Source organism: Nocardioides sp. J54 (assembly GCF_000519005.1).
In the GTDB taxonomy this organism is placed as follows: Bacteria; Actinomycetota; Actinomycetes; order Propionibacteriales; family Nocardioidaceae; genus Nocardioides.
In genome coordinates this window covers 1-56,312 of the sequence record NZ_JAER01000010.1, presented here as the reverse complement: position 1 = coordinate 56,312, position 56,312 = coordinate 1, and the positions used below count along the sequence as shown (strand labels likewise).

The window sequence follows — 56,312 nt, the reverse complement described above, 5'->3', positions numbered from 1 at the left end:
TCGTCGTCCCGACCGACATCACCGACGAGGAGCAGCGCCAGCAGCTCGTCGACGCCGCACTCGCCGAGTTCGGCCGGGTCGACTGCCTGATCAACAACGCCTTCGGCATCCCGCCGATGGACCCGATCACCACCCTCGACCTCGAGGGCCTGCGCACCGCCCAGGAGACCAACGTCTTCGCGCCGCTGCGCCTCTCGGCGCTCTTCGCCGACGCCCTCGCCGCGACCGACGACAAGCCGGGCGGGTCGATCATCATGGTCAACTCCTGCGTCATCTACTCCAGCCAGCCCGAGTACTCCGGCTACAAGCTCTCCAAGGGCACCCTCGAGCACCTCGCCCAGTCTCTCGCCACCGAGCTCGGCCCGCGCGGCATCCGGGTCAACAGCGTCGCGCCGTCCTACATCTACGAGGACGTCAACAAGGCGTACTTCGACTGGATCGCCTCCGAGACCGGCCGCACCCACGAGGAGGTGTACGCCGAGAAGGCGGAGCCCACCGACCTCAAGCGGCTCGCCACGCCGGACGAGGTCGCCCGCGCCGCCCTCTTCCTCGCCTCCGACCTCGCCTCCGCGGTCACCGGCCAGATGCTCAACGTCGACTGCGGCGAGTTCCACGCATGAGCGAGCCCCGCCAGCGCCCGGACGTCGGGTCCTTCGAGGACATCTGCGCCGCCGCCACCCGCACCACCGGCCTCACCGACTTCGGCTTCGCCGAGGCCCCCGGCCACGAGGAAGCGTTCCGGATCCTCGTCGAGGACCTCGCCTCCCCCGAGGCCGGCCTCACCGGCGTCGGCAACTACTTCATGCGCTCGCAGGTCAAGAGTGCGCTCGTCGCCCGGCTGCTGACGCAGGCGCGGTTCGCGGAGCACCCCGAGCTCGAGCAGGTCCGCATCGAGCGGCCGATCATCGTCCTCGGCCTCCCCCGCACCGGGACGACGGCACTGAGCCGGCTGCTGTGCGCCGACCCCGCGCACCAGGGCCTGGAGATGTGGCTGACGGAGTTCCCCCAGCCGCGCCCGCCGCGGGAGACGTGGGAATCCGACCCGATCTTCACCGCCATGCAGGCGGCCTTCCGCGAGCACCACGTCACCAACCCCGAGTTCATGGGGATCCACTACTCCGACGCGGCCGAGCCTGAGGAGTGCTGGCGCGTGCTGCGCCAGACGGGCAAGTCGATCGGCTTCGAGTCGCTGGCCCACGTGCCGACGTACTCCTCCTGGCTGGCCAGCCAGGACTGGACCGACGCCTACGAGCGGCACCGCCGCAACCTGCAGCTGATCGGTCTCCACGACCAGGACAAGCGGTGGGTGCTGAAGAACCCCTCCCACCTGATCGCGCTCGACGCGCTGATGGAGGTCTACCCCGACGCGCTCGTCGTGATGACGCAGCGCGACCCGGTCACCTCCGTGGCGTCGGCCTGCTCGCTGTCGGCCGAGGCGACCGACGGGCACTCGACGACCTTCGTCGGCGAGACCCTCGGCCGCGACCAGCTCGGGCACCTGACCCGGCAGTGGCACGCGTTCTGGCAGGCGCGCGAGAAGTACGACGAGCGCCAGTTCCACGACATCGACTACCGCGCGTTCGTGGCCGACCCCGTGGGCACCGTCGGCGGGATCTACGACGCCTTCGGGCTGGAGTGGAGCCAGGCGGCGCAGGACGCCGTGCGCCGGCTCGACGAGGAGTCGCGCACCGGCCCGCGCCGGCCGTCGCACCGCTACGACCTGGCGGACTACGGGCTCACCGAGGAGCAGGTGCGGGAGTCGTTCGCCCGCTGAGGCGAGCGTGGCCGTCCCGGGCCGGTCCGCCCTCAGTCCGCCTTGACGAGGCAGAAGGTGTGGCCCGCCGGGTCGAGGAAGACCCGGAAGGTCTCGCCGGGCTGGTGCTCGTGCTTGCGGGCGCCGATCCCGACGACGGCCGCCTCTCCCTCGTCGAGGTCGTCGACGTCGACGTCGAGGTGCACCTGCTGCGGGTGCGCCTGGCCCGGCCACTGCGGCGGTCGGAAGTCCTCCACCCGCTGGAAGTGGATGAAGTGGTCGCCGGAGGAGACGGTCGCCCAGCCGCCGTCGGGGTCGGTCTTCGCCGGCCAGCCGAGGATGGCGGCGTAGAACTCTGCCAGGGAGTTCGGCTCCGGGCAGTCGATGACGAACTGGGGGTTGCGTGCGATGGCCATGCCACGACGCTAGGTGCCCCCACCGACATCGGCCGCCGACGGCTCCCCGACCCCTCGCACCGAGCTCCCCGGGAGCTCCGGCAGCCCAGGCGACACGGCCTGCGACCCCTGCGTGCGCGAACGACCCGGTTCGTCACGCGGCCGTCCACAGGCCGGAGGAGGGCGGGTTCCCACGGGGCTCGCCGGGGTCCACGCTGCCGGCATGACCGTCCTGCACCGCACCGTCGCCGACATCGACCTCAGCCTCTGCCTGCCGCACCGGTGGGCCACCCTGCGCGACCCCGGACCCGGCGTCGTGGTCGCCGCCCGCTCACCGGTCGTGCCACGCGGCGGCTTCGTCCCCGAGATCGTGCTGCGCGCCGTCGCGCTCGACGACCTGGCGCCGCCGGTGGCCGGGCTCGACGTGGAGGACGCCGAGGACCTCGAGCTGTCCGGGCGGCCGGTGCGCTACGAGCGCCTCGGCCACCGCACCGGTTCGACGGACGTCGTGACCGAGCGCTGGACCTGGCTCCTCGACGACCGGGCCGTGGTCCTGGCCGGGACCGTGGCGCGGGCCGACTACCCGGACTACTGCGAGCTGTTCGAGGAGGTCGCGGCGACCGTGGAGATCAGCGGCGACGCACCCGGACCCGCGCTCCTCGCCGGGGCACGCTGGTGATGTTGCGGACCTTGGGCACGTCGTGACCGACCGCACCGACGTCGTACCTGCGGAACACCTCGCGCAGCACCTCGACGCCCTCCATCAGCGAGAAGCCCGCGCCGATGCAGCGGCGCACGCCGCCGCCGAACGGGATCCACACGGTGAGCGCCGGCACGTCGTCGCCGAGGAAGCGCTCGGGCCGGAACACCTCGGGGTCCGCGAAGTTCGACTCCTGCTGGTGGCTCATGATGATCGACGGGCCCACGGTGGTGCCGGCAGGCAGGTCCCAGCCGCCGACCGTCGCCGGCGCCATCAGCGTGCGCACGACCATCGGGATGATCGGGTGCAGCCGCATCGACTCCTTGAGCACCGCCTCCAGCCACGCGTCGTCACCCTCGTCCGCCGCCCGCTGGGTGCGCGCCAGCAGGTCCGCGCTGCGGCCGACCTCCACGAGCGCCCACGACAGCGCCGACGCCGTGGTCTCGTGCCCGGCCAGCAGCAGGGTGACGAGCTGGTCGCGCAGCTCGGTGTCGTCCAGGCCGCTGCCCGGCTCGTCCGGGTCGGTGGCCGCGAGCAGCCGCGATAGCACGTCGCTGCGCTCGGCCAGGTCGGCGGCGCCACGGCGCTCGCGGATCTCGGCGTACATCAGCCGGTCGAGCTCGACCTGGTTCTCCACCGTGCGGCGCCACGGCCCGAGCCGCTGCAACCGCGGGTAGGCCCAGCCGAGCAGGATCGCCGGGCTGATCTCGACGGTCCTGTTGACCGCCGGCCGCAGGCGGGCGAGCCGCTGCTCGTCGGTCACGCCGAAGACGACCCGCAGGATCACCTCCAGGGTGAGCGCGTTCATCCGCTCCAGCGCCCGGAACGGCTGGTCCTCCGGCCAGCCCTCGACCTCGGCGGCGGCGACCTCGGCGACCATCGAGCGGTAGCCCCGCAACGCGTGGCCGAGGAAGGCCGGCATCAGCAGCTTGCGGGCCCGGTGGTGCTCACCGCCGTCCTGCAGCAGCAGCGAGTGCTCCCCCATGATCGGGCCGAGGACGGCGTTGCCCTTGCCGGCGTGGAAGACCTCGGGGTCGCCGGCGAAGATCTCCTTCGTCACCTCCGGACGGGTGAACAGCACCAGCGGCCGCCCGCCGGGGACGAGGTTCACCGTGTACGCGTCGCCGTAGCGGCGGTGCAGCCACGGGTGGAACTGGTGGCGGAACCTCATCAGGGCGACCGTCTGCACGATCGCCGGCCAGCGCGGACCCGGCGGCAACGCGTCGACCGGCACCGCCGGGAGGCCGCGCCCGCCGACCACGCTGGTGTGCCGGAACCGGCGCATGGTCAGCTCGCGGGTGTCGGGCGTGGTGCGGTCGGCCTCGATCGTCACAGCGCCGACGGTACGCCGCGGCCCCCACCGCCGTCGCGCTCCTGCACCGACCGCGCCCCCGCGCGCTCGCGCGCTCGCTGACGGACCCACCGGCTGCGTCAGCCGGGCAGCAGCCCGTCGCGTCGCGCGATCGCGGCCGCCTCGGTGCGGCTGGCGGCGTCGAGCTTGCCGAGGATGTTGGAGACGTGGACGCTGACGGTCTTGGTGCTGATGAACAGCTGCTTGCCGATCTCGCCGTTGGAGCGGCCCTCGGCGACCAGGGCGAGGATCTCCAGCTCGCGAGCGGTGAGCCGCACCGGCGAACCACCCGCCGCCGCGCCCGCAGCCGTCGCGGAGCCTGCGGGCGTCGTACCCCGCTGGGTGCGGGACCCGCCGAGGTCGCCGACCAGGGCGGGGGCGCCGAGCCGGCCGGCGATGCCGCGCGCGGCCGTGGCCTCCTCGTCGGCGGCGCCGGTCTCGCCGAGCAGGCGGAGGATCTGGGAGTACGACGCGCGCACCCGCGCCTCCTCGGGCACGTGGCCGAGCTTGGTGACCGCCTCGAGCGCGGCCGCCCAGCCGGCGACCAGCTCGTCGCGGGTCGGGGCGTCCTCACCGGCCAGCCAGCGCACGCGCAGGTGCTCGGCGTCGAGCCGGGCCTCCCACATCTGGCCCTCGGGGCCCCAGCCGCCGGGGCGCGAGCGGAAGTCCTCGACGACGGTGCGGCCCTCGGCGAGCAGCTGGTCGGCGCGCTGCGCGAGGGCGCGGCGTTCGGCGGCGCTGGCGGCGGGCAGTCCGGCCGCGACGGCGGCGAGGGTGACCGCGGCGAGGCGGACCCGGCCGCCGAAGTGCTTGCGCCACAGCCGGGAGAGCACGTCGACGACTTCGTCGTAGGCCGCGAGCGCGGCCGAGGCGTCGCCGTGGCTGCCGTGGACGTCGATCTCGACGCCGGCGCTGAAGACGCCGACGGTGCCCTCGTCCTCCCACAGCGCGCGCAGGGCGCGGACCCGGTCGAGGACGTCCTCGCCGCGGGCGGCGAGGACCGCGAACCGGGTCGGGGCGACGATGCCGACCGGGATGGGCGGCCCGGCGCTGTCGTCGACCGCAGCGGTCAGCGCGAGCACCTCGTCCCAGGCGCCCTGGAGGTGGCGGATCGAGGCGAGCTGCCAGCGCGACTCCATGACGTACGGCGCCCAGGGGGTCCCCGCGCGGGTGCCGGCCTCCAGGCAGGAGGCGAACCAGCGCGCGGCGACGTCCCACTCGCCGTCGTCCTGGTGGCTGCGGCCCAGCAGGAAGCGCCCGCGGAGCTCGGCGTTGAGCGCGCCGGTCTCCTGGGAGCGGACGACGGCGGCCTCCAGCGCTGTGCGCAGCGCCTCCTGCTCGCTGCCGACGGCGGTCTTGACGTGCAGCCCGCTGAGCGTGGTCATCACGTCGGAGGCGAGCACCGGCCGCGAGAGCCGCTCGGCGAGCCCGAGTGCTTCGGTGGCGAACGGCTCTGCCTCGTCCTCGCGGCCGACGTTGGCCAGCACCCGGGCGTGGGTGACCAGGATCCGCGCCCGCAGCGGGCTCTCCCCCTCCGGCGCCAGCGCGACGGCCTCCTCGGAGAGCGCGACGGGGTCCAGGTCGTTCTCGGTGACGGTCAGCAGCTCGGCGTACTGGCTGAGCAGCCGGCTGCGGGCGACCGGTGCGCGGTCGGCGGGCGTGCGGTCGAGGTGCTCGCGCAGCAGCTGGCAGGCGCGCTGCGGGTCGCCGCCGGCGACGAGGGCGTCGGAGGCGCGCGCCGCCACCTTGGACGGGTCGATGCCGAGGCGCTCGGCGCGGTCGCCGCCCTCGAGCAGCTCGAGGGCCTGCTGGTAGTGGTCGGCGGCCTCGTCGGGGCCGCCGACCGCCATCGCCTCGTCGCCGGCCTCGATGCCGGCGGTGACGGCACGGTCGAGGTCCATGCTGCGGCGGGCGTGGCGGGCGAGCTCGGCGGCGGTGCCGCGGCCGGCCGACTCGGCGAGCGCGGCGACGTAGCGGGCGTGCAGGCGCACCCGCTCACCGGGCAGCAGGTCGTCGTAGACGGCCTCCCCGAGGAGGGCGTGGCGGAAGGAGTAGTGCCGGGCCCCGGCCTCGAGCACGTGCATCTCGACGGCCTGCCGCACGCCGGCCTCGAACGCGTCGGACGGCATGTCGGCGGCGGCGGCCAGCAGGTCGTGGGTGACCCGGCGGCCTGCCGCGCTGGCGACGCGGACCACCTGGCGCGCCTCCTCGGAGAGCCGGTCCAGGCGGACGAGCAGCACGTCGGCGAGGTCGCCGGGCACGTCGTCGCAGTCGCAGTCCTGGTTGGAGGCGACGAGCTCCTCGACGAAGAACGCGTTGCCCTCCGCGCGGGCGACGATGGAGGCGACGGCGCGCTCGTCGAGGCCGGAGGGGGCGAGCTCGCGGACCAGGGCGCGCACGGAGTCCTCGGGCAGCGGGGAGAGCGCGAGGCGGTCGACGTTGGGGATGCGCGACCACTCCGCGACCTGGCGGCGCAACGGGTGCCGGCGGTGCAGGTCGTCGGAGCGGTAGGAGACGACGACGGAGACCGGGTGGTTGAAGGCGCGGGTGCACAGGAAGCCGACCAGGTCGCGGGTGGACTGGTCGGCCCAGTGGGTGTCCTCGATGACGAGCAGGACGGGGGCGTCCGCGGCCGCGGCGTCGAGCAGCGCGTGCACGGCCTCGAACAGCCCGGCCCGGTCGCCGTCGTGGCCGGGGACCTCCGTGGCGGTGTCCGTCTCGTGCGGCTGGTCGCCGGCCCGGACGCGGCGGCCGGGCTGCAGGCGGGCGATGGCGGGATGGGCGGCGACGTGGTCGGCCAGCCCGGGCAGGTCGTCGACGATGCGGCCGACGACCTCGCTGAAGGGGAGGTAGGGCAGGGCGCTCTCGCCGAAGTCGAGGCAGTGGCCGGCGTACACGTGCCAGCCGGCGGCGCGGGCCCGGTCGCGCAGCTCGATGAGCAGGCGGGTCTTGCCCACCCCGGCGTCGCCGGAGAGCAGCACGGCATCGGGGCGGCCCGCGGAGGGACCGCCGGCCGCGTCGAGCCCGACGATCCGGGCCAGCTCGGCCAGCTCGGCGTCGCGCCCGACCATCGTCGTGCTGCTGTGTGCTGCCACGGGCACCATCATGGCGCCCGGCGCCGACAGGGTCGTCGTCAATTTCTCAGCCTGGTCCTCTGCCTGGTCCTCTGCCTGGTCCTCTGCCTGGTCCTCGGTCCGGTCTCTCCGGTCGGGTCGCGGACGGATCACACTCGCCCCGTCTGAGGTACCTCAGGAGCGGTACCTCGGTCGTGGTGGTGGTGGACCGTCGCCCGGCCGTCAGCGCGAGTGGCGCTCGACGGCCGGGTCGGCGGCGGCGATCCGGCGCAGCCAGGAGGAGCGGCTGCGGCCGGCCCGGCTCGCGGCCACGCCCTGGGCGGCCCGCTGCCGGCGGTAGTCGGTCTCTGCGTTGACGTAGTACTGGTTGCTCATGGCCTCAAGGTTCGTCGCCTGAGGTAGTCCCCCACATCGGGCAACCTCCCTAGGTCGGCCCTGGAGACGCCTCATTCCGCAGCCCCTCCCCACCTCACCTGAGAGGTCGGGCCGGTCGGGGTGGGATAGTGCGAGGGCAGGCGCGGGCCCGTGCGGGCCGACGACGAGGGCCGACGACGAGGGCCGAAGACGAGGAGGCCGGGTGGAGTTCGCAGAGGTCGTACGACGACGCCGGATGACGCGCGCGTACGCACCCGACCCGGTGGACCCCTCCGTCGTGGAGACCGCGCTGGCGAACGCGACCCGCGCCCCCAGCGCGGGCTTCTCCCAGGGCTGGGCGTTCATCGTGCTGGACACCCCCGACACGGTCCGCGGGTTCTGGCGGGCGCAGACCGACGCGGCGGCCGAGGGCGGCAGCCCGGACCGGTGGCTCGCGGGGATGATGTCGGCTCCCGTGGTGGTGGTTCCGTGCAGCCGCCGCTCGGCCTACCTCGACCGCTACGCGGAGGCCGACAAGCGTCGCGCCGGGCTCCACGAGCACGACGAGAGCCGCTGGGCGATGCCCTACTGGCACCTCGACACCGCGATGGCCTCGCTGCTGGTCCTGCAGTCGGTGACCGACGCCGGGCTCGGCGCCTGCTTCTTCGGCCTGGTACCGGACCGGGTCGACGCGGTCAAGGAGCACCTCGGGCTGGTGGACACCGTCGACGAGGAGGCGCCGCACCCCATCGGCGCGATCACGATCGGGCACCCGGCCGACCCCGCGACCGGCGCCCGCGGGTCGGCGAGCCGGAGGCGTCGTACCCCGTGGCAGGAGGTGGCCCACCGCGGCCGCTGGGGCGCCGGCTGGGAGGGTGCGCGATGAGGCCCGGCCCGGTGGTCACCCACCTCACCGCGGAGGACTTGGAGCAGCGCGACCCGGTGGTGCCGCGGATCGCGTCGCTGCTTCGGCCGTACCGCGGCAAGATCGCGATGGTGCTGGTCGCCGTCGTGGCGGCCGCGTCGCTGCAGGCACTGGCGCCGTTCCTGACCCGGGCGGTGTTCGACGACGCGCTCTTCCCCCTCGACGGTGGCGGGCCGGACCTCGGGCTGCTCGGCTGGCTGGTCGCGGGGCTGTGCGCGATCCCGATCGCCACGGCGCTGATCGGGATCTACCAGATGTGGCTGACCTCGACGGTCGGGAACTCCGCGATGGCCGACCTGCGCGGCGACCTCTTCGAGCACCTGCAGAAGATGGAGCTGGCGTTCTTCACCGCCACCAAGACCGGGGCGATCCAGTCGCGCCTGGCCAACGACGTCGCCGGCGTGCGGACCGTGCTCACCGACACCGCGACCACCATCGTGCAGAACTCCGTCACCGTCGCCGCGGCGCTGGTGTCGATGCTGGTGCTGTCGTGGCAGCTCACCGTGATCACCCTGTTCCTGATGCCGCTCTTCGTGGTCATGCAGTTCCGGGTCGGGCGGATCCGGCAGCGGCTCGCGCGGCGCACCCAGGAGTCGCTGTCGGAGATGACCGCGATCACCGAGGAGTCGCTGAGCGTCTCGGGGATCCTGCTCGCGAAGGTCTTCAACCGCGCCGACTCCGAGGTCGAGCGCTACCGCGAGGCCAACCGCCGCCAGACCCGGCTCCAGGTCGAGCAGGCGATGACCGGGCGCACCTTCTTCGCCGTCGTGCAGACCTTCTTCGCGATCACGCCGGCGCTGATCTACCTCTTCAGCGGCTGGCTGATCACCGGCGGCGCCCCGGTCGGCGCCGGCGAGGGCGCGCTGACGGCCGGCACCCTGGTCGCGTTCACCACGCTGCAGGGCCGGCTGCAGATGCCGCTGCTGCAGCTGATGCGGGTCACCCTCGACGTGCAGACGTCACTGGCGCTGTTCCGCCGGATCTTCGAGTACCTCGACCTCGAGCCCGCGATCACCGAGCGTCCCGGCGCGGTCGCGCTCGACCCCGCCACCCTCGAGGGCCGTGTGGAGATGCGCGGCGTGCGCTTCCGCTACCCCGAGCCGCGGGCCCTGTCCGGCACCACCCACCGCGACCGCTTCGGCGACAGCGGGGTGCGCATCGAGGGTGACCGGGGCGACGTCGTCGAGGGCGTCGACGCTGTCGACGCAGTCGAGGCACGGGAGGTCGGGGAGACGGCCGAGGCGCCCACGCCGGGCTGGGCGCTGGACGACGTCTCCCTGGTGGTCGAGCCGGGGCAGCTCGCCGCGATCGTGGGTCCGTCGGGCAGCGGCAAGACCACGGCGACGTACCTCGTCCCGCGCTTCTACGACGTCACCGAGGGCGCCGTGCTCATCGACGGCAACGACGTCCGCGACCTCACCCTGTCCTCGCTCGCGGACGCGGTCGGGATGGTCACCCAGGAGCCGTACCTCTTCCACGGCACCATCCGCGACAACATCGCCTACGCCAAGCCGGACGCGACCGCCCAGGAGATCGAGCAGGCCGCGCGGGACGCCAACATCCACGACCGGATCATGAGCTTCCCCGAGGGCTACGAGACGATCACCGGCGAGCGCGGCTACCGCCTCTCGGGCGGCGAGAAGCAGCGCCTCGCGATCGCGCGGGTGCTGCTGAAGGACCCGCGGATCCTCATCCTCGACGAGGCCACCTCCGCGCTCGACAACGAGACCGAGCGGCTGGTGCAGGAGGCCCTCGAGCGCGCCACCCGCTCGCGCACCACCATCGCCATCGCCCACCGCCTCTCCACCATCCGCTCCGCCGACGTCATCTTCGGCCTCGAGGACGGCCGCCTCGTCGAGCACGGCACCCACGAGCAGCTGATGGCCGACGGCGGCCTCTACAAGCGCCTGTACGACGAGCAGTTCTCCCGCGAGCCCCACGGCCGCCCCGCCTGCGACTCCCGCCGCGCCGACATCTCGCTCTAGCCGTCCCGCTGCGGTAGTCCCGGGTCACGTCGCACCCGGCGGTAGTCCCTGACGAAAAGCACCGCGACACGCCCTACGACGGTGCTTTTCGTCAGGGACTACCCCAAGGTGTCAGGCGATCCGGTACCGAAGCAGCCTCTCCCGCTGGTCCTCGGTAAGGGTTCGGCGCGCGGCGACGGTGGTCGTCGAGATCCACCAGGACGGCGGGTCGGCCGTCCATCGCCTCGGGCCGGTACGACGGGAGGCGGCCTGGTAGGCGACGTGAAGCCGTGCGAGGAAGTCGGCCGGGCGGTCCCCCGAGAGCCACCGCACCATCTCGATGCCGTGGTCTGAGAACACCTCGTCGCGGGAGCGGTCCGCACGCCGCTGCTCGCGCCCGAGGTGCACCAGACCGTCGTAGTCGGCCGCGACACCGGCATCGACGTCGACGAGGTCGGGGGTTCCGAGGTGGCGCCCCGAGCTGTCGAACAGCGGGATGTTGGCGCGGGGTCGCGAGCCCTCGATGCTTCCCTGCCACGTCATGCGCATCGCGACCTCCCGGGGTGACCATGCGTTCTCATCGGCCAGTGCGACCGCATCGCGTGCCAGGGGTACCCCGGTCCACGACGACTGCCCGGACACGACGTCGGCGACCTCTGCGACGGAGACCAGGTCCGAGTAGGCCGCCATGTCGACCACCTCGACAGCTCGACGGACGGAGCCGGCGTACCTCATCGCGAAGGAGACCGACCACGCGGCAGAGGTGACCGGGACGGTGTCGACGACCTCGATGTGCTCCGGGCCGGTGCCTTCGCCGCTGAGGGCGAAGCCGGCCTGCGGACGGATGTCGTGGGTGCTGATCAACAGGTCCACCGGGACCTGGGCGCCCGCAGCGTCGACGCCCGAGAACCACGCACCGCCGCACCAGCGCAGCGCCGCCCAGCCGGTGACGGCGTGGCCGGAGCGAAGCACGACCGACGCCTCGAGGATGCGTTGCTCGACGTCGCTCCCGTCCACCCACGCCGGGGTGTAGTAGCCCGAGCTGGACCGGCGGTACCTGTTGCGGTTGCGGGCCTGCCCCCTCGTCGGACCCCGCTGGCCGGACGGGTCGAGACGCACCGGACGCACCAACCCCGGCCGCGGGCCGTCCCACCACTCCATCCCGACAGGATCGACCGGGCCAGCCCCAGCCGTGGCCGCCCGCCCCAGCGCCTGTGGACGAACGCCGCTCGTCCACAGGTCAGCTTGCCGGAGGTGGCCGATTGGAAGTTTCTCCGGGCGGTAGTCCCTGACGAAAAGCACCGCGACACGCCGTACAACGGTGCTTTTCGTCAGGGACTACCCCAGCCCCCGCCCCAGCCCGCGACCCACCTACGGCTCGATCAGGCCGGCACGGATGGCGTAGCGGGTGAGCTGGGTGCGGTCGTTCATGCCGAGGCGGGCGAGGATGTTGGAGCGGTGCTTCTCGACGGTCTTCTCGCTGATGGAGAGGATGCGGGCGATCTCGCGGGTGGTGCGGCCCTCGGCGATGAGCTTGAGCACCTCATCCTCGCGGGGGGTGAGCACGGCGTCGGGGACGCGTTCGCCGCGGGCGAGGCGGTCGAGGTGGTCGCGCACGATGGCGCCCATGGCGCCGGGGTAGACGAACGCCTCGCCGCGCATGGCCGCACGGCAGGCCTCGACGAGGTCCTCGTCGACGACCGACTTGAGGACGTAGCCGCTGGCGCCGAAGCGGAGGGCGGAGAAGAAGTACTGCTCGTTGTCGTGCATCGACAGCATCAGCACCCGCGGCGGGTTGCGGCGCCGGGAGATCTCCCGCGCGGCCTGGAGGCCGGTCATCGTCGGCATCGCGATGTCGAGCACGACGAGGTCGACCTCGACCTGCCGCAGCAGGGTGAGCACCTCGGCGCCGTCGGCGGCCTCGGCGACGACCTCGATGTCGGGCTGCTGCTCGAGGATCAGCCGCACGCCCCGGCGGACCAGCGCGTGGTCGTCGGCGAGCAGGACGCGGATCGGGGCGGTCACGGCAGCCTCGCTCATGCCGGCACCCGCAGGCGCACCATGGTGCCGCGGTCACCGGAGACGACCTCGACCGTGCCGCCGACGAGGGCCGCCCGGTCGCGCATGCCGCGGATCCCCGTCCCGTCGGGCGTCCCGGGCCTGATCCCGCCGCCGTCGTCGCCCACCTCGAGCACGACGTCGGGCCCGAAGCGCAGCAGCGACAGCTCGACCCGGCTCGCGCCCGCGTGGCGCACCACGTTGGTCAGCGCCTCCTGCGCGACGCGGTAGATCACGACCTCGGCGTCGTGGCCGAGCTCGGGCAACCCCTGCCCGAAGGTACGACGGACCGCCGGTCCGCCGTACGCCGCGACGTCGTTCGCCAGGGCCGACAGGGCGGCCTGCAGCCCGAGGTCCTCCAGCACGCCGGGCCGGAGCTCCCGGGCCACCCGGCGCACGTCGTCGAGGCCGGCGCGGGCGCTCTCGCGCAGCAGGGACAGCTCGCCGCACAGGTCGGCCGGCGCGCGGTCCTCGAGCTGCTTGAGCCCGAGCAGCACCACGGTCAGGCTCTGCCCGACCTGGTCGTGCAGCTCGCGGGCGATGCGGTCGCGCTCGGCCTCCTGGGCGGCGAGGGCGCGGGCGCTGCTGGAGCGCCGTTCGGTCTCGAGCCGCTCCAGCATCGCGCTGTAGCTGCGCACCAGCTGCGCCCCGGGGCCGTCCCCCGCGGCCTCCAGCTGGCGGCCCTCCCCGCCGAGCTGGACGGTCGCCATCTCCCGGATCACCTCGTCGACCGGCGCCAGCGCCCGGCGCAGCAGCACGGCGGTCACGAGCAGCACGAGCCCGAGGCCGGCCACGAGCACCAGTGCCTCGGACACGACCACCTGCCGCGAGACGCGCGCGGGCGAGAGCAGGAGGACCACGACCGCGGTGCACAGGACGGCGCCGTTGATCAGGCACACCTTCCAGTACAGGGACGTGTTGACGGGCTGCACGACCCCACCATCCCCGATCGGATGGGCGGAGGAAATGGGGGGTGGACCCCATACCGTCGCCGGCGCGGGTCGGGTTGTCTGGAAGCATGCCGCTGACCCTCGCCCGTCTCCGTCGCACCCTCGGACGTTCACTCTCCGTCGGGGGCGGTGGACAACGTCCCCGGGGCGGGGTCGGCGGCACCCAGCACGTGGAGCTGCCGATGACGGTCCGCGGCCCGACGGCCGACGGCGAGGACGTGCGGCTCCTGGTCGAGGTGCTGCTCGACGGCGGCCCGTCCGCCCCGGCCGAGCCCGAGCGGGTCGCGCACGCGCTCCTGCTCGCCGCCGCGCGCCGCTGGCTGGCCGAGCACGACCTCGCGGAGCTGCGCGACGCGCTGCCGTCGGCCCGCGACTCGATGGAGGCCGCCGTCCGCGACGAGTTCGACGAGCTCGACCTGCGCCTGCTGCGCTTCGACGTGGAGTCGGTCGAGCACCTGATCGCCTCGCGGTCGGCCGACCCCGAGGAGCTTCCCGAGCATCCGCACGACGTCGAGGCCGGTGAGCCGCCCCGAGAGGGTGGTGCGCGGTGAGTGCCACGCTCGAGGTCGCCATCTCGACGGGGATGATCTGCGCGGCCGTCGGCTTCGCGATCGGGCTCGCCGTCGGCCGCGGCCGCCAGCCCCGCTGGGTGGAGCGCGGCAGCTTCGTGCACAAGGTGTCGATCGGCTTCGCCACCCTCGACCGGCTCGACGCGGTGCTGCTGCGCTTCGAGGTCGAGGAGGGCTCGCACCTCGCAGGGGTCGAGGTCGACGAGCTGCGGCTGCCGGAGGGCGCCGCGGTCTCGCTGGTCACCCGCGGCAAGGACGTGCTGGTCCCCGGCGGGCGCACCCAGCTGCGCACCGGTGACCAGGTCCTCGTCGTCAGCGCCCTCGGCCAGGTCACCAGCGTCGAGGCGCGGCTGATGTCGGTGAGCCGCTTCGGCCGGCTCGCCGGGTGGTACGAGTCGATCGAGCCGGAGGGCGCCCGGGCCGCGCTCGGCCCGCCCGGACGGAGCGCCGCGTGATCCTCACGTCGGCCGCCATCTCCATCTTCATCGTCAGCTACGCCCTCATCGCGACCGAGCGGGTCCACCGCGTCGCCGCCGCTCTGGGCGGGGTGGCCGGGATGGCGGTCATCGGCCTCGTCGACGCGGAGTCGGCGTTCTTCGACCAGCACACCGGCATCGACTGGAACGTCATCTTCCTGCTGTTCGGGATGATGGTCATCGTCGGCGTCCTCAAGCAGACCGGGCTCTTCGAGTTCCTCGCCCTGTGGGCGGCCCGCAGGTCCGGCGGCCACCCCTACCGGCTGCTCGTGCTGCTGGTGCTCATCGGCGCCACGGTGGCGCCGATCCTCGACAACGTCACCTGCGTCCTGCTCGTCGCGCCGGTGACGATCTCGGTGTGCCGGCAGCTCGGGCTCCCCTCGGCGCCGTACCTCATCTCGCTGATCCTCGCCTCCAACATCGGCGGTACGGCGACGCTCATCGGCGACCCGCCCAACATCATCATCGGCAGCCGCGCGGGCCTGTCCTTCTCGGACTTCCTCGTCCACTCGCTGCCGCTGACCGTCGTGCTGCTGGCGCTGTTCGTGGTGATGGCGCGCTGGATGTTCCGCGAGACCTTCGGGCACCAGATCGACGTCCACCACGTGCTCGGTGACATCCACCCGCGCGAGGCGATCACCAACATGCGGCTGCTGGTGCGCTGCCTGGTCGTGCTCACCTTGGTGATGGTGGCGTTCAGCCTCCACACCCTGCTGCACCTCGACCCGTCGATGGTGGCGATGCTCGGCGCCGGGGCGACCGTGCTGGTCTCGCGCAGCGAGCCCGAGGAGTTCCTCGAGGAGGTCGAGTGGGGCACCCTCGCCTTCTTCATGGCGCTCTTCGTGCTCGTCGGCTCGCTGGTGCAGGTCGGCGTCATCGGCCGCATCGGCGAGCTCGCGGCCGAGGCGTTCGGCGACCAGGAGCTGCTCGCCGCGACGGTGCTGCTGTTCGGGTCCGGGATCGTCGGCGCCTTCGTCGACAACATCCCGTACACGACCGCGACGGTGCCGATCGTCCAGGATCTCGTCGCCGCGACGGGTACGACGGGCGCGGACAGCCCGCTGTGGTGGGCGTTCGTGTTCGGTGCGGACCTCGGTGGCAACTCGACAGCGGTGGCGGCGGGCGCCAACGTGGTGGTGCTCGGCATCGCCGCCAGGGCCGGGGAGCCGATCAGCTTCTGGCAGTTCACCAAGTACGGCATCGTCACCACCGTCGCGACGGTGGCTGCGGCCTGGCTGTGGGTCTACGTCCGCTACTTCGTCCTGTGACGCGCGGGGCAGCTCAGGCCAGGCCGAGGATCCGGACGCACTCCAGTGCGACGTAGAGCTCCGCGGCGTCGACGGGGCGGGCCAGGTCGCGACCGGTGGCCTCCTCGAGGCGGCGGATCCGGTAGCGCACGGTGTTGCGGTGCACGTGCAGCTGCTGCGCCGCGGTCGAGGTGGAGCCGCCCGCCGCGAGCCACGCGCGGGCGGTGTCGATGACGACCGACCGGTCGTCCTCGGGCAGCGCGAGGACGGGGGCGAGCACGGCGTCGACCAGGGCCCGCGCCTGGTCGGGGCTGCTGGCCAGCAGCACGGCGAGCGGGTCGCTGCCGAACCGCCCCACGGCGGCCGCACCGGGCGACACCGCCGCGCAGGCGACCCGCGCCTGGCGCCGCGCCTCGGGCACCTCATCGAGCCGGCCGACCTCGCGGCTGACGCCGACCCGTGCGTCCGCGACGCCCTCGAGCGCAGCCACCAGCTGGTCGAGCCCGAAGCCGAGGCGCAGCGCGACGACGCCCTCGTGGCGGTCGTGGTCCAGGCGCCAGGCCGAGCGCACGTTCGCCCGGCGCAGCACGCGCTCCACGTCGACCAGGCCCTCGGCACCCGGCGCCGGCGACTCGGCCGACACCACGACGTACCCGCTGGCCCGGCCGAGGTCGAGCATGCCGGCGGCGCGGCCGACGTGGGTGACCGCGTCCGGCTCGCCGTCGAGCAGCGCGCCGACCAGCACCGCGCGGGCCTCCGCGTCGCGACGGGCCCGATCCGCGATCGATCGGCGGTAGGCGTCGGTCACGTCGGCCGCCAGCTGGTCGCTGACCGCCCAGATGTCGGCGGCCGCGAGCAGCAGGGTGTCGCGGTGCTCGGGGTCGGCCCGCTCGACGAGCACCTCCCACAGGAAGCGCGAGCCGACCCGGAACGCCTGCAGCACCATCGCGTACGGCACCCCCTGCTCGGCGCGCAGGATGCCGGTCTCGGTCGGGGTCGCCTCCGCCGCGGGCTCCCCGGCGATGGTCGCCAGGATGTAGCGCGCGTTGACCTGGCAGGACCCGACGAGCTCGTCGTGCGGCACGACGTCGCCGTCGTCGTACACGGGGATCTCGCGGCGGATCCGGGCCGCCATCGCGGCGCCCAGGTCGTCAGACTCCGGCAGCAGGCGCAGGCACAGCGCCCGCACCTCCGGCACCACCGTCAGCCCGTCCACGCGGTCGAGCGTAGTGCCGCGCCGGCCACCGGTCGTGCGCACACCGGACCGGCCGGCGCGTGCGTTCAGGACCCGGCCGGCACCACGTGCGCGTCGGGGCCCGGGAACGCCAGCGACTCGTGGCCGTCCGCCCAGCGCACGAGGTACGGCGGCGCCCCGTCGTGCCCGCGCACCTCGACCACCTCGGCCTCGCGCCGGTGCTGCGAGTCGGAGTGGCTCTCGACGACCAGCCGGTCTCCCACCTTGGCCTGCATGCGACACCTCCCACGACGGGCCCGCGACCCTGCTGCGGGCCACACCTCCCACCATGCTCGCCGGCCGGGGCCCGCACAAGGGGCTCTGTCGGGCTCGAGCTGAAAGCACGACCAAGCGCGACCCGCACGTACGCTGGGAGGGCGATGAGCGGGACGCCCCGGGACCAGGAGCCGGTCACCGATCCCTCGGAGGAGCGGAAGGCCGAGCGGAAGGCCGCGCGCGCCCGCATCGAGCAGCAGCACACCTGGGTCGACCTGCAGGTGCGCCAGGCGATGGAGCGCGGCGAGTTCGACGACCTGCCCGGCGCGGGCAAGCCGATCGAGGGCCTCGGCGCGACCCACGACCCGGACTGGTGGGTGAAGAAGCTCGTCGAGCGCGAGCACATCACCGTCCTCCCGCCCGCGCTGCAGCTGCGCAAGGACGACGCCGAGCTGGACGCGCACCTCGACACCCTCGGGTCCGAGCGCGAGGTGCGCCGCGACGTCGAGGACTTCAACGCCCGGGTCATCCGCGCCCGCTACACCCCGGTCGACGGCCCGCCGCTCGTCACCATGCCCCGCGACGTCGAGGAGACGGTCGCGCGCTGGCGCGAGCGGCAGTCGGCGCGGCTCGCGGAGGCCGCCGAGCGGGCTGCCCGCCGGGCTGCCGAGGAGGAGGCCGCGGCCGCCGCGCGCGGGCGGCTGCGGCGGTGGCTGCGCCGGCGGCGCTGAGCGGTACGACCAGCCGGTCGCCGTACCACCTCGTCTCGGGGAGACGTCCGTCATACCCGCGCGCGGTGACTCACGGGTAGGTTCAGCAGACGTGAGTCACAAGAGCGCCAAGGACTTCTTCCGACCGCTCGCCGTGGGTGCCCCGGCCCCGCTGCGCGAGATCCCCGCCCGTCCCAGCCGGGCCATCCACTTCTTCGACCCGAGCAACGAGAAGATGGCGGCCAAGATCCCCGCCATGGTCGGCACCGTCGACGTGCTGCTCGGCAACCTCGAGGACGCGGTCAAGGCCGACAACAAGGTCGCCGCGCGCGAGGGCCTGGTGCGGATCGCCCAGTCGACCGACTTCGGGCCGACCCAGCTGTGGACGCGCATCAACGCGCTCGACAGCCCCTGGGTGCTCGACGACCTCACCACGCTGGTCCCGGCGATCGGCGACAAGCTCGACGTGATCATGGTCCCGAAGGTGCAGGGCGCCGAGGACATCCACTACGTCGACCGGCTGCTCGCGCAGCTCGAGGCGAAGGCCGGGCTGACCCGCCCGATCCTCATCCACGCGATCCTCGAGACCGCCCGCGGCGTGGCCAACGTCGAGGAGATCTGCGGCGCCTCCCCGCGCATGCAGGGCCTCTCCCTCGGCCCGGCCGACCTCGCGGCCGACCGCAAGATGAAGACCACCCGCGTCGGCGGCGGCCACCCGGGCTACCTGGTCCGCCAGGACCCGCCCCGCGGCGAGGACGGCACCGCGCAGGTCGACGCGCAGCGCAACGTCTTCCAGCAGGACCTGTGGCACTACACGATCGCGAAGATGGTCGACGCCTGCGCGACCCACGGGATCTACCCCTACTACGGCCCGTTCGGCGACATCGCCGACGTCGTCGCGTGCGAGGACCAGTTCCGCAACGCGTTCCTGCTCGGCTGCGTCGGCACCTGGTCGCTGCACCCGAAGCAGATCGCGATCGCCAACCGCGTCTTCTCCCCGAGCGTCGAGGACATCGCCCACGCCCGCCGGGTCGTGGCCGCGATGGGTGACGGCACCGGCGCGGTGATGATCGACGGAAAGATGGAGGACGACGCCTCCCTCAAGCAGTGCCTCGTCCTCGTCGAGCTCGCGGAGCAGCTCGCCGAGATCGACCCCGAGCTGAAGAAGCTGTACGACGCCATCCCCGCGGCCGAGGAGGCCTGAGCCATGACCGAGACGACCACCTTCAAGCCCCTGCGCTCCGTCCTCTACATGCCCAGCTCGAACGAGCGGGCGCTGGAGAAGGCCAAGACGCTGCCGGCCGACGCGATCATCTTCGACCTCGAGGACGCCGTCGCACCGGACGCCAAGCCCGCCGCCCGGGAGGCCGCCGCTGCCGCGGTCGCGTCCGGTGAGTACGGCCGGCGCCACCTGGTCATCCGGGTCAACGGCATCGGCACCGAGTGGCACGACGACGACATCAAGGCGGCCGCCGCTGCCGGCCCGGACGTCGTGCTCGTCCCGAAGGTGAACTCCGCCGACGAGGTCCGCCAGCTCGTCGCCGCCCTCGAGGCCGCCGGCGCTCCGGAGAAGACCACGCTGTGGGCGATGGTCGAGACCCCGATCGCGATGCTCAACGCTCTCTCGATCGCGCAGGCCTCGCCGCGCCTGACCGGATTCGTGATGGGCACCAACGACCTGGTCAAGGAGCTGTACGCCGAGCACGTGCCCGGCCGCCAGCCGGTGATCACCGGCCTCGGGCTCGCGCTGCTCGCCGCCCGTGCCGCCGGCATCGTGATCATCGACGGCGTCTACAACGACGTGAAGAACGTCGAGGGCTTCCTCGCCGAGGTCGAGCAGGGCCGGCAGATGGGCTTCGACGGCAAGACCCTCATCCACCCCGGTCAGGTCGAGGGCGCCAACGAGGGCTTCGCCCCGAGCGCTCAGGCGGTCGAGGACGCCCGCGGCCTGATCCAGGCCTGGGAGGACGGCAAGGGCTCCGGCGTCGTCACCTACAACGGCAAGATGGTCGAGAGCCTGCACGTGGAGTCCGCCGAGCGCACGCTGGCGATCCACGACGCGATCCAGGCCCTGCAGGCCTGAGCCCCCGCCGATCTGACAGGCGTTGACGCCTGTCACTTCGTGGCCGGTTCCCGAGGTTGGTGGCTGCTGCAGCGGCCACCAACCTCGGGAATCGCCGCCCAGGCGGTGATTCCCGCCCGCCCCGCCGGCCCGCCCCGCCGGCCCGCCCCGCCGGCCCGCCCCGCCGGCCCGCCCCGCCGTCGTGCCCGGCCCGTCATGCCCGGCCCGTCATGATGGCCGGATGGACAGCGAGACCCGCACCTACCGCACGGGCGACCGCGAGGTCGTCCTCGACCTGACCCGCGACTGCGCGGCGTTCGCCTCCGGCCGCGGCGACGGGATCCTGCACCTGTTCGTGCCGCACGCGACCGCCGGGCTGGCGATCCTGGAGACCGGCGCCGGCAGCGACGACGACCTGCTCTCCGCGCTCGGCGACCTGCTGCCCGCCGACGACCGGTGGCGGCACCGCCACGGCTCCCCCGGGCACGGCCGCTCCCACGTCATGCCGGCCCTGGTCCCGCCGTACGCCACCGTCCCGGTCCTCGAGGGTCGGCTCGCCCTCGGCACGTGGCAGAGCATCTGCCTGGTCGACCTCAACGTCGACAACGACGAGCGCGAGGTGCGGTTCAGCTTCCTCGCCGACTGATCCCCAGCACCCCGGCGACCACCTCGAGCGCGGCACGGTCGGAGAGGCCGAGCGCGCGGGCCCGCTCGACGTACGCCAGCGCGGCCTCGCGGGCCGCCCGCTCGACGCCCGAGCCGGTGACGAAGCTGCCGGCCCGGCCGCGGGTCTCGATCAGCCCGGCCGCCTCGAGCTCGCGGTAGGCGCGGGCGACGGTGTTGACGGCGAGGCCGAGGTCCTTCGCCAGCCTCCGCACGGTGGGCAGCCGGTCGCCGGCGCCCAGTTCGCCGGCCTCGACCAGCGCCGCGAGCTGCGAGCGGACCTGCTCGTACGGCGGAGTGACGGACCGCGGGTCGAGGACGATCACGGCGTCCCGCCGGTCCCGCCCGTCCCGCCGGTGCCGGCCGTCCCGACGGTGCCGGCCGGCTCGCCGACCCGGACCCGCACGGCCGGGCCGAGGTCGGGCCAGAGCCGGCGGCGGAAGGTGTGCTCGCCGCGACGCAGCATGATCACCGCGCCGACGGACAGGGCCCAGCCGAAGAGCAGCCAGGTGGCGTCGAGGTCGAGCAGCGCGGCGGCCTCGAGCCCGAGCACGAAGCCGGCGCTGAGCTGGAACCACAGCACCCCGGACAGCTGGCGCGCCCGCCAGGCGTCGTGCAGGTACAGCTGGCCGGTGTCCGCGGACGGCTGCGGCCGGCGGACCGTGGCGGCCGCCCACCACGGCGCCGCGACCCCGAGGACCGCCATGGCGGCACCGAGGCCGACGACCAGCCACACCGCCTCGACGTCGGGCACGTCGCGACGCACCGCCTCGATCCCGGCGACGAGGCAGCCGAGCGCCAGCACCGGGCTCGCGACGAGGACGACCAGGCCCACCGGGGGCAGGTAGTCGGCCAGCCGCACGGCCCGCACCCGCGCCACCACGGGCGAGCCGGGCTCGGGCGCGAGGTCCTGCCCGGCGCGCCACAGCCTCAGTGCACCGACGGTGGCGGCGAGGGCCGGCACCGCCACCCACACGGCCACGCCGGGCTCGACGAGGAGGCGGGCGGCGGCGTAACCCACCAGGCCGGCGAGGGTCGCGAGGCCCAGCAACCGCCGGTCGACGCGATGGGCCTGCTCGACCAGGCCCGCGTGCGTCTCCTCGACGGCGAGGAGGTACTCGTCGGCGAACTGCCGCGCGGAGGCGCCGGGCGCCGGCCCGCCCGCGAGCAGCAGGGCGGCCACCGCCGCGACGGCGACGAGCGCGAGCACCTCGGCCGGATCCATCCGGATATGCTACACAAGTCCCGTTTGTCGCAACACGATCCCTGAGACAAACCGGCGCGCGGGCCGGCGGCGAGGTCAGCCCTGCCGGGCGACCAGGTCCTCGAGCAGGCCGGCGACGGCCTCCTGCTCCTCGGCGTAGGGGTGGTACGGCGTCGCCGCCTTCGCCGGCTCGAACCCGGCGATCCACGGCTCGTCGGCACAGATGTCGTGGCCCTCCGTGGCGGCCCACACGTCGACGTACTCCGCGCCCGACTCGGTCGCCGCCCGCGCCTGCGCCTGCACGAACGCCTCGATCACGCCGCGCCCGAAGGGGTAGTCGCCCTCGGCGAGCGGGAGCTCGGGACAGGTGCCCTCGGCCGGGAAGATCTGCGGGTAGCCGACCACGACGACCCGCGCGTCCGGGGCGCGCTCGAGGACGGCGTCGACGGTCTCGACGATCCCCTCGACGACGCCGTCGAAGACCGTGGGCAGCACGTCGTCGTTCTGCTGGGCCAGGTCGGAGCAGGGGGCCCCGTCGGGGTCGGCGAGCGCGAGCTGCGCGCACCGGATGACCAGGTTGCCGTAGACCGAGCCGTTGTTGGCCCCGATGCTGATGGTGACCAGCGCGGTGTCCTCGGTGACGGCCTCGACCTGGGGTGGCAGGCGGTCGGTGCCGGCGACCTGCGGCTGGGTGGTCATGTTGGGCGTCTTCGCACCGCCGCAGCTGACGTCGACCAGGTCGAGGTCCAGCGCCTCGGCCAGCAGGTGCGGGTAGTTGCGGTCGGTCTGCTGGCAGGCGGGCGGCCCGGTCGGCTCCCCGACCGCGGGCGCCGAGGTGTAGGAGTCGCCCAGCGCGACGTACCTGTCGCCGGCGACGACCGGCTTGCGGCTCGGGGTCGCGTCGGGGTCGGCCTTCCGCGCAGACTGGCACCCCGCGAGCGCGGCGACGAGCGCAGGCAGCACTGCCAGCGGCACCAGCCGCACGGCCCACGACCTCATCCGGACTCCTCCTCCACACCGAGCGCAAGGGTCAGCGCGAGGACCGTATCGGGATCCTCCAAACGCTCCCCGTAGAGGTCGCGCAGCTGGGTCATGCGGTAGCGGATGGTCTGCGGGTGCACGAAGAGGGCGGCGGCCACGTCGTCACGGCGGCCCTGGTGGAGCAGCCAGGCGCGCAGGGTCTCCCGCAGCTTCGCGGCAGTGGAGGGACGCAGGTCGGCCAGCGGCGACAGCACCACGGCTCGCAGGTCCTCCAGCGCCCGGGGGTCCGCAGTCAGCACCAGCAGCGGCAGGTGCCGCTCGGTGTCGCCGGTGAGGCCAAGGACCCTGGCCCGCAGGGCACGCTCGTAGGACTCGCGCACGTCCAGCCACGGCCGCGGCGGGCCGACGAGCGCGTCGCGCCCCTGCACGGCCCGCAGCAGCGGCACCCGGGCGCGGTCGTGGGCGTCGGGCACCATCAGCAACGCGTGGCCGTCCAGGTCGGGCAGGTCGGTGGTGAGCAGCGTGCCGCGGCGCAGCACGCCCTGCAGGGTGCCGGCCTGCGCCTCCGGGACGAGGACGGCGGTCAGCGTGGTCGGGGGCGACCACTCGGCCCGCTCGGCCGACGCGAGCACGGTGGCCTCCGGAGCGCCGGTGAGCAGGTGCCGGGCGAGGCGCTCGACCATGCGCTGCCGGATCCGCCCCTCGGCGGCGGACTCGTCGCGGTGGCCGGCGACGCTCGCGGCCGACAGCTCGTCGATGTAGGCGAACACCAGCTCGGCAAAGGAGGCCATCGTGGCCGGGTCGATGCCCTGCTGCACGGCCTTCGCGGACAGGTGCTGCCACGACACCCGGGCGCCGATCCGGTACGCCGAGAGCAGGGCGTCCGTCGTCCGGCCGCTGCGGACCTCGCCCCGCCCCAGCTCGTAGGCGCCGTCGACGGCGGAGGCCCGCGGGGCGAGCGCGTCGGGGCCGCGGCGGTCGCTGATCAGGGAGAGGAAGCCGCCGAGGGCGACCTGCACCGCTCCGCGGATGGTCTCGCCCATCGGGCCGCTGAACGCGTCCTCGTAGGGTGGCACCTCACGGATGATCTGGTCGACGACGTCGTCGGCGACCGTCGCCAGGTCGCTGCGGATCGCGGCCACCGTCTCCGGGGGCAGCAGGACGCTCCGGTCGGCACGCGGCCGGCGCAGGGATCGACGCGGCATGGATCCGCCTTCTTCACTCCTGGCGAACAAAAACCGTCGGCAGATTCACCGACTGTGGTCATGAGTTTAGCGGCCGGAGTTGCGAGTGTGGTGGAGTGAGTTCCACAACCGCCGGCCCTCGTTCGGCTGCCCGCACCGGGCGCCTCCCGAACCGCCTGCGCAGCCTGCTCGACGCAGCGGTCACCCCGCTGACGGTCGACGACCTGCTCGACCACTTCGCCCCGCTCCGCCCCGGCGCCGCGTCCGGCCTCAAGGGCCGCATCGAGGCCGTCGAGGCCGAGACCGCCGACGCCGCCACGATCGTCATCAAGCCCGGCCGCGACTGGGCCGGGCACATCCCCGGCCAGTACGTCCGGGTCGGGATCGACGTCGACGGCGTGCGCCTGTGGCGCACCTACTCCCTGACCCACGGCCCGCGCCCCGACGGCCGGATCTCGATCACCGTCAAGGCGATCCCCGGCGGGGCGGTCTCGCAGTACCTCGTCCACCAGGCCCGGGTCGGCCAGATGCTCCACCTCGCCCAGGCCGAGGGCGACTTCGTCCTCGCCCCGCCGCGTGCCGAGAAGCAGAAGCTGCTGATGGTGACGGCGGGCTCGGGCATCACCCCGGTCATCGGGATGCTGCGCAACCTCTACTCCCGCAACGAGTCGGTCGCCCGCGCGGCGTACGACATCGTGCTGGTCCACTCGGCGATGAAGCGCGACGAGGTGATCTTCGGAGCCGAGCTGCGCGCCCACGCCGAGGCCGGCCGGCTGCGCCTCGTCGAGCGGCACACCGACACCGACGGGCTGCTCACCACCGACGACCTCGAGGCCGAGGTCCCCGACCTGGCCGAGCGCACGGCGTACGCCTGCGGCCCGGCCGGGCTGCTCGACACCCTGGAGGCGTTCTACGACGAGCGCCGCCTCACCCTGCACACCGAGCGCTTCCGCCCGACGGTCGTCGACGTGGACGCCGAGGGCGGGACGGTCACCTTCACCGGGCCGTCCGGCGCCACCGTCGAGGCCGACGGGTCGGTGCCGATCCTCGACGCTGCCGAGTCGTCGGGCGTGCTGATGCCGAGCGGGTGCCGGATGGGCATCTGCATGGGCTGCGTGCTGCCGATGACCTCCGGCGCCGTGCGCGACCTGCGCAACGGCGAGCTCACCGTCGCCGTCCCGGGCGAGACCGACCCGGGTGGCGTGAAGATCCAGACGTGTATCAGCGCCGCTGCCGGCGACTGCCAGATCGACCACTGAACCTCACGAGACCTCCAGGACTGACACATGACCACTGTGACCAACAAGGTCGACAACCCGATCGCGCACCTCACCCCCGAGGACATCGAGGCCATCGGCGCCGAGCTCGACGCCATCCGCCAGGAGGTGCTCGACGCCCGCGGCGAGAAGGACGCGGCGTACATCCGCAAGATGGTGGACGTCCAGCGCAAGCTCGAGCTCGGCTCCCGCGCCGTGCTGCTCGCCAGCGTCTTCCCGCCCGCGTGGGTGCTCGGCACCGCCGGCCTCGCGGTGGCCAAGATCCTCGAGAACATGGAGATCGGCCACAACGTCATGCACGGCCAGTGGGACTGGATGCGTGACCCGAAGATCCACTCGACCACGTGGGAGTGGGACAACGCCTCCACCGCCGACGGCTGGAAGCACTCGCACAACGAGGTCCACCACACCTACACGAACATCGTCGGCAAGGACAACGACCTCGGCTACGGCATCATGCGCGTCGACGAGGAGCAGCGCTGGTACCCCGCCTACCTCGCACAGCCGCTGTGGAACTTCATCAACGCCTGCTTCTTCGAGTACGGCATCGCGGCGTACGACCTCGAGCTGGGCCGCAACCTGCGCCTGCCGAAGGAGAAGCGCAGCGAGGAGTTCAAGCGGAACCTCAAGGCGACGCTGAAGAAGGTCCGCAAGCAGGCGACGAAGGACTACGTCGTCAACCCGGTCCTCGCCGCGCCGACCGGTTCGTTCCTGCCGGCCCTGGCCGCGAACTTCACCGCGAACCTGATCCGCAACCTGTGGTCGCACTCGGTCATCATGTGCGGCCACTTCCCCGAGGGCGTCGAGACCTTCGAGCTCAAGTCGATCCCCGAGAAGGAGACGCGGGGCGAGTGGTACCTGCGCCAGATGCTCGGCTCGGCGAACATCTCCGGCTCGAAGCTGATGCACATCATGACCGGCAACCTGTCGCACCAGATCGAGCACCACCTCTTCCCCGACCTGCCCAGCAGCCGGTACGCCGAGGTGGCGCCGAAGGTGAAGGCGCTGTTCGAGAAGTACGACCTCAACTACCACGAGGCGCCGCTGCCGCAGCAGGTCTACAGCGCCTGGCACCGGGTGGTCCGCCTGTCCTTCCCGAACGGGTGGCTCGCCACGACCAACGCGAAGAACCTGCCCAGCCAGCTCAAGCTGCTGTTCGCGATGGCCACCGCCGACAAGCGCAAGCGTCGCGTCATGCAGCGCCTGCTCGAGGGCGAGGCGCGCAAGCTGGCCCAGGCCGCCTGAGCGCACCCCACCAGACACCGGACGAGCCGCGGGCCTGAGCCCGCGGCTCGTGTGGCGTCCGGGGGACGGACACGGCGGGCCCGGGCCGACTGCGGGCGTCGGGACGACACGCAGGTTACCGGCCGGTAGCATGACGCCATGAGCACCGTGACCTGCACGATCACCGACGGCATCGCCCACGTCCGGCTGTCCCGGCCGGACAAGCTCAACGCGATCACCCTCGAGATGCTGGAGGAGCTCGTCGCGACCGCCCGGCGCCTGCGCAAGGACCGCACCCTGCGCGCCGTGGTCATCAGCGGCGACGGGGACGCCTTCTGCGCCGGCCTCGACTTCGCCTCGGTGCTGCGCAAGCCCAGCGGCATCGCGAAGGCGTTCGTCCCGAACCCGCTGCGTGGCACGAACCTCTTCCAGGAGGCGCCGTGGGCGTTCCGCCGGATCCCGGTGCCGGTCATCGCGGCCGTGCACGGGCACTGCCTCGGCGGCGGCCTCCAGATCGCTCTCGCGGCCGACTTCCGCGTCGCGACCCCCGACTCACGCTGGTCGGTGCTCGAGGGCAAGTGGGGCCTGATCCCGGACATGTCGGGGATCCAGGCCCTCAAGGAGCTGGTCGGCATCGATCAGGCCAAGCTCCTCACGATGACCGCCGACGTCTTCGACGGCACCCGCGCCCACGAGCTCGGCCTCGTGACCCGCGTCGACAACGACCCGCTCACCGGCGCGCTCCAGATCGCCAACGAGATCTCCCGCAAGTCGCCCGACGCCGTCGCCGCGGCCAAGCGCCTCTTCAACGACACCTGGACGGCCTCGCCCCGTCGTACGTTCGCCCGCGAGCGGGTCGAGCAGCTCTTCCTGCTGGCCGCCCGCAACACCCGGGCGGCCCGCGAGGCGGCGTTCAAGAAGGCCGAGGCGGTGTACGGCCCCCGCGGCCGCTGACGCCCGACCCGCCCTGCTCCGACGTCGTCCGGGAAATCCGCTGAGGATTTCTCGGACGATGTCGTATTCCGCCGATCTCCTACGTGGTCCTAGTGAGAGCCACCCGAGACCGCCGAAGGAGACAGGGCGATGTGGACCGACACCACCCAGCAGCAACACCTCAGCCACGACCTGCCGTGCCCCGCGTGCGGCCACGCCGTGCACACCTACCTGGCCTGCAGCGACAGCTGCGACTGCGCACCGACCGTCCTGCCGGGTGGCATGCCGGTCGCGGCCTGACATCCCCGGCCCCGTGACCGCGCGCCCGGGGACCCGCGACCGGGTGCCCCGGTCCCGTCGCGTCGGGATAGTCCCGGGCCAAAAGCACCCTGGACCGGCGTGTCGCGGTGCTTTTGACCCGGGACTACCGCGACGGCGTCCACCAGCTGTCCACAGGGCGCCGTACGGGCGCACGTCATCCACAGGCGTCGGGGCGGCCGACGGCCCGAGGAGGTGCGACCGAGGGTCAGAAGAGCATCGCGGAGCCGAGCACGGCGGCGACCAGGAGCAGCAGGACGAGGCCGGCCCAGATGCGGTTCTGGATGCGCCGCGGCATGGCCGGCGGTCCGGCCGGTGCCGAGTGGATGGCCTGCTGGTCGAAGAACGACATCGTCATTCCCTTTCGTCCCGAGATGACCACAGGCTAGGGCGTGCCGTTGCCCGGCCGACGATGCGTCCGGTCGTCGGGCGCGTCGCTACCCGGCCTCGCCGGCGGGCTCGCTGCGGCGCAGCACCGCGGCGAACACCGCGGCCCACGCCGCGAGCGAGTAGAGCATCCACAGCGCCGGCACCGTGAGGGCGTCGACGGCGGTGCGCCAGCCGCGCTGCCGCACCAGCAGCAGCCCGACCACCACGGTGATCGTGCCGACGACGAGCACCAGGCCACCGAGCGAGACCCAGACGACGTGGTTGACCAGGGTGTCCTCGGCGAGCGGGCTGCGTGCCATCACCACGACCGTGCCGCCGAGCACGACCGGGTAGCTGAGCAGCAGCGCGATCGCCGACAGCCGGGCGGCGATCGCGGAGGCGAACATGCGGGGACCGGCATTGCTGCCTCGCAGCAAGGCGTGCACCCGCGCGGCGACCTCGAGGACGTCGCGGGCGAAGGCCTCGGCCTGCTGGTCCCACCAGCTGCGGTTGAGCCGGATCGAGGCGTGCTGCGAGCTGGAGTCCAGCGTGCCGATCCGCGGGGGCCGCTCGGCCGTGCCCCGCTGGGCGGAGCCGGGCAGCAGGGCCGCGAAGCCGCCGTACCTGCGCAGCAGGCGCATGTTGCAGTGCACCTCGGTGACGTCGGTCGAGCCGTGCCCGGAGAGGCCGTTGAGCAGCACCGCCTCGTCGGCTGCGGCGATCCGCTCCAGCCCGATGGGCGACGGTCCCCCGCGGCGCGCCACCCGCAGGCCGAGGTAGGGCTGGGCCGGCCGGTCCTCGGCGAGCCGCGCGGCGAGGTCGGCCTCGAAGGTCGCGACCGCACGCCGCAGCTGGTCGGCGTCCGGGCGGTCGTCCTGCCGGAACGCGACGACGTAACGGCCCCGGGCGAGCGCGAGGGCGTGGTCGCAGGCGGGTACGACGTCCGCGAAGTCCTGCGACGGCACGCGGGCGACCCGCACCCAGCTGCGCGGGGCGCTCTCGCGCAGCGCCGCGATGGTCTCCTCGTCGTCGCGGTCGACGACGAGGATCGCGTCGGTGCGCTCGCGCGGGTAGTCGACGGCCTCGAAGTTCCGCAGCAGGCGCTCGAGGCCGGGCGCACCGCCGCCGAGCAGCAGGATGACGGAGTAGAGCGGCAGCGCGGCGTCGTCGATGCGCTCGTCCGGGACGTCCTGCGGGGCCTCGTCGGGCTCGGCGAGCAGCACGTAGCCGCTCAGCGCCTGGATGAGGCCGCCGACGAGGAAGAGCACCGACGCGACGAGGAGCGGCACCGCGAGGGCGCCGACGGGCAGCGTCAGGGCGCCCATCACGACGATCCCGGCGCTGACGACGGCGAGCCCGACGTGGATCGGGTGGACGTGGTGCGGCGAGGGCCGGCCGGCGACGTCCTGCCGTGCGACCCGCACGTCGAGCACCAGGCGGTCGAGGTCGTCGCGCGTGCAGGAGACGAACTCGACGTGGCGCGCGGGGAAGTACTCCAGCACCTCGGCGACGAGGTCCTCGGACGGCGGCACGGACGAGGCGACGACGAGGTCGCCGTCCGGGGTCAGCTCACAGGCGACCCAGCCGAGCTCGATGGTGCGCTCGACATCGACCTCGACCAGCAGCAGGGGCGGCGGCGGCTCGGCGACGAGGTCGCGCAGGTTCTCGCGCCAGGACCGCGTCAGCGCGTCGTAGAACGCCTCGGGCGTCAGCGCCCCGACCCGGACCAGGTGCTCACCGAGGTACCCGCCACTGCGGCGCTGCTGCTCGAGCGCCTGGGCAGCGTCGTCCTCGCCGACGAGCCCCTCGTCGACGAGCAATTGGACTATCCCCACCACTTCCTGGCCCCCCGAACCCCACGGCAGTCCGGCAGCCCCACGCTGGCCGTCCTGCACCGGGCAACAGGGTAGGAGATCCGTCCGACCCCACGAAGGGCGACGAAAATTCCTTTACCAAAAGCCGGGTTATGACGAGACGGTCCCGCGGCCCGGCCCGGAACCGCAGGAGAAGGTCCTGCCGCCGCCTGGTCCACCGCTTGGTCCCCCGCCCGGGCACCAGCGCCCGCCGGCGATCCTCAGGGGTACCGCAGGTCGACGGTCTCCTCGCTGATCTCCCACAGCCGCTGGGCGGCGCGCTCGTTGCGCGCCAGGCGGCTGCGGCCGACCGTGCGGGGACGTCCGGCCATCTCGCCCGGCCCGCCGGGGCCGACGTAGGTGTTCCCGGGCAGGTCGGCGGTGGCGGCCATCAGGGTGGGCCAGGCGCCGGCCGCCGCGGACTGCGAGACGGCGCGCACGCCGGCGTCCACGATGGACGCGACGCCGCCGGACGAGCGGCCGTACTGCCCGTTCGCGGCCAGGTGCGTGCCTGCGAAGCCCGGGTGGGCGGCCAGCGCCCGCACCGGCAGGTCGGCGGCCCGCAGCCGGCGCTCGAGCTCGGCGGTGAAGTAGAGGTTGGCCAGCTTCGTCTGCCCGTAGACCAGCCAGCGGTGGTAGCGGCCGAGCTGCTCGCGCGGGTCCCCCAGCGGCGCCTTGCCGGCCAGCGAGTGGAACCGCGACGACACCGTCACCACCCGGCCGTCGCCGCTCTCCACCAGCTGCGGCAGCAGCAAGCCGGTGAGCAGGAACGGCCCGAAGTGGTTGGTCGCCATCTGCAGCTCGAGGCCGTCGGCGGTGCGGGAGTACGGCGGCGCCATGACTCCTGCGTTGTTGACGAGCACGTCGATCGGCCCGATCTGCGCGGCCGCCTCCGCCGCGGCGCGCACCGAGGCGAGGCTGGCCAGGTCCAGGTGCAGGGCCTCCAGGGCGGCGTCGGGCACCTCGGCGCGGATCGTCGCGGCGGTCTCCTCGACCTTGGCCGGGTTGCGACCGGCGAGCACGACGCGCGCACCACGACGGGTGAGCTCGAGCGCGGTGTGGTGGCCGAGCCCGCCGACGGTCGGCCCGGTCACGACGACCGTGCGGCCGCTCTGGTCGGGAAGGTCGGCGACGTCCCACTTCTCGGGCATCAGGCTCCTCAGGGGGTGGTGGCCAGGTGGTCGACGATGCGCTGCCCGAGGTCGGCGTCGCCGCTGATCCGCACGGCGTCCGCCCCGGGCGTGCGGCGGCCACCGGCGAGGAGGATGAACGTCTCGCGGTCCATGTCCAGCCGCACCGCCGGCTCGTCCGGGACGGCTGGAAGCGGGCGTCCGCGACCGTCCTCGCCGACCTCGACCGCGACCGGGTCACTGCCCTCGACGACCAGCACGGCCGTCGTACCGGCCGGCGGGGAGACGCGCTTGCCGAGGACGTAGCCGAAGGTCTCGACGAGGTAGTCAGCGGTGTGCTGGGCGCCCGGGGTGTCGAGCCCGCCGGGCCGGCCGACCGCGCGGCGGATGTCCTGCTCGTGCATCCACACGTCGAGGGGACGGTTGCGCAGCAGCGTGCGCATGTTCCAGCCGATCGCGCCGAAGACACCGGGCGCCGGCGCGGCGCCGTCGGTGGGCGGGGCGGCGGTGAGCGCCGCGTGCCGCTCGGCCGTGCGCTGGCGGATCTCCTCGACGATCGCGGCCGGCTCGGTGTCGCGGCGGGTGACGACGCCGATCTCGGTGAACTGGCCCATCGGGCTGGTCACGTGCGGAGGGTCGCCGATGTCGGCCTCCTCGTGGGGGCCGCCGGCGAGCAGCGACTCGAGGTGCGCGGTGTGCGCGGCGATCGCCTTGACGTCCCACCCGGGCAGGTCGGTGGGCCGGGACCAGTCATCGGGACCGAGCTCGTCGAGGAGCCGGACGAAGTCCTGCACCGAGCTCCACCACGCGTCGACGTACCCCGCCAGCAGCTCCGCATCGCTCACGCGCCCGATGCTAGTGGGCCCAGCCTCGCGCGACGGGCGTCCCACGGTGCGGGCTCACCGGGCCGACACCCTGATCCGGTCGTGGCCGGGGGCGATCCGGTCGTAGCCGCTGCAGCGGAGCAGCTTGGTGGCGCCGTGGTTGATGGTGGCCCCGCTCGAGCAGGTCACCTCACCGACCTCCACGCCGGCCGCGGTGACGAACGCGAAGTCGAGGAAGACGTACTCCGGTGCTCCGTCCTCGCGGTCGTTGTGCCCCTCCAGGCCGGTGATCGTGTGCTGGTCGCGTGGATTCAGCTCGAGGCGCCAGCCGGGCTGGTACTCGATCCCGTCGATCTCGAAGCCCTCCCCCTCCCCGACCGTCAGGGGGTTGTCCCGCCCGCCGGGCCGCTCGGGGTCCCAGTCGGCGAGCGCGTCGCTGATGTTCTCGCCGATGTCCCTGCCGATGACCACGAGCGCGGTGATGACACCGGCGCACAGGAGCAGCACGACGATCGCGACGCCGCCGACGGCCAGGGCGATCGTCCGACCGCTCCCGCTGGACGGCGGCGGGGCGGCCCACGGCTGGTGCGGGTGCGGCTGCGGGGGCGGCTCCGGGTACGGCGGCTGCGTCACGCCACGCCTCCTACCCCGCTGCGCACCTGACCAGTCACGGTCGCGCGAGAACGACGACGGCCGCCCCGGGTGAGCGGGGCGGCCGTCGTACGAGCGGGGCGTCAGCGGATCAGAACGCCGCCTCGTCGAGCTCCATGACGTCCAGGCTGGCGTCCTGGGCGATCTTCAGCTCGGCCGAGATCCGCGGCAGGTTGAGCTGTGCGAACCACTGGGCGGCGGCGACCTTGCCCTCGTAGAAGGCCTTGTCGGCGGTGTCGCCGGAGAGCTTCTCGAGCGCGACCTCGGCGCCACGGAGCAGCAGCCAGGCGCAGACCACGTCACCAAGCGCCATCAGCAGGCGGGTGGTGTTGAGGCCGACCTTGTAGATGTTCTTGATCTCGTCCTGGGCGGACATGAGGTCGTTGATCATCAGGCCGACCATCGCCTCGGCGTCGGCGAGGGCGGTCGCGAGCAGCTCGCGCTCGTTCTTGAGCCGGCCGTTGCCCGCACCGGACTCGATGAACGCCTTGATCTCGCCGGCGAGGTGGCCCAGCGCCTTGCCCTGGTCCTTGACGATCTTGCGGAAGAAGAAGTCCTGGCCCTGGATCGCGGTGGTGCCCTCGTATAGGGTGTCGATCTTGGCGTCGCGGACGTACTGCTCGATCGGGTACTCCTGCAGGAAGCCCGAGCCACCGAAGGTCTGCAGCGACTCGGTGCCCAGCAGCACCCACGACCGCTCCGAGCCGTAGCCCTTGACGATCGGGAGGAGCAGGTCGTTGACGGCCTCGGCCAGCTCGTCCTTCTCGCCGGCGGCCTTCGCGATCTGGACCTTGTCCTGCCACGTGGAGGTGTAGACGACCAGCGAGCGCATCGCCTCGGCGAACGACTTCTGGGTCATCAGCGAGCGGCGCACGTCGGGGTGGTGCGTGATGGTGACGCGCGGCGCGGTCTTGTCCGACGCCTGGGTCAGGTCGGCGCCCTGGACCCGCTCCTTGGCGTACTCGAGCGCGTTGAGGTAGCCGGTCGAGAGGGTCGCGATGGCCTTCGTGCCGACCATCATGCGGGCGTTCTCGATGACGTCGAACATCTGGCGGATGCCGTCGTGGACCTCGCCGAGGAGCCAGCCGCGGGCCGGCTCGCCGCCACCGACCTGCGGGTCGCCGAAGGTGACCTCGCAGGTGTTGGAGATCTTGAGGCCCATCTTGTGCTCGACGTTGGTGACGTAGACGCCGTTGCGCTCGCCGGTCAGCTCACCGGACTCGACGTCGAAGTGGTACTTCGGGACGAGGAAGAGCGAGAGGCCCTTGGTGCCCGGGCCGCCGACGCCCTCGACGCCCTTCGGGCGGGCGAGGACGAGGTGGACGATGTTCTCCTGCAGGTCCGACTCGGCGCTGGTGATGAAGCGCTTGACGCCGGAGATGTTCCAGGTGCCGTCCTCGTTCGGGGTGGCGAAGGTCTTGCCCGCACCCACGTCGGAGCCCGCGTCGGGCTCGGTGAGGACCATGGTGGCGCCCCACTGGCGCTCGACCATGTGCTTGGCGATCTTGATGTCGCGCTCGACGCCGTTGGCGTTCTTGAACACGACCGAGCCCATGAACGGGCCGGTGCAGTACATCCAGATCGGGGCGTGCGCGCCGAGGATCATCTCGCCGGTGGTCCACACCAGCGACGGCGGAGCGGTGGTGCCGCCGATCTCCTCCGGGACGCCGAGGCTCCAGAAGCCGGCCTCCATCCAGGTGTCGTACGACTTCTTGAACGACGCCGGGACGGGCGCGGTGTTGGTCGCGGGGTCGAACACCGGCGGGTTCCGGTCGGCGTCGACGAAGGAGGCCGCGAGGTCCTCGCGGGCGATCCGCTCGACCTCGGCGAGGATGTCGCGCGCGGTGTCGGCGTCCATCTCCTCGTAGATGCCGGTGCCGAGGTACTCCTGCACGTTGAAGAGCTCGAAGAGGTTGAACTCGATGTCGCGCAGGTTGCTCTTGTAGTGGCTCACTGTTCCCACCGTTCCAGGTTCGACAGAACTTGATCTGTTAGCTGCGATCTGTTGGCTGCTACTCGCCAGTAACTTACATGATACGGGGGGTGCTAACAGGCGGCAAGCAGATGCCGGGAACGAATGGCTCACACGGCTGCGCCGTACGCCGTCGGGCACCGGCTCCGCCCGGCCCGGACCTGCCGCGGCCTGCAAACGCCAGCGGAACGACTTGGTCGAGCGATTCGATCGACCTATCTGAGAGACTGGCCCCATGCGCGTCTCCGCCAAGTCCGACTACGCACTGCGCGCCCTCATCGCGATGACCGGGCGCTCCGACGGCCGCGCCATCAGCGCCGAGGAGCTCGGCCGCCTCCAGGACATCCCGCACGGCTTCCTCCAGGCGATCCTCGCCGACCTCCGCCGCGCCGGGATCGTGATGTCGCAGCGCGGCCAGTCCGGCGGCTGGCGCATGGCCCGCACCGCGGACAGCGTCTCCGTCGCCGACGTGATCCGCGCCGTCGACGGCCCCCTCGTCTCCGTCTACGGCCTCCGCCCCGAGGCGGTCAACTACAACGACGACGCCGAGGTCCTCCAGCACGTCTGGATCGCCGCCCGCCGCGCCCTGCGCGAGGTCTTCGAGGACGTCAGCATCCAGCAGCTCGCCGACGGCCAGCTCCCCGAGACCGTCACCAGCCGTACGGCGGACGAGGACGCCTGGGCCCCGCACTAGCCCGGATTGCGCGAGCGCGTCGCCTGTCGTGCTCGCCGCACGGACCTCGCTGGCGCTCGGCCCGCGGGCGTCGCACGACGCGCCTTCGGCGCGGGCGCCGCGCTGCCGCGCCGCGGTTGCCTCCGGCGGATGGCTGGGTTGGTCTGGCGGCAAGACGGGCGTAGGTGGCCCGAGCGTGACTCCCGGGCAGGGCCGCCGTCATAAGTGGTCCGAGTGTGACTCCCGGGAAGGGCCGCCGGCGGAGGTGGTCCGAGTGTGACTCCCGGTGGTTGAGGTGCGAGGCGCCCCGGCGCCGAGCCTCGAAACCTCCGGGCCCTTCTGCCGGCCTCGACCGGCGACAGTCCGCCGGCGAGGCCCGAGTGGGCGGTACTTGTTGGCCGCCTCTGGGACTTGTTGGCCGCTGCAGCAGCCACCAACCTCGGGAATCGCCGCCCAGGCGGTGATTCCCGGCCGCAGGAACGGTCAGAGCAGCCACCCGGGACCCGGTCACGACTTCGGGCCCACCCCTCAGCCCCCGCCCCCATCCTCCGATCGGACAGCCAACGGCCACGGTCCCCCGCGGGACCACCGGCGCAGGATGCGCGGGGGCCACGTCGCCAGGGAGGGTGACACCGTGGCACTGCTGCGCCGTGCGCTCGTCGCGGTCGCGCTGGGACTCGCGTTCGGCGTGCCGTCCGCCTTCACCCGCTTCTCCGACGCGCCCGTGCAGCAGGCGTGCCCCTCCGCCGGCGACATGACGATCTCCGCTGGTTGCAGGCACCACTGACCACGCCGCAGACCCGGACCTAGAACATGTTCTAGATTCGTCCTACGCTGGCGCCCATGATCACCTCCGACGCCATCGTCTGGAACGCGCCGAACGACCCGCACCCCGCCCGTACGGCCTCGCAGCGCTCGTACTCGGCCGTGGCCAAGGGCGACCTCGCCGAGTGGCTGACCGTGTACGCCGAGGACGCGGTCCTCGAGGACCCGGTCGGTCCGTCGATGTTCGACCCCGAGGGCAAGGGCCACCACGGGCACGAGGGCATCTCGGCGTTCTGGGAGAAGGCGATCGCCCCCATCGCGACGTTCGAGTTCCAGATCAACGACTCGTTCGCCAACCCGGGCAGCAACACGTGCGCCAACATCGGCCGGATCAAGACGTCCTTCCCGGACGGCTCGCACACGACGACCGACCTGATCATGGTCTACGTCGTGGACGACGAGGGCCGCGTGACGTCGATGAAGGCGTACTGGGAGCCGGATCGCACGATGGCGAGCTTCACCGCCGCAGGCTGAAAATCGGTGGCGCGGGTTCGTACAGTGGATGCACGTGAGCCCCCTGACTGAGCAACAGATCCGCGCCTCCTTCATCAACTGCTCGAAGGGTGAGGCCAAGCGGTTGAACGTCCCCCGCGAGCTGGCGGCCCAGCCGTGGGACGACCTCGACTTCCTGGGCTGGCGCGACCCGCAGTCGCGCACCCGCGCCTACCTCGTCGCCGAGGTGGACGGCGCCCCGGTCGGCGTGGTGCTGCGCGCGACCGACAACGCGGGCGGGGTGCCGCGCAAGAACCTCTGCACCCTGTGCCTCACCCCGCACTCCGCCGGCGGCGTCGCCCTGCTGGTGGCGTCCCGGGCCGGCAAGGCCGGGGCGAACGGCGACTCCGTCGGCACCTACGTGTGCGCCGACCTGCAGTGCTCTCTCTACACCCGCGGCAAGAAGGTCAGCGACCAGGGCAAGCTCCCGGAGTCGCTGACGCAGGAGCAGAAGGTGGCGCGGCTCAACGAGAACCTCGCGACCTTCCTGCGTCGCGTCGGCTGAGCCCGGTCCCGTCCGGGTCAGGACGTCGCGGCCTCGATCCAGTTGACCAGCGGGCGCAGCCGGCGCCAGTCCTCGCGGACCCGGTCGAGCAGCTCGGCGGTGTGCACGAACGGCTCGAAGCCGTAGGAACGCATCCCGAGCACGGTCTTCATCCGCAGCAGGTCGATGCGCGGGTGATTCTTCTCGTAGCCGCGCGGCGCGGTCTTCAGCCGCTCCCCCGCGACCTCGAAGCCGCCCTTCTCCAGGTCGCGCAGGATGCGCTGCAGCCGCTTGCCGGCCTTGTCGTCGGCCATCGCCTCGCGCAGCGCAGCGAGCCGCTCGCCGCTGGCCTCGTAGATGCCGCCACCGACCCGCACCCCCGGCGCCGCCACCTCGACGTACCACCCGGTCGCCGGCGCGACTCCGACGAACGCGCCCTGGTGGGTCTTGTACGGCGTCTTGTCCTTCGCGAAGCGCACGTCACGGTAGGGCCGGAACACCTTCGCCGGCCCGAACTCCTGCGCCAGGGCCTCGGTCAGCGCCTCCATCGGCGCCCGCACCTGCTCGGCGTACACCTGCTTGTGTGCCTCCCAGAACGACTTCGTGTTGACGACCTCGAGGTCGTCGTAGAAGTCGAGGGCGGCGACGGGGAAACCGGTGAACTCCACGTCGAGAGGGTACGGCGGCGGCCGCTACGCTCCGCAGGGAGACCGACGAGGGAGGAACCATGCCCACGACCCGCTGGAACGAACTCGACCCGAGCACCCGCAAGGCGATCATGGTCGCCGGCGCCGTGGACGGCGTCCTGCGCACCCTCGCCCTGCGCGACCTCAAGCGTCGTACGCCGGCCCAGGTGCGCGGCTCCCGCAAGGCCTGGGGCGTCGCCCTCTCGCTGGTCAGCTCCGGCGGGATCCTGCCGGTGGTCTACTTCGTGAAGGGTCGGCGCTCGGCCTGATCTCGCTCGGGGCTGGTCGCGCGGGGTCGGTCCCGCGGGGTGACTCAGGTCTGCTGCGGCACCTGGCTCTGCTTCGTGGTGGTTCTCGGCGGCCGCGCACCGTAGCCGTCCGTCCCCCGCCGTCAAGGACGTCGCTCCGCTCCGCCGCTACGCGGTCGCTTCGCGATCCTTGACCCCGGGGCCCTGACGGACGGCTGGCGGCGCGCTTGCCGGCACGGACTGCGTCCGCGCCGCGCTGCGCGGCCACCGATTGGTCACCAACGGCAGGGAATCCGCCTCGGACCGTGCAGTTCCTGCCCGATCGAGGCGAGTCTCCCGGTGGTTGAGGTGCGACGAGCGCCAGCGAGGAGCCTCGAAACCACCGGACCTGCCGAGCGGACTGTGGCGGGCACAGTCCGCCCGCATCGCCCGGAGGTTTCGAGGCTCGGCGCCGGGGCGCCTCGCACCTCAACCACCGGGAGCAACGCTCGCGCCACCGGCAGGCACGCTCGGGCCACCTACACCCGCCTTGCCCACCGGCAGCCACGCTCGGACCCCTACGGCCGTCTTGCCGCCAGACCAAACCAGCCATCTGCCGGAGGCAACCGCGGCGCGGCAGCGCGGCGCCCCGCGGCGAAGCCGCGTCGGGGGCAAGCGTGGGCCGAGCGGAGCGAGCGCCTGCGCGCCGCCCTCGACAGGGCGACGCGCTCGCGCCCGAACCAACGCTGTCGGCTTGCCGCCAGGCCAACCCAGCCATCCACCGAAGGCAACCGCGGCGCGGCAGCGCGGCGCCCCGCGGCGAAGCCGCGTCGGGGGCAAGCGTGGGCCGAGCGGAGCGAGTGCCTGCGCGCAGCCCTCGACAGGGCGACGCGCTCGCGCCCGAACCAACGCTGTCGGCTTGCCGCCAGGCCAACCCAGCCATCTGCCGGAGGCAACCGCGGCGCGGCAGCGCGGCGGGAGCGAAGCGACTGCAGCTTGCTGCCGCCGCCGGAGCGGAGACGCGTCTCGCGCCATTCAATACGAGCGGATGACGAGGTTCGAACTCGCGACATTCAGCTTGGGAAGCTGACGCTCTACCAACTGAGCTACATCCGCCTGCACGGGTTCCCCCGTGCGATCGAGGATGTTACCCGATGGGCTCGAGGGCCGGGCGCTTCGGCTCCACCCCGTCGCCGGAGGAACGGCCGGTGATGCGGCGATGGACCCAGGGGGCGAGGTGGCTGCGGGCCCAGGCGAGGTCGGCGGCGCGGCGCTCGCGCGGGGTGAGGACGGGGACCTCGACGGGCGGGAGGGGCTGGAGGTCGTGCCGGAGGCCGAGGGCGTCGGCGACCGCGATGGCGATGGCCTGGTGGCCGACGGCGTTGAGGTGGAGGCGGTCCTCGTCCATGACCTCCTCGACGGTCCAGCCGCGCATGCGCCACATGTCGACGAGGGTGGCGCCGTGCTTCTCCGCGATCTCGCGGGCCCACTCGTTGAAGATGGCGGTGCGGCCGCGGATCATCTTCATGACGCCGGAGTTGCCCGTGTCGGCGATGGTGAACATGACGACGTGGGCGCCGCTGGCGGTCAGGCGGCCGATGGCGTCGTCGTACGACGCAGCGAGGACGTCGAGGTCGACCTTGGGGCGGAGCACGTCGTTGCCGCCGCCGTGGATGCTGACCAGGTCGGGCTTCAGGGCGAGGGCGGGCTCGACCTGCTCCTCGAGGATGGCGGGGAGCTTGCGCCCGCGGATGGCGAGGTTGGCGTAGCCGAAGTCGCGGCCGGCCGCGGCCGCGTCGGCGGCCAGGGCTTCGGCGAACCGGTCCGCCCAGCCGCGCCAGCCGTTGGGGCGCTCCGGGTCCGGGTCACCGACGCCTTCGGTGAAGGAGTCTCCGAGTGCGACGTACTTGCTGAAGCTCACGCGCATATTGTGCGCCCGTGATCCGGCCCACGCGGTGCCGGGCGGCGCCGGGGCGGCTAGGGTGCCGAGCGTGCTGCTCAGCGACCGCGACATCACCGCCGAGATCGACGCCGGCCGGATCGGCCTCGACCCCTACGACCCGGGCCTGATGCAGCCGTCCTCGGTGGACTTCCGGCTCGACCGGTTCTTCCGGGTCTTCGACAACCACAAGTACCCCTCGATCGACCCGGCGGCGGACCAGTCGGACCTGACCCGGGTGGTGGAGCCGGAGGGTGACGAGCCGTTCATCCTGCACCCGGGCGAGTTCGTGCTCGGGTCGACGTACGAGGTCGTCACGCTGCCCGACGACATCGCGGCGCGCGTCGAGGGCAAGTCGTCGCTGGGGCGGCTGGGCCTGCTGACGCACGCGACCGCCGGCTTCGTGGACCCGGGCTTCTCCGGACACGTGACCCTGGAGCTGGCGAACGTGGCGACGCTGCCGATCAAGCTCTACCCGGGGATGAAGATCGGGCAGTTCTGCTTCTTCCGGCTGTCCTCGCCGAGCGAGCACCCGTACGGCTCGGAGAAGTACGGCTCGCGCTACCAGGGCCAGCGTGGCCCGACGCCGTCGCGCTCGTTCCAGAACTTCCACCGCACGCAGATCTGACCCGGCCGCCCGATCGGGCCCGGGAGTGTGCCGATGGGGCGACGTCAAGAAGTTAGGTTAGCCTTGCTTCCATGACCGCCGAGGAGAGCACGTACGTCGCCACCCTGCCGCTGGTCCTCGCCGAGCTCGAGGTGGCGCGGGTCGAGCGGGTCTCCCCGTCATTCGTGCGGATCGAGCTGGCCGGCGACGAGCTCGCCGAGTTCGGGACCCCGGGTCCGGTGTTCGACCAGCGGATCAAGCTGATCTTCCCCAACGCGGCCGGCACGCTACCGTCCTTCGCCGCGATGGACGACAGCTGGTGGACCACGTGGATCGAGATCCCCGAGGACGAGCGCGGCTCGATGCGGACCTACACCGTGCGCGACGTCGTCGGCGAGGGCACCGACACCCGCCTGGTCGTCGACATCGTCGTCCACGAGGCGCACGAGGACGACCCGTTGGACGGCGCGGGCAACCGCTGGGCACTGCAGGCGCAGGCCGGCCAGCGACTCGTCGTGCTGGCCCCCCGCAAGGGCCACGAGTTCGGCGGCATCGAGTGGTCGCCGGGCAACGCGACCCGGCTGCTGCTCGTCGGAGACGAGACCGCCGTGCCGGCGATCCGTGGCATCCTGCGCGACCTCCCGTCCGACGCCCGCGGAGCGGCCTTCCTCGAGGTGCCGGTCGACGCCGACGTGCTCGACGACGTCGCCGCCCCGGCGGGTGTCTCGGTGACCTGGCTGCCCCGCAACGGCGGCGCCCGCGGGGAGGACCTGCACGCCGCCGTGCTCGCCCACCTCACCGGCACCGCACCTGCCGAGCCGATCGCGGTCGACGAGGAGGAGGTCGACCCCGACCTGTGGGAGACCCCCGTCTACTCGTCCTCGGGCGAGCAGGTGGTCGAGGCGACCGCCGTACCCACCGACGACTCCCCCTTCGCCGGGCTCTACGCCTGGATCGCCGGCGAGTCGAAGGTCGTGACCGGCCTGCGCCGCAAGCTCGTCAAGGACCTCGGCCTCGACCGCGGCCAGGTCGCGTTCATGGGCTACTGGCGCGAGGGCGTCTCCATGCGCTCCTGACCCGGGGACCGACCCGGCCGTGCGTCAGCGACGCACGGCCAGCGTGATCGACGACGGGTACGACGGACCGGTGCGCACCGTCACCGGCACGAGCTGTCCGAGCAGGCTGGTCAGCGGGGACAGCAGGTGCGGGACGTCGAAGGCCTGCACCGCGATCCGCAGCTTGTGGCCGCGCTTGACGACGGCGCCGGTCGGGAAGACCTCGACGTCGACCGCGGCGACCTTGCCGCCCGGCAGGTTCTTCTGCGTGGCCTTCGTGAACGGGTGCCAGGCCTGCAGCAGCTTGCCGTCGAGGTAGCGCGACCTCTTCTTGTCCAGGGTGCGGTGGGAGATGACCTGCCAGCCACCGGTGAGACGCGTGACCTTGCCGTTGGGAGCGACGTCCTCGATCGCGACCGACAGCATGCCGTCGCCGGTCGGCGAGGAGACGAAGAGACGCGCGTTGACCGGGCCCTGGAAGCGGATCGGCCTCGCGAGCGGGGCAGTGTCGAAGGTCAGCCCACCGAGGTCGTTGAGGCGATTGTCGGTGAAGCAGGGCAGGTCCTTCAGCAGCGCGGCCGGCAGGCCGGCGGTCCACTGGTTGGCCGAGCGCGTGCAGAGGCCGGTGACCGGCACGGGCGGGACGATCGAGGACCCGGCGGCGGGCTTGCCCCCGACGAGGCGACCGGCCTTGCCGCCGACGGCAGAGGTGCCGGACAGCTTGAGCACGCGGGCGGAAAGGTCGGAGGCGATCCAGCGCGGCTTCTTCACCCAGCGCCCCGAGCCCTGCTCGTAGTAGGTGAGCGGCGCGATCGTGCCGAGCTTGCCGTCGCGGCCCTTGATCCAGTGGTCGAACCAGCGCAGCTGGAGCTCGGCCAGGCTGCCGTAGCCGGCCCGGCCGACCTCCGCGCCCGAGGAGCCCTGCAGGTGGTCCCACGGGCCGAAGATCATCTTCACCGGCACCTTGTTGCGCTGCAGGCGCTCGAAGACGAGCGGGGTGCCGCGCTGGAAGAGGTCGAACTCGCCGCCGACGAGGAAGGTCGGCACCTTCACCTTGTCGATGGTCGTGATCGGCGAGCGCTCGCGGTAGAACGGGCCGTCGTACGCCGGCTCGCCGCCGAGCACGGCCTGCAGCATCAGCGGCAGGGTGAACCCGAGGGCGCCCTGCAGGTGGTCGGTGAGCGCCTTGAAGCCGGCGACCGGCTCCTGCAGGCCGTAGGCCGGCGGGATCACACCGGTCGCGGTGACCAGGCCCATCCAGAGCGGGATGAAGCCGACGTCGATCTGGCCACCCGAGGCGACGACGTCGCGGTAGACGTCGGCGGCGGGGACCTGCGGGAAGATCGCCTTGAGGCCCTTCGGCTGGCGGGCGGCGGCGAAGAGCTGCGAGATGCCCATGTACGACGCCCCGGTCATGCCGACCTTGCCGTTGCTCCACGGCTGCTTCGCCGCCCACGCCACGACCGCCGCGGCGTCCTTGCCCTCGCGGGCGCTGAACGCCGCCCAGGTGCCCTCCGAGGAGCCGGTGCCGCGGGCGTCGACGGTCAGCTGGGCGTAGCCGCGCTTGACCAGGTAGGCGGGGTCGGCGCCGGCGAGCACCGCTCCCCCGCCGGCGGCGAGGACGGTCTTGTTGTAGGCGGTGATCGTGATGATCACCGGCAGCCGGGTGCCCACCGGGGTGCCGGCGGCGGTGGCCGGGCGGACCAGGTCGGCGCGCAGCTCGACGCCGTCGTCCATCCGGATGACGAGGTCGCGGGTGGTGTGCGTGGCGCGGTACTGCTCGGCGCGCGGCTTCCACGCCGTCGTGGCCGCCTTCACCGGCGCTCCGGTCGCCGCGGCCGCAGGGGTGGCCGCGGCCGTCGCAGCGGTCGGTGCCGGTGCGGCGGCGGCCGGCCCGCTCGCGGGCGCGAGGGTGGTGGCGGCGACGGCGGCCGCGACCAGGGCGGCGGCGCGGCGGGGCAGGCGGACGTGCATGTGGATCTCCCTCTCCTCCGGGCCCTCCCGGGCCCGGGGGAGCAACGAGCCGCCCGGCCCGTGCGTCACGCCCGAGACCGGAACCGGTTCCACCCGGGCCGCTGTCGGTGGCCGTGGCTAGCGTCACCGCCCGTGGACCTCGACGGACACTTCGACGGACACTTCGACGAACGCTTCGAGCGGCTCGACCCGACGCGGTGGACCTCGTCGTACCTGCCGGCGTGGAGCTCGCGCGCCGCGGCCGCTGCGGCGTACGACATCGGGCCGGGTGGGCTGCGCCTGTCGATCCCGCCCGGCCACCCGCGCTGGTGCCCGGACACGCACGAGACGCCGCTGCGGGTCTCGGGCATCCACAGCGCGAACCGGTCCGGGCCGGTCGGGTCGACCGATGCGCCCCAGCCGTTCGCCGCGGGCCTGCGCGTGCGTGAGGAGCAGCCCACGATGGTCGGCTTCGCCCCGCACTTCGGGGTCGTCGAGGTGACCTGCCGGGCCCACGTGACCGGCCGCTCGATGTTCTCCGCGTGGATGGTCGGCCTCGAGGACCGACCTGAGCGCTCCGGGGAGATCTGCCTGGTCGAGGTGTTCGGCAACAGCATCGGCGACGACGGCACGGTCGCGCTGGGGCAGGGCATCCACCCGTTCCGCGACCCGGGCCTGGTCGACGACTTCACCGCCGAGCGGCGCTCGCTCGACGTGGCGCAGTGGCACCGCTACGCCGTGCGCTGGTCGCGCGGCGCCGTCGAGCTCAGCGTCGACGGCCAGGTCACCCGCACCTGCTCCCAGGCGCCGGACTACCCGATGATGCTGATCCTCGCCGTGTTCGACTTCCCCGACGAGGGCGGTGACCCCGCCGACGTGCCGGTGCTCGAGGTGAGCCGGGTCGTCGGCTCGCCCCTCACCTGACCCTGCGGGGACGGGGCCGGCGCCGACTCAGGCGAGCCCGAGCAGCTCCGCGGAGCGCTCGCGCATCTCCACCTTGCGGATCTTGCCGGTGACCGTCATCGGGAACTCCTCGACCACCATCACGTAGCGCGGGATCTTGTAGTGCGCGAGCCTGCCGGTGGCGAACTCGCGCACCTTGTCGGCGTCGAGCGGGTCGGCGCCGGCGCGCATCCGGATCCAGGCGCACAGCTCCTCGCCGTACTTCTGGTCCGGGACGCCGACCACCTGCACGTCCTCGACGTCGGGGTGGGTGTAGAGGAACTCCTCGATCTCGCGGGGGTAGATGTTCTCCCCGCCGCGGATGACCATGTCCTTGATCCGGCCGACGATGTTGCAGTAGCCGTCCTCGCGCATCACCGCGAGGTCGCCGGTGTGCATCCAGCCGTCGGCGTCGATCGCCTCGGCGGTCCTGGCCTCGTCGTCCCAGTAGCCGAGCATCACCGAGTAGCCGCGGGTGCAGAACTCGCCGGGCTCGCCGCGCGGCACGGTCTCGCCGGTGGCGGGGTCGACGATCTTGATCTCCACGTGCGGGGCGGCGCGCCCGATGGTGGCGGTTCGACGGTCCAGGTCGTCGTCCGCGCGGGTCTGGCAGCTCACCGGGCTGGTCTCGGTCATGCCGTAGGCGATGCCGACCTCGGCCATGTGCATGTCGTTGATGCACCGCTTCATCACCTCGACCGGGCAGATGGAGCCGGCCATGATCCCGGTGCGCAGCGTCGACAGGTCGTGCTCGGCGAAGTCGGGGGCGTTCTGCATCGCGATGAACATCGTCGGGACGCCGTACACCGCCGAGCACTTCTCCTCGGCGACGGTGCGCAGGGTGACCGACGGGTCGAAGCCGGGGCCGGGGATGACCATGGTGGCGCCGTGCGTGACGCAGCCCAGGTTGGCCATCACCATGCCGAAGCAGTGGTAGAAGGGCACCGGGATGCACAGCCGGTCCTGCTCGGTGAAGCCGAGCAGCTCGGTCACGAAGAAGCCGTTGTTGAGGATGTTGCGGTGGCTGAGCGTGGCGCCCTTGGGGAAACCGGTGGTGCCGCTCGTGTACTGGATGTTGATCGGGTCGTCGGGCCGCAGCGCCCGCTGCCGCTCGGTGAGGGTGTCGGCCGGCAGGTCGGCGCCGGCGGCGACGAGCGCCTGCCAGTCGTCGGTGTCGACGTAGACGGTGCGCTCCAGGCCGGGCACCTCGCCGGCGGCGACGACCTCGTCGACCATTGCCTTGTAGTCGGACGTCTTGAACGCCGTGGCGGCGAGCAGCAGCCGCAGGCCGGACTGGTTGACGGCGTAGGCGAGCTCGTGGGTGCGGTACGACGGGTTGACGTTCACCAGCACCGCGCCGGCCTTGGCGGCGGCCAGCTGCACGATCGTCCACTCGGCGCAGTTGGGCGCCCACATGCCCACCCGGTCGCCCTGCGCGATGCCGAGCCCGATCAGGCCGCGGGCGACCTCGTCGACCGCGTGGTCGAGCTCGCGCCAGGTCCACCGTCGCCCGCTGGCGACCTCGACCAGCGCCTCCCGGTCCGGCCACTGCGCGACCGTGCGCTCGAGGTTGGCGCCGATGGTCTCGTCCAGCAGCGGCGTCGTGGTCTCTCCGGCGGCGTAGGACAGCTCCGTCATGGCCCCATCGTGCCCCGCAGGTGAGCGGGGTCACACCCCCCGAAAGGGGGTGCGGGAGGCGGGCCGGGAATCACCGCCTGGGCGGCGATTCCCGAGGTTGGTGGCCGCTGCAGCGGTCAACAACCTCGGGAAGCGGCCACTAAGCAGGACCCTCAGAGGTCGAAGAGGGACTCCGCGGCGTTGATGTCGACGTCGCGACGGGGCTCGTGCGCCTCGCCGGAGTACGACGCCGGCGCGCTCGCCTGGGCCGGGGCTGCCGGGGCGGGGTCGGCCGGGGCCGGCTCCTCCTCCGCAACAGGCTCCTCCGCCGCAGGCTCCCCGGTGGTCGCCTCGGCGGGCGCCTCCGCGGGCTCCTCGACGGCCGGCTCGGGCTCGGGCGCCGGAGCAGCCTCCGCGGCCGGGGCGGGCTCGGCAGCCGGGGCGGCCGGACGCGCCACCGTGGCGGCCTCGGGCGCCTCGATGTCGAAGAGCGAGCTGACGGCGTTGATGTCGACGTCGGTCTTCGGCGTGCTGGCGGCACCGGTCGAGGACGCCGCCCGCGCGGGAGCCCCCGGCTCCTCGGCCGGGGCAGCCGGCGCGGTCGGCTCGACCGGCTCGGCGGCGGGCGACTCACCGACGACCGCGGCCTCCTCGGCACGCGCGTCGGCCTCCACCGGCTGCGCCTCGGGGGTCGGCGCCGGGGCGGGGGCCTCGGCGGCCTTGGCGGCCGGGGCGGCCGGCTCCGGGGCCTCGATGTCGAAGAGCGAGCCGCCGGCGTTGAGGTCGACGGTCGGGGCCTGCGGCGCAGCGGCCGCGACACCACCCTCGGCCTCGGCCTGGACGACCTTCTCCTCGGTCGGCTTCGGAGCCGAGGCCAGGTCCTCGGCGGGCGTGCTCGCCTCCGGGGCGGACGGCTGGGACGTGGCGGCCTTCGGCGCCTCCTCGGCGGGGGCGATGTCGAAGAGCGACCCACCCGAGCCCAGGTCGGCGACCGGCTCGGCCTTCGCGGCCGGCTTCTCCTCGGCCTTCGGCTCCTCCTTGGCAGCCGGCGCAGCCGGGGCAGCCGGGGCCGGGGTGTCGAAGAGCGAGCCGCCCTCGTCGAAGAGCGAACCGCCGGACTTCTCGGCAGCCTGCTCAGCGGGCTGCTGGGCGGGCGTGGCCGGCTCCGCCTTGGCCTCGGCCGGGGCCTCGTCGAACAGCGAGCCGGCGTCGTCGAAGAGCGAGCCGCCGCCGGCGGGCTCGGCCTTCTTCTCCGCCGGGGCGGCCGGCGCGGGCGAGTCGAACATCGAGCCCGGGTCGTCGAACATCGACGAGCCGCCCGACGCCTTCGCAGCGGGGCCGACGTCCTCGGTGTCGGCGACGGTGTCCTCGGTCAGCGTGACGTCGCCGGCCTCGGGCTCGGCCTTGGTCTCGACGGACTGCTTCGCCTCGGCGGGCGCGGCGGCACCCTTCGGCTGCAGCGGCGCACCCTCGCCCGGCTTGAGCTTGGTGGCCTGCTCGCCCTTGACGGAGGCGAGCAGCATCTGCGCGACGTCGAGGACCTCGACCTCCTCGCGGGCCTCGCCGTCGGCCTGCATCTTGGTCAGGCCGTCGGAGAGCATGACGCGGCAGAACGGGCAGCCGACGGCGACCTGGTCGGCGCCGGTCCCGACCGCCTCGGCGGTGCGGTTGAGGTTGATCCGCTCGCCGACCTTCTCCTCCATCCACATGCGGGCACCACCGGCGCCGCAGCAGAAGGACCGCTCGGAGTTGCGCTCCATCTCGGCGAACTCGGCGCCGGGGAGGATCTGCAGCAGGTCGCGCGGCGGCGTGTAGACCTGGTTGTGGCGACCCAGGAAGCACGGGTCGTGGTAGGTGATCCTGCGGGCGTGCGCGCCCTCGCCCTGCGCCACCGGCGTCAGCTTGCCCTCGCGCACGAGGCGGTTGAGCAGCTGGGTGTGGTGGATGACCTCGAGCTCGAGACCGAGCTGGCGGTACTCGTTCTTGAGGGTGTTCATGCAGTGCGGGCAGGTGGAGACGACCTTCTTGGCCTTCGCCTCGGTCAGCACCTCGATGTTCTGCTGGGCCAGGCCCTGGAACACGAACTCGTTGCCGGCGCGGCGGGCGGAGTCACCGGTGCAGGTCTCGCCGTTGCCCAGGACGCCGAAGGAGACGCCGGCCAGGTCGAGCAGCTCGGCGACCGCGCGGGTCGTCTTCTTGGCACGGTCCTCGTAGGCACCGGCGCAGCCGACCCAGAACAGCCAGTCGACGGACTCGAGGTCCTCGATGGTGTCGCCGACGACCTTGACCTCGAAGGGCAGGTCCTTCGCCCAGTCGAGGCGGGCCGTGGCCGACATGTTCCACGGGTTGCCCTTGTTCTCGAGGCCCTTGAAGAGGCCGTTGAGCTCGGAGGGGAAGTTCGACTCGACGAGCACCTGGTAGCGGCGCATGTCGATGAAGTGGTCGACGTGCTCGATGTCGACCGGGCACTGCTGGACGCAGGCACCGCAGTTGGTGCAGGCCCACAGGGCGTCCTCGTCGACGACGAAGTCGCCGCCCTCGGGCATGTAGAACCAGTCGTCGACGCCCTCGGACTGCTCGTGCTCGGACTTGCCGACCAGGGCACGCGGCTCGGCGCCACCGGCGGCGGCGTACGCCTCCTCGCGCATCGCCATCATCATCAGCTTCGGCGACAGCGGCTTCTCGGTGTTCCACGCAGGGCACTGCGACTGGCAGCGACCGCACTCGGTGCAGGTCGTGAAGTCGAGGATGTCCTTCCAGGAGAAGTCCCAGATGGACCCGGCGCCGAGGGTGGCCTCCTCGTCGAGGTCGTCGATGTCGTCAAGGGTGATCGGCTTGCCACCCGACGTGAGCGGCTTGACCGCGCCGAGCGCCGTACGACCGCTGTCCTCGCGCTTGAACCAGATGTTGAACCAGGCGGTGAAGCGGTGCCAGGCCACGCCCATGGTGAGGTTCGTCGAGATGACGATGAGCCAGATCATCGCGGAGGTGATCTTCACCATCGCGATGAAGTAGATGATGTTCTCCAGCGTCCCGATCGACTCCTCGCCGGTCGGGAAGAGGTTGCCGAAGAACTGCGAGACCGGGAAGTGGAAGCCGTCGGCGTGCTCGGCGGCCTCGCCGCCGTGGGCCTTGGCGAGGTTGTACTCCGCACCGCGGATGAACAGGATCGCGGAGCTCTCGAGGAGCACCATCGCCTCGACGAAGTAGGCCTGCCACATGGTCGAGCCGAAGAAGCGGCTGCGTCGGCCGATGGCCGAGGGGCGGTGCGTGAGGCGGTAGATGATCAGCGGGATGATCGCGATCGTGCCGAGCAGGCCGAGGAGCTCGGCGACCCACTCGTAGATGAAGAACTTGCCGAGGACCGGGATCGTCCACTCGGGGTCGAACAGCTGCGGGAAGGCCGCTGCGACGGCGGTGGAGAGCGCGATGAACGCCGCGAACGCGAACCAGTGCAGGATGCCGACCCAGGTCCACTGCAGCATGCGCGTGTGGAGCACGGTCTCCTTGAGCATGGTGACCGTGCGGCCGACCGGGTTGCCGGAGCGGCCGGGCGCCGGCTGGCCCTTGCGGATGACGCCCAGCATCGTCGCGACGGCGCGTGCCGTGAGGGCGATGGCGACCACCGAGATGGCCAGCGAAACCACGATCGCAACGGTCTGCATCAGCGACTCTCCACTCGTCTGGATCAGGACACGCAGGGTGCGCGGGCCGAGCCTATTGCCATGCACGGAAGAGGCATACCGAAGGCAAGCCTTACCATTGCGACAGCGACAGCCACGGCCGAGCGGATACTACCCGTTGGTAACTTCGCGGGGATGTGACGCTGACCTCAACCCCGGCCGCCGGCCGACCGCCCACGGACCGTCAGCGGACGACCAGCGGACCGTCCGCGGACGATCAGCGGACCCGCAGGCCGGTCACCTTCCCCGCCTTCGAGAAGGTGACGACGACCGGCACCTTCGCCCGGGTCGCGGTCTTCGCGCAGAACGCGTACGACGTGCCGAGCCGCTTGTAGGGCTGGCCGACCTTGCGCAGCACGGCCTTCGTGGTCATGCCGCGGTGGATCGCCGCCCGGACCACGGCAACGCGCTTGCGCAGGCCGGGGTTGCGGCACGAGTCGGGGCGCACGCCGTACGCGCGCTCCCACATCTGCAGGTAGGCCTCCGCGCCACGGGCCATGTCGTCGACGATCCGTGTCCCGTCGCCCTTGCGCTGGGCGTCGGCGACCTTGCGCAGGTCCTCGACCCAGTCGGGGTAGAGGCCGTACTGGGCGACGCCGTCGACGTTGATGTCCCAGGTCCGCTTCCCGGCGCGCTGCTTGTCGATCCGCACCCCGCCGAGGCCGGTGAAGGGGTAGGTGACCGGGTTGGCGACGTCGGCGCCGCGCGGGTTGCCCTGCGCGCCGAGGCCGTTGATGTCGGCGCCGAAGCCGAACCCGAAGTAGTAGCGGGGGTCGGCCCAGCCCAGGTGGCGGCGCCACTTCTCGACGAAGCCGGTGGAGTCGCCGGCGTACGGCGTGATGAACCCGCCCGCGCCGTAGATCCGCGGGTAGGTGTCCGGCGTGGACCAGGAGTGGCTGGAGATCACGCCCGGGTAGCGCAGGTCCTCGATGACGTCCATCGACGCCGAGCGCGCCTTGACCGAGAGGTGGTCGGGGTCGAACACCATCTGCCGCTTCGCCAGGCCCTTGATGGTGTGCACGCCGAGCTCGGTGAGGCCGCGCTTGTTGCAGTGCGCCGGCGGGCCGTAGAGCGGGGTGGCCGGCAGCAGCCCGAGCACCTTGCCGATCGCACCGAAGAGCGCGTCCTGCTGCCCCGCGTCGATGTCCGGCAGCAGCGAGGGCTGCGGGTTGTCCGCGGACTCGCCGTCGGCGGGCTCGCAGTGCTCCATCGCCCAGAACGACCCGGTCTCGAGGAAGTTGGCGGTGTTGACGACCGGCCCGATCACGCCGGCGTCGCCCGCGACGCCGGCGAGCGCGTTGTCGAACTTGTTGACGAGCTCCATCTGGCGCACGCCGAGCCGGTGCATCTCGTCGAGGTTGGCGTCGATCTCCGCCTTGGTGCAGGCAGGGAGGTCCTTGCCGAGCAGCTTGGTGTAGGTGCAGCCGAACGGGATGGACGTCTCGATGCCCATCACCACGGCCATCTTGCCGCGGTTGATGACGCGCCGGGCCTCGAAGGGGTTCTTCACGATCCGGTAGAAGCCCTTGCCCGGACCGCCGAACTGGGCGTCGATGTAGTCCTGCATCTTCAGCATGTCGGCGGCCTGCAGGCGGATCGAGTCCATGTCGTCGCAGGAGTTCCGCTTGATCGGGTAGAGCTGGCAGAGCTTGTTGTTCTCGACGAGCAGGTTGACGAACAGCCGCTGGCCGCCGCGCCAGGCCCGCTCGAGCCAGCGGTAGTAGGTGCCCTCGTGGGTCAGCGACTCCGGCGCCGGCCAGTCCTTGAAGGTCGGCCAGCCGGTCGGGTCGTGCGACGCCTCGCCGGACAGCACCGACTCCAGCAGCGCACCCTTGCCCTGGGTGAGCGTGTGGTCGGGGCAGTCGACCAGGGCGTACGGCGCGCCGTACGCGTGCCAGGGCCGGCCGCAGTGGATGCTCCCGCCGAGGAACTCGAAGGCCATCCCGTGCGTGTGCGCGTCGACGAAGCCGCGCACCTCCTGGTAGGTCGTCTCGCCGGCGTAGGGGTTGCCGGTGATGTTGATGGCCGCCTCCGGGTACGACGGGCAGCCGCTTGCCGTGCGCAGGCGGAAGGTGGTGCCGGCTCCCGGCGCCAGCGCTCCGGCCTTGACGGTGAGCGCCCTGCCGGCGCCGACGTCGAGGCGGAACCCGGTGCCGTCCTTGCGGGCGGTCCAGTCGGCGTTCGGGCCGGGCTTCGCAGCGGGCTTCACCTGGCCGTTGACCACGGCGAGCTCGCCGTCGCGCGTGTGCAGCAGGTAGCCGCCGAGCCGGGTGGCCTTGAAGTAGTAGGGCCCGAACGTCGTGCCTGCTGCCGTCAGGGTGTAGCAGCCGCCGGCCATCGCGTAGCGGGTCGCCGGGACGGCGGTGCGCCTCGGGTAGGCGCGGACCCGGACCAGGCGCGGGTCGGGCAGCGCACGCTCGCGCTCGACGTAGGCCTCCGCCTTGCGCCGGTCGGCGGCGCTGGTCGGGTCGAGCGCCGCGACCTCGTCGACGGCCAGGCCACGGGCGACGTCGTTCTTCGTCGCCGGGTCGTTGTGGTCGTGCGGCGCGAGCAGGCTGTCGTCGTGCGGCACGCCGCGCTCGGACTTCTCCTGCTCCGCCGCGGCAGCCAGGCTCGTCGCGCCGCCGCGGGGCGCGTCCGAGGGTGCCGTCGCAGGGACCAGCGCCGCGACGCCGACCACCGCCAGCGCCGTGGCCGCGGCCAGTCCGATCCGTCGTGCTGCCGCCTCGCGCGGTGCGTCCACGCCAACCTCCCCATGCCGAGCAGTGACCCCGGTCACTTCAACGACCGAGCGACCGGAGAGTAACACCTGAATGTGACACGTGTTCAGGTTCGTCTCGACAGGCATGATGTGCCCACCCCCGGAGAAGGAACGTCCCATGACCACCACCCGCCGCCTCCGCGCCGGCGCCACCGCCCTCCTCCTGTGCGCCGGCACGGCGCTCGCTGCCTGCGGGTCCGGGGGTGACGCGGACGCGGACCCCACCCCGACGCTGCGCACCCCGCCGACGCCGGACGTCCCGAGCAGCACGCCCACCGGCTCCGGGAAGTACGCCGACGCGTTCAGCGCCACGCGCGAGGACTCGGTCTACCCCGAGATCGGCGACCCGCTCGTCGACGCGTTGCACTACGACCTCGGCCTCGAGTGGGACCCGAGCCGCGACGTGCTCACCGGCACCCAGGTGCTGACCTTCCGCGCCACCGCGGACTCCCCCACCATCCCGCTCGACTTCAACGAGCAGCTCGCCATCAGCGAGCTCACCGTCGACGGCACGCCCGCCGGGCACGCGGTCGAGGGCACCCGGCTCACCGTCGAGCACCCCGTCGAGGCGGACGGCCAGTACGAGCTGGCGCTGACCTACTCCGGGACGCCGCGGACCGCCCCGGCCCCGAGCGAGCGCCAGGACTTCGCGCAGGGCGTCGGGTGGAGCATCACGCCCGAGCACGAGACCTGGACGCTCCAGGAGCCCTACGGCGCGTTCACCTGGTACGCCGTCAACGACCAGCCGGCCGACAAGGCGTTCTACGACTTCACCCTCACCTCACCGGCACCGCTGCAGGGCGTGGCCAACGGCGAGCTCCGCAAGAGCACGAAGGACGGCGGCCGCACCACGAACGCGTGGCACCTCGCGGAGCCCGCGTCGTCGTACCTCGTCACCGTGGCGTTCGGCGACTACCAGCGCACCGACCTCGAGTCGGCGAGCGGCGTGCCGATCCAGATCTGGACCGACGCCGACGAGGAGCCGCTGCCGGGCGGGCTCGGCACCACCCCGGACGCGGTGGACTGGCTCGAGGACCTGCTCGGGCCCTACCCGTTCGACACCCTCGGCATCGTGGTCGTCGACGGCAGCAGCGGCATGGAGACCCAGACCATGATCACGCTCGGCAACAACGACTACAGCCTCTCGCCAGCCGTCGTGGTGCACGAGGTCGCGCACCACTGGTACGGCAACACCGTCAGCCCCGCCGACTGGTCGGACGTGTGGATGAACGAGGGCATGGCGATGTACCTGCAGGGGATGTGGGAGGCCGAGCAGGAGGGCGTCCACATCGGCCAGAAGATGGACGACTGGGCGATGTTCGAGGCGCGCCTGCGCGAGGACGCCGGCCCGCCGGGGGCGTTCGACCCGACGAAGTTCGGCAACAGCAACATCTACTACGGTCCGGCGCTGATGTGGCACGAGCTGCGCGAGGACGTCGGCGACGAGGTCTTCTTCGACCTGGTCCGCGAGTGGCCGGCCTCGCAGGAGAACGGCAACGCCGACCGCACCGAGTACCTCGCCTGGATCGAGGACACCCTGGACGAGGAGCTGTCGGACTTCTTCGACGCGTGGCTGCTCGGCGAGCAGCAGCCGCCGCGGGACTGAGCACCCCGGCACCGGGGACACCGAAGGGGCGGACCCGGTCCGGGTCCGCCCGCGGCGTCTGGCCGGTCGACGTCAGTCGATCAGGCCCTCCTCGACGATCGAGGCGAAGTCGATCTTCTTCGGCAGCTCACCCGCCTCGAAGAACGCGTCTGCCAGCGCCTGCTCGGCGGCGATGGTCTCCGGGGTCACCGGCCCGAAGGCGGCGGCCTTGTTCTTCGCCACCACGCGGGTGATGTCCGGCGAGAGGCCCGACTCGGCGGCCCAGCCGTCGCCCCAGGCGTCGGAGTTGTCGAGCGCCCACACCCACGCCTCCTGCAGCAGACCGACGAAGTACTTGATGTTCTCGCGGGTCTCCTCGTCCTCCAGCGCCCTGGTGGAGGCGATCTCGAACTGCACGCCCTGCTCGTCGGGGTGGCCGCCGGCGATCTCCACGGCGTCGTTCTGCTCGATCGCCTGGGTCACGAACGGGTCCCAGACCACCCAGGCGTCGACCTCGCCGGAGGTGAACGCGGCCAGGCCGTCGGCCGGCGCCAGGTAGTTGGGCTCGATGTCGGCCAGGCTGAGGCCGTTGCGCTCGAGCGCCTGCAGCAGCAGGCCGTGGGCCGAGGTGCCCTTGCCGACCGCGACCTTCTTGCCCAACAGGTCCTTGACGTCGTCGATCGACGAGCCCTTCGGCACGAGGATGGAGTTCTCCTGCTGGTCCTGCTCCTGGACCTGCGCGACGATCTTGAAGTTCGCGTCGGCGGCGGCGCCGAAGATCGGCGGGGCGGAGCCGACCCAGGCGACGTCGATCTGGTCCGCCGAGGCGGCCTCCACGATCGGCGGGCCGGCGGTGAACTCGGCCCACTCGATCTCGTAGGGCAGGTCCTCGAGCAGTCCGGCCTCGTCGAGCACGGCGCGCACGCCGTCCTTCTGGACACCGACGCGCAGCACCGGCTTGTCGCTGCCCTCGTCGTCGGAGCCGCAGGCGCTGAGCGCGGTGAGGGCGGCGAGGGCGGCGATCGTGCCGGCGGCCGTGCGGCGCAGGCGGGACTTTCTGGTGTGCAGCATCGACTCTTCGTCTTCCTTCGGTTTCTCGGGGGTGGTGGAGGTGGGCGAAGCAGGTCAGGCCGGCGCCTCGTCCACGCCGAGCAGCCCCAGCAGGGCGACCCGGCGGCGGACGATCTCGGGGTGGTCGCGCCGGCGCGGGCGTGCGAGGTCGAGGCGCTCGTCGTGCACCAGGCGGCCGGCGTCCATCACCAGCACGCGGTCAGCGAGCAGCAGCGCCTCCTCGACGTCGTGGGTCACCATCAGCACGGCCGGCCGGTGGGTGGCGACCAGGTCGCTGACCAGCGCCTGCGCGGAGATCCGGGTCAGCGCGTCGAGGGCGCTGAACGGCTCGTCGAGCAGCAGCAGGTCGGGCTCGCGGACCAGGGCCCGGGCGAGCGCCACGCGCTGGCGCTGGCCGCCGGAGAGCTGGCGCGGCCACGCCCGCTCGCGACCGGCCAGGCCGACCTCGGCCAGCACCTCGGTGGCGCGGCCCCGGGCGTCGGCGCCGCGCAGGCCGAGCGCGACGTTGTCGAGCACGCGGCGCCACGGGAACAGCCGCGGGTCCTGGAAGACGACGGCCGGCTCGCGGCCACCCGACACGGCCCCCTCGGCGCCGGTGTCCAGGCCCGCGAGGATCCGCAGCAGCGTCGACTTCCCGCAACCCGAACGGCCGAGCAGCGCGACGAACTCGCCGGTGCGGATCTCCAGGTCGATGCCGTCGAGCACGACATGGCCGTCGAAGACGCGTCGTACGTCGACCGCGGAGGCGACCACGTCGCCGAAGCCCGCGGTCGGCTCGGCCGGCGGGGCGGGCTTCGGGAGCCCGTCGGTGCCGTGCGTGGTGCTCACTGGACTACCTTCCTCGTGTCGGCGGTCCTGGACGGGCCGCTGATGCACCCCAGGTGCCGTCGGGTCACTGCCCTGCTCGCTCGACCCCTTGAGGTCCACGATGAGTTCTGCAGGGCCCGGCGGTCACCCGGGACGCCGTGATCGTCGACAGGGCTGTGCGCCAAGGCCGACCGGATGGCTGGCTGGGAGCGCCGATCAGTGAGCTGACAGACAGATGCGTCCCGGCACCAAGACGAGGGTGCCTCCCCACTGGGTCTAGCAGC

52 protein-coding genes and 1 tRNA gene (1 of these 53 running past the window's edge) are annotated in these 56,312 nt (G+C 72.7%); 25 read left to right on the top strand and 28 right to left on the bottom strand.

All coding sequences use genetic code 11. From position 1 onward, the window contains the following. Together NOCJ54_RS0109330 and NOCJ54_RS0109325 are read left to right on the top strand one after the other, a co-directional pair. Positions 1-620 carry the 3' portion of an SDR family oxidoreductase gene (locus NOCJ54_RS0109330; protein WP_028655289.1) on the top strand. 175 nt of this gene lie to the left of the window's left edge, so 620 of the gene's 795 nt are visible here — the last part of the coding sequence; the start codon falls outside the window, past its left edge; it ends in the stop codon at positions 618-620. Continuing rightward, positions 617-1,774, top strand: coding sequence for a sulfotransferase family protein (locus tag NOCJ54_RS0109325; RefSeq protein WP_028655288.1), 1,158 nt, complete (start codon positions 617-619; stop codon positions 1,772-1,774). The genes NOCJ54_RS0109330 and NOCJ54_RS0109325 overlap by 4 nt, the downstream gene beginning before the upstream one ends. A gap of 32 nt (positions 1,775-1,806) precedes the next feature. Here NOCJ54_RS0109325 and NOCJ54_RS0109320 read toward each other — a convergent pair whose 3' ends face one another. After that, positions 1,807-2,169 carry a VOC family protein gene (locus NOCJ54_RS0109320; RefSeq protein WP_028655287.1) on the bottom strand — a complete coding sequence of 121 codons (363 nt, stop codon included), beginning with the start codon at positions 2,167-2,169 and terminating at the stop codon, positions 1,807-1,809. A gap of 202 nt (positions 2,170-2,371) precedes the next feature. On the opposite strand from NOCJ54_RS0109320, the gene NOCJ54_RS0109315 reads away from it, so the two are divergent. Next, positions 2,372-2,827, top strand: coding sequence for a hypothetical protein (locus tag NOCJ54_RS0109315; RefSeq protein ID WP_028655286.1), 456 nt, complete (start codon positions 2,372-2,374; stop codon positions 2,825-2,827). On the opposite strand, the gene NOCJ54_RS0109310 is transcribed toward NOCJ54_RS0109315, so the two are convergent. From NOCJ54_RS0109310 to NOCJ54_RS29420, 3 genes are all read right to left on the bottom strand, one after another. Next, the gene (locus tag NOCJ54_RS0109310; protein ID WP_232221732.1) at positions 2,778-4,181 is read right to left on the bottom strand and encodes a cytochrome P450; all 1,404 of its coding nucleotides are present in this window, start codon (positions 4,179-4,181) and stop codon (positions 2,778-2,780) included. The genes NOCJ54_RS0109315 and NOCJ54_RS0109310 overlap by 50 nt on opposite strands. Positions 4,182-4,279: 98 nt before the next feature. Next, complete coding sequence (locus tag NOCJ54_RS0109305) at positions 4,280-7,336, bottom strand: helix-turn-helix transcriptional regulator (RefSeq protein ID WP_157514845.1); 3,057 nt, start codon at positions 7,334-7,336, stop codon at positions 4,280-4,282. A 159-nt stretch (positions 7,337-7,495) separates the two neighbouring features. Further along, positions 7,496-7,648, bottom strand: a complete 153-nt coding sequence (locus NOCJ54_RS29420; RefSeq protein WP_157514844.1) for a hypothetical protein — start codon at positions 7,646-7,648, stop codon at positions 7,496-7,498. Positions 7,649-7,850: 202 nt separating this feature from the next. On the opposite strand from NOCJ54_RS29420, the gene NOCJ54_RS0109295 reads away from it, so the two are divergent. Both NOCJ54_RS0109295 and NOCJ54_RS0109290 read left to right on the top strand, forming a co-directional pair. Next, positions 7,851-8,513, top strand: coding sequence for a nitroreductase family protein (locus NOCJ54_RS0109295; RefSeq protein WP_028655283.1), 663 nt, complete (start codon positions 7,851-7,853; stop codon positions 8,511-8,513). Then, positions 8,510-10,537: an ABC transporter ATP-binding protein gene (locus NOCJ54_RS0109290; RefSeq protein ID WP_028655282.1), complete on the top strand. Its 2,028-nt coding sequence runs from the start codon at positions 8,510-8,512 to the stop codon at positions 10,535-10,537. The genes NOCJ54_RS0109295 and NOCJ54_RS0109290 overlap by 4 nt, the downstream gene beginning before the upstream one ends. A gap of 111 nt (positions 10,538-10,648) precedes the next feature. On the opposite strand, the gene NOCJ54_RS0109285 is transcribed toward NOCJ54_RS0109290, so the two are convergent. The 3 genes from NOCJ54_RS0109285 to NOCJ54_RS30280 form a co-directional block, all read right to left on the bottom strand. Then, the gene (locus NOCJ54_RS0109285) at positions 10,649-11,635 is read right to left on the bottom strand and encodes a hypothetical protein (RefSeq protein WP_145725812.1); all 987 of its coding nucleotides are present in this window, start codon (positions 11,633-11,635) and stop codon (positions 10,649-10,651) included. 252 nt (positions 11,636-11,887) lie between these two features. Beyond that, positions 11,888-12,556, bottom strand: coding sequence for a response regulator (locus NOCJ54_RS0109280; protein ID WP_028655280.1), 669 nt, complete (start codon positions 12,554-12,556; stop codon positions 11,888-11,890). Continuing rightward, positions 12,553-13,506 (bottom strand): sensor histidine kinase, encoded by a 954-nt coding sequence (locus NOCJ54_RS30280; RefSeq protein WP_028655279.1) that lies wholly within the window; start codon positions 13,504-13,506, stop codon positions 12,553-12,555. The genes NOCJ54_RS0109280 and NOCJ54_RS30280 overlap by 4 nt, the downstream gene beginning before the upstream one ends. An 86-nt stretch (positions 13,507-13,592) precedes the next feature. Here NOCJ54_RS30280 and NOCJ54_RS30275 point away from each other — a divergent pair, with 86 nt between their 5' ends. Genes NOCJ54_RS30275 through NOCJ54_RS0109260 form a run of 3 tightly spaced genes read left to right on the top strand, consistent with a single transcriptional unit; the run spans position 13,593 to position 15,837 of the window. Further along, positions 13,593-14,075 (top strand): hypothetical protein, encoded by a 483-nt coding sequence (locus tag NOCJ54_RS30275; RefSeq protein ID WP_157514843.1) that lies wholly within the window; start codon positions 13,593-13,595, stop codon positions 14,073-14,075. Next, positions 14,072-14,548 (top strand): TrkA C-terminal domain-containing protein, encoded by a 477-nt coding sequence (locus NOCJ54_RS0109265; protein ID WP_028655277.1) that lies wholly within the window; start codon positions 14,072-14,074, stop codon positions 14,546-14,548. The genes NOCJ54_RS30275 and NOCJ54_RS0109265 overlap by 4 nt, the downstream gene beginning before the upstream one ends. Then, positions 14,545-15,837 carry an ArsB/NhaD family transporter gene (locus tag NOCJ54_RS0109260; protein WP_028655276.1) on the top strand — a complete coding sequence of 431 codons (1,293 nt, stop codon included), beginning with the start codon at positions 14,545-14,547 and terminating at the stop codon, positions 15,835-15,837. Before NOCJ54_RS0109265 ends, NOCJ54_RS0109260 begins: the two co-directional genes overlap by 4 nt. A 13-nt stretch (positions 15,838-15,850) precedes the next feature. Here NOCJ54_RS0109260 and NOCJ54_RS0109255 read toward each other — a convergent pair whose 3' ends face one another. Next, on the bottom strand, positions 15,851-17,032 hold the full coding sequence (locus tag NOCJ54_RS0109255; protein WP_051485658.1) for a PucR family transcriptional regulator: 1,182 nt from the start codon (positions 17,030-17,032) through the stop codon (positions 15,851-15,853). Positions 17,033-17,097: 65 nt separating this feature from the next. Then, positions 17,098-17,286, bottom strand: coding sequence for a DUF1918 domain-containing protein (locus NOCJ54_RS0109250; protein ID WP_028655274.1), 189 nt, complete (start codon positions 17,284-17,286; stop codon positions 17,098-17,100). A gap of 144 nt (positions 17,287-17,430) precedes the next feature. On the opposite strand from NOCJ54_RS0109250, the gene NOCJ54_RS24820 reads away from it, so the two are divergent. The 4 genes from NOCJ54_RS24820 to NOCJ54_RS0109230 all read left to right on the top strand — a co-directional run bounded on the left by NOCJ54_RS24820 (position 17,431) and on the right by NOCJ54_RS0109230 (position 20,684). Beyond that, complete coding sequence (locus NOCJ54_RS24820) at positions 17,431-17,997, top strand: J-domain-containing protein (protein ID WP_084255008.1); 567 nt, start codon at positions 17,431-17,433, stop codon at positions 17,995-17,997. Between the two features lie 91 nt (positions 17,998-18,088). Beyond that, positions 18,089-19,180 (top strand): HpcH/HpaI aldolase/citrate lyase family protein, encoded by a 1,092-nt coding sequence (locus NOCJ54_RS0109240; protein ID WP_028655273.1) that lies wholly within the window; start codon positions 18,089-18,091, stop codon positions 19,178-19,180. Between the two features lie 3 nt (positions 19,181-19,183). Next, positions 19,184-20,059: an HpcH/HpaI aldolase/citrate lyase family protein gene (locus NOCJ54_RS0109235; protein WP_028655272.1), complete on the top strand. Its 876-nt coding sequence runs from the start codon at positions 19,184-19,186 to the stop codon at positions 20,057-20,059. A 220-nt stretch (positions 20,060-20,279) separates the two neighbouring features. Then, positions 20,280-20,684: a YjbQ family protein gene (locus tag NOCJ54_RS0109230; protein WP_028655271.1), complete on the top strand. Its 405-nt coding sequence runs from the start codon at positions 20,280-20,282 to the stop codon at positions 20,682-20,684. On the opposite strand, the gene NOCJ54_RS0109225 is transcribed toward NOCJ54_RS0109230, so the two are convergent. The 4 genes from NOCJ54_RS0109225 to NOCJ54_RS0109210 all read right to left on the bottom strand — a co-directional run bounded on the left by NOCJ54_RS0109225 (position 20,665) and on the right by NOCJ54_RS0109210 (position 24,091). Continuing rightward, positions 20,665-21,027 (bottom strand): GntR family transcriptional regulator, encoded by a 363-nt coding sequence (locus NOCJ54_RS0109225; RefSeq protein WP_028655270.1) that lies wholly within the window; start codon positions 21,025-21,027, stop codon positions 20,665-20,667. The two genes, NOCJ54_RS0109230 and NOCJ54_RS0109225, sit on opposite strands and share 20 nt — an antisense overlap. After that, a complete protein-coding gene (locus NOCJ54_RS0109220; RefSeq protein WP_028655269.1) occupies positions 21,024-21,926 on the bottom strand; it encodes a hypothetical protein in 903 nt (300 codons plus the stop codon). Before NOCJ54_RS0109220 ends, NOCJ54_RS0109225 begins: the two co-directional genes overlap by 4 nt. A gap of 75 nt (positions 21,927-22,001) precedes the next feature. Further along, positions 22,002-22,904, bottom strand: coding sequence for an SGNH/GDSL hydrolase family protein (locus NOCJ54_RS24815; protein ID WP_051485657.1), 903 nt, complete (start codon positions 22,902-22,904; stop codon positions 22,002-22,004). Next, positions 22,901-24,091: a PucR family transcriptional regulator gene (locus NOCJ54_RS0109210; protein ID WP_028655268.1), complete on the bottom strand. Its 1,191-nt coding sequence runs from the start codon at positions 24,089-24,091 to the stop codon at positions 22,901-22,903. Before NOCJ54_RS0109210 ends, NOCJ54_RS24815 begins: the two co-directional genes overlap by 4 nt. Before the next feature lie 95 nt (positions 24,092-24,186). Between NOCJ54_RS0109210 and NOCJ54_RS0109205 the strand changes: the two genes are divergently transcribed. From NOCJ54_RS0109205 to NOCJ54_RS29840, 4 genes are all read left to right on the top strand, one after another. After that, positions 24,187-25,329 carry a ferredoxin reductase gene (locus NOCJ54_RS0109205; protein WP_028655267.1) on the top strand — a complete coding sequence of 381 codons (1,143 nt, stop codon included), beginning with the start codon at positions 24,187-24,189 and terminating at the stop codon, positions 25,327-25,329. Positions 25,330-25,356: 27 nt separating this feature from the next. Continuing rightward, positions 25,357-26,592 (top strand): fatty acid desaturase family protein, encoded by a 1,236-nt coding sequence (locus NOCJ54_RS0109200; RefSeq protein ID WP_028655266.1) that lies wholly within the window; start codon positions 25,357-25,359, stop codon positions 26,590-26,592. A gap of 138 nt (positions 26,593-26,730) precedes the next feature. Next, complete coding sequence (locus tag NOCJ54_RS0109195; RefSeq protein ID WP_028655265.1) at positions 26,731-27,525, top strand: crotonase/enoyl-CoA hydratase family protein; 795 nt, start codon at positions 26,731-26,733, stop codon at positions 27,523-27,525. A 129-nt stretch (positions 27,526-27,654) separates the two neighbouring features. Then, positions 27,655-27,804 (top strand): hypothetical protein, encoded by a 150-nt coding sequence (locus NOCJ54_RS29840; protein WP_198020168.1) that lies wholly within the window; start codon positions 27,655-27,657, stop codon positions 27,802-27,804. A gap of 226 nt (positions 27,805-28,030) precedes the next feature. Here the strand turns inward: NOCJ54_RS29840 and NOCJ54_RS29405 are convergent, their stop codons facing one another. The 6 genes from NOCJ54_RS29405 to NOCJ54_RS0109160 form a co-directional block, all read right to left on the bottom strand. Then, a complete protein-coding gene (locus tag NOCJ54_RS29405) occupies positions 28,031-28,174 on the bottom strand; it encodes a hypothetical protein (RefSeq protein ID WP_157514842.1) in 144 nt (47 codons plus the stop codon). Positions 28,175-28,259: 85 nt separating this feature from the next. Then, positions 28,260-30,011 carry a hypothetical protein gene (locus NOCJ54_RS0109180; protein ID WP_028655264.1) on the bottom strand — a complete coding sequence of 584 codons (1,752 nt, stop codon included), beginning with the start codon at positions 30,009-30,011 and terminating at the stop codon, positions 28,260-28,262. Positions 30,012-30,265: 254 nt separating this feature from the next. Next, a complete protein-coding gene (locus tag NOCJ54_RS0109175; RefSeq protein WP_028655263.1) occupies positions 30,266-31,195 on the bottom strand; it encodes an oxidoreductase in 930 nt (309 codons plus the stop codon). 8 nt (positions 31,196-31,203) lie between these two features. Then, positions 31,204-32,019 carry a maleylpyruvate isomerase family mycothiol-dependent enzyme gene (locus tag NOCJ54_RS0109170; protein ID WP_028655262.1) on the bottom strand — a complete coding sequence of 272 codons (816 nt, stop codon included), beginning with the start codon at positions 32,017-32,019 and terminating at the stop codon, positions 31,204-31,206. A gap of 54 nt (positions 32,020-32,073) precedes the next feature. Continuing rightward, the gene (locus NOCJ54_RS0109165; RefSeq protein WP_028655261.1) at positions 32,074-32,631 is read right to left on the bottom strand and encodes a hypothetical protein; all 558 of its coding nucleotides are present in this window, start codon (positions 32,629-32,631) and stop codon (positions 32,074-32,076) included. 109 nt (positions 32,632-32,740) lie between these two features. After that, positions 32,741-34,603, bottom strand: a complete 1,863-nt coding sequence (locus NOCJ54_RS0109160) for an acyl-CoA dehydrogenase (RefSeq protein ID WP_028655260.1) — start codon at positions 34,601-34,603, stop codon at positions 32,741-32,743. Positions 34,604-34,856: 253 nt separating this feature from the next. On the opposite strand from NOCJ54_RS0109160, the gene NOCJ54_RS0109155 reads away from it, so the two are divergent. From NOCJ54_RS0109155 to NOCJ54_RS0109140, 4 genes are all read left to right on the top strand, one after another. After that, positions 34,857-35,315, top strand: coding sequence for an RrF2 family transcriptional regulator (locus NOCJ54_RS0109155; protein WP_028655259.1), 459 nt, complete (start codon positions 34,857-34,859; stop codon positions 35,313-35,315). 613 nt (positions 35,316-35,928) lie between these two features. Then, positions 35,929-36,081, top strand: coding sequence for a hypothetical protein (locus tag NOCJ54_RS0109150; protein WP_157514841.1), 153 nt, complete (start codon positions 35,929-35,931; stop codon positions 36,079-36,081). Between the two features lie 56 nt (positions 36,082-36,137). Further along, a complete protein-coding gene (locus NOCJ54_RS0109145) occupies positions 36,138-36,593 on the top strand; it encodes a nuclear transport factor 2 family protein (RefSeq protein ID WP_028655257.1) in 456 nt (151 codons plus the stop codon). A gap of 28 nt (positions 36,594-36,621) precedes the next feature. Then, positions 36,622-37,116, top strand: a complete 495-nt coding sequence (locus NOCJ54_RS0109140) for an FBP domain-containing protein (protein WP_222430663.1) — start codon at positions 36,622-36,624, stop codon at positions 37,114-37,116. A gap of 17 nt (positions 37,117-37,133) precedes the next feature. Here the strand turns inward: NOCJ54_RS0109140 and NOCJ54_RS0109135 are convergent, their stop codons facing one another. Continuing rightward, positions 37,134-37,763: a DUF2461 domain-containing protein gene (locus tag NOCJ54_RS0109135; RefSeq protein WP_028655255.1), complete on the bottom strand. Its 630-nt coding sequence runs from the start codon at positions 37,761-37,763 to the stop codon at positions 37,134-37,136. 59 nt (positions 37,764-37,822) lie between these two features. On the opposite strand from NOCJ54_RS0109135, the gene NOCJ54_RS0109130 reads away from it, so the two are divergent. Then, positions 37,823-38,050, top strand: a complete 228-nt coding sequence (locus NOCJ54_RS0109130) for a hypothetical protein (RefSeq protein ID WP_028655254.1) — start codon at positions 37,823-37,825, stop codon at positions 38,048-38,050. A 1,001-nt stretch (positions 38,051-39,051) separates the two neighbouring features. On the opposite strand, the gene NOCJ54_RS0109125 is transcribed toward NOCJ54_RS0109130, so the two are convergent. Both NOCJ54_RS0109125 and NOCJ54_RS0109120 read right to left on the bottom strand, forming a co-directional pair. Beyond that, positions 39,052-39,124, bottom strand: a tRNA-Gly gene (locus NOCJ54_RS0109125). A gap of 31 nt (positions 39,125-39,155) precedes the next feature. Next, positions 39,156-39,929 carry an SGNH/GDSL hydrolase family protein gene (locus NOCJ54_RS0109120; RefSeq protein ID WP_028655253.1) on the bottom strand — a complete coding sequence of 258 codons (774 nt, stop codon included), beginning with the start codon at positions 39,927-39,929 and terminating at the stop codon, positions 39,156-39,158. 70 nt (positions 39,930-39,999) lie between these two features. Here NOCJ54_RS0109120 and dcd point away from each other — a divergent pair, with 70 nt between their 5' ends. Both dcd and NOCJ54_RS0109110 read left to right on the top strand, forming a co-directional pair. Continuing rightward, positions 40,000-40,575 carry a dCTP deaminase gene (gene dcd / locus NOCJ54_RS0109115; protein ID WP_028655252.1) on the top strand — a complete coding sequence of 192 codons (576 nt, stop codon included), beginning with the start codon at positions 40,000-40,002 and terminating at the stop codon, positions 40,573-40,575. A gap of 71 nt (positions 40,576-40,646) precedes the next feature. Beyond that, positions 40,647-41,630 carry a siderophore-interacting protein gene (locus tag NOCJ54_RS0109110; protein ID WP_051485656.1) on the top strand — a complete coding sequence of 328 codons (984 nt, stop codon included), beginning with the start codon at positions 40,647-40,649 and terminating at the stop codon, positions 41,628-41,630. 24 nt (positions 41,631-41,654) lie between these two features. Here the strand turns inward: NOCJ54_RS0109110 and NOCJ54_RS24810 are convergent, their stop codons facing one another. Next, positions 41,655-43,652, bottom strand: a complete 1,998-nt coding sequence (locus NOCJ54_RS24810; RefSeq protein WP_157514840.1) for a CocE/NonD family hydrolase — start codon at positions 43,650-43,652, stop codon at positions 41,655-41,657. Positions 43,653-43,715: 63 nt separating this feature from the next. On the opposite strand from NOCJ54_RS24810, the gene NOCJ54_RS24805 reads away from it, so the two are divergent. Then, positions 43,716-44,486 (top strand): glycoside hydrolase family 16 protein, encoded by a 771-nt coding sequence (locus tag NOCJ54_RS24805; RefSeq protein ID WP_036517403.1) that lies wholly within the window; start codon positions 43,716-43,718, stop codon positions 44,484-44,486. Between the two features lie 27 nt (positions 44,487-44,513). Here NOCJ54_RS24805 and NOCJ54_RS0109095 read toward each other — a convergent pair whose 3' ends face one another. The 3 genes from NOCJ54_RS0109095 to NOCJ54_RS24795 form a co-directional block, all read right to left on the bottom strand. Continuing rightward, positions 44,514-46,142, bottom strand: coding sequence for an AMP-binding protein (locus NOCJ54_RS0109095; RefSeq protein WP_028655250.1), 1,629 nt, complete (start codon positions 46,140-46,142; stop codon positions 44,514-44,516). A 152-nt stretch (positions 46,143-46,294) separates the two neighbouring features. Then, a complete protein-coding gene (locus NOCJ54_RS24800; RefSeq protein WP_036517401.1) occupies positions 46,295-49,786 on the bottom strand; it encodes a (Fe-S)-binding protein in 3,492 nt (1,163 codons plus the stop codon). Between the two features lie 235 nt (positions 49,787-50,021). After that, complete coding sequence (locus NOCJ54_RS24795) at positions 50,022-52,547, bottom strand: hypothetical protein (RefSeq protein WP_051485654.1); 2,526 nt, start codon at positions 52,545-52,547, stop codon at positions 50,022-50,024. 136 nt (positions 52,548-52,683) lie between these two features. Here NOCJ54_RS24795 and NOCJ54_RS24790 point away from each other — a divergent pair, with 136 nt between their 5' ends. After that, entirely contained in the window at positions 52,684-54,171 is a 1,488-nt protein-coding gene (locus NOCJ54_RS24790) for a M1 family metallopeptidase (RefSeq protein WP_051485653.1), read from the top strand. Between the two features lie 72 nt (positions 54,172-54,243). On the opposite strand, the gene NOCJ54_RS0109075 is transcribed toward NOCJ54_RS24790, so the two are convergent. Both NOCJ54_RS0109075 and NOCJ54_RS0109070 read right to left on the bottom strand, forming a co-directional pair. After that, the gene (locus NOCJ54_RS0109075) at positions 54,244-55,221 is read right to left on the bottom strand and encodes an ABC transporter substrate-binding protein (protein ID WP_036517399.1); all 978 of its coding nucleotides are present in this window, start codon (positions 55,219-55,221) and stop codon (positions 54,244-54,246) included. A 54-nt stretch (positions 55,222-55,275) separates the two neighbouring features. Then, positions 55,276-56,049: an ABC transporter ATP-binding protein gene (locus NOCJ54_RS0109070; protein WP_084255005.1), complete on the bottom strand. Its 774-nt coding sequence runs from the start codon at positions 56,047-56,049 to the stop codon at positions 55,276-55,278. Between the last annotated feature and the right edge of the window lie 263 nt (positions 56,050-56,312).

Bases quoted from the DNA above. Each gene is read 5' to 3' on its own strand.
- NOCJ54_RS0109140 (WP_222430663.1), top strand. From the start codon at position 36,622: ATGCACGTGAGCCCCCTGACTGAGCAACAGATCCGCGCCTCCTTCATC.
- NOCJ54_RS0109145 (WP_028655257.1), top strand. From the start codon at position 36,138: ATGATCACCTCCGACGCCATCGTCTGGAACGCGCCGAACGACCCGCAC.
- NOCJ54_RS0109210 (WP_028655268.1), bottom strand. From the start codon at position 24,091: ATGCCGCGTCGATCCCTGCGCCGGCCGCGTGCCGACCGGAGCGTCCTG.
- NOCJ54_RS29405 (WP_157514842.1), bottom strand. From the start codon at position 28,174: ATGTCGTTCTTCGACCAGCAGGCCATCCACTCGGCACCGGCCGGACCG.
- NOCJ54_RS0109195 (WP_028655265.1), top strand. From the start codon at position 26,731: ATGAGCACCGTGACCTGCACGATCACCGACGGCATCGCCCACGTCCGG.
- NOCJ54_RS0109220 (WP_028655269.1), bottom strand. From the start codon at position 21,926: ATGGATCCGGCCGAGGTGCTCGCGCTCGTCGCCGTCGCGGCGGTGGCC.
- NOCJ54_RS0109130 (WP_028655254.1), top strand. From the start codon at position 37,823: ATGCCCACGACCCGCTGGAACGAACTCGACCCGAGCACCCGCAAGGCG.
- NOCJ54_RS0109075 (WP_036517399.1), bottom strand. From the start codon at position 55,221: ATGCTGCACACCAGAAAGTCCCGCCTGCGCCGCACGGCCGCCGGCACG.
- NOCJ54_RS24815 (WP_051485657.1), bottom strand. From the start codon at position 22,904: ATGAGGTCGTGGGCCGTGCGGCTGGTGCCGCTGGCAGTGCTGCCTGCG.
- NOCJ54_RS24790 (WP_051485653.1), top strand. From the start codon at position 52,684: ATGACCACCACCCGCCGCCTCCGCGCCGGCGCCACCGCCCTCCTCCTG.
- NOCJ54_RS0109315 (WP_028655286.1), top strand. From the start codon at position 2,372: ATGACCGTCCTGCACCGCACCGTCGCCGACATCGACCTCAGCCTCTGC.
- NOCJ54_RS29840 (WP_198020168.1), top strand. From the start codon at position 27,655: ATGTGGACCGACACCACCCAGCAGCAACACCTCAGCCACGACCTGCCG.
- NOCJ54_RS29420 (WP_157514844.1), bottom strand. From the start codon at position 7,648: ATGAGCAACCAGTACTACGTCAACGCAGAGACCGACTACCGCCGGCAG.
- NOCJ54_RS0109280 (WP_028655280.1), bottom strand. From the start codon at position 12,556: ATGAGCGAGGCTGCCGTGACCGCCCCGATCCGCGTCCTGCTCGCCGAC.
- NOCJ54_RS0109110 (WP_051485656.1), top strand. From the start codon at position 40,647: ATGACCGCCGAGGAGAGCACGTACGTCGCCACCCTGCCGCTGGTCCTC.
- NOCJ54_RS24800 (WP_036517401.1), bottom strand. From the start codon at position 49,786: ATGCAGACCGTTGCGATCGTGGTTTCGCTGGCCATCTCGGTGGTCGCC.
- NOCJ54_RS0109250 (WP_028655274.1), bottom strand. From the start codon at position 17,286: ATGCAGGCCAAGGTGGGAGACCGGCTGGTCGTCGAGAGCCACTCCGAC.
- NOCJ54_RS0109175 (WP_028655263.1), bottom strand. From the start codon at position 31,195: ATGCCCGAGAAGTGGGACGTCGCCGACCTTCCCGACCAGAGCGGCCGC.
- NOCJ54_RS24820 (WP_084255008.1), top strand. From the start codon at position 17,431: ATGAGCGGGACGCCCCGGGACCAGGAGCCGGTCACCGATCCCTCGGAG.
- NOCJ54_RS0109320 (WP_028655287.1), bottom strand. From the start codon at position 2,169: ATGGCCATCGCACGCAACCCCCAGTTCGTCATCGACTGCCCGGAGCCG.
- NOCJ54_RS30275 (WP_157514843.1), top strand. From the start codon at position 13,593: ATGCCGCTGACCCTCGCCCGTCTCCGTCGCACCCTCGGACGTTCACTC.
- NOCJ54_RS0109095 (WP_028655250.1), bottom strand. From the start codon at position 46,142: ATGACGGAGCTGTCCTACGCCGCCGGAGAGACCACGACGCCGCTGCTG.
- NOCJ54_RS0109155 (WP_028655259.1), top strand. From the start codon at position 34,857: ATGCGCGTCTCCGCCAAGTCCGACTACGCACTGCGCGCCCTCATCGCG.
- NOCJ54_RS0109325 (WP_028655288.1), top strand. From the start codon at position 617: ATGAGCGAGCCCCGCCAGCGCCCGGACGTCGGGTCCTTCGAGGACATC.
- NOCJ54_RS0109235 (WP_028655272.1), top strand. From the start codon at position 19,184: ATGACCGAGACGACCACCTTCAAGCCCCTGCGCTCCGTCCTCTACATG.
- NOCJ54_RS0109230 (WP_028655271.1), top strand. From the start codon at position 20,280: ATGGACAGCGAGACCCGCACCTACCGCACGGGCGACCGCGAGGTCGTC.
- NOCJ54_RS0109290 (WP_028655282.1), top strand. From the start codon at position 8,510: ATGAGGCCCGGCCCGGTGGTCACCCACCTCACCGCGGAGGACTTGGAG.
- NOCJ54_RS0109200 (WP_028655266.1), top strand. From the start codon at position 25,357: ATGACCACTGTGACCAACAAGGTCGACAACCCGATCGCGCACCTCACC.